Annotated in this window: 58 protein-coding genes and 1 pseudogene (2 of these 59 running past the window's edge); 28 read left to right on the top strand and 31 right to left on the bottom strand. The window is 75.3% G+C overall.

The window, feature by feature from the left end:
* Positions 1 to 1,735, top strand: the 3' portion of a protein-coding gene (gene treZ / locus ACFFKU_RS10545) for a malto-oligosyltrehalose trehalohydrolase (RefSeq protein WP_380137744.1). 23 nt of this gene lie to the left of the window's left edge; the window shows 1,735 of its 1,758 coding nt (coding positions 24–1,758); its start codon lies beyond the left edge, outside the window; the stop codon is at positions 1,733 to 1,735.
* 43 nt (positions 1,736 to 1,778) lie between these two features.
* Here treZ and zapE read toward each other — a convergent pair whose 3' ends face one another.
* Complete coding sequence (gene zapE / locus ACFFKU_RS10540) at positions 1,779 to 2,840, bottom strand: cell division protein ZapE (protein WP_380137742.1); 1,062 nt, start codon at positions 2,838 to 2,840, stop codon at positions 1,779 to 1,781.
* Between the two features lie 292 nt (positions 2,841 to 3,132).
* Between zapE and ACFFKU_RS10535 the strand changes: the two genes are divergently transcribed.
* From ACFFKU_RS10535 to ACFFKU_RS10520, 4 genes and pseudogenes are all read left to right on the top strand, one after another.
* On the top strand, positions 3,133 to 4,041 hold the full coding sequence (locus ACFFKU_RS10535; protein WP_380137741.1) for a sulfurtransferase: 909 nt from the start codon (positions 3,133 to 3,135) through the stop codon (positions 4,039 to 4,041).
* Positions 4,038 to 4,502, top strand: coding sequence for a SufE family protein (locus ACFFKU_RS10530; protein WP_380137740.1), 465 nt, complete (start codon positions 4,038 to 4,040; stop codon positions 4,500 to 4,502). The genes ACFFKU_RS10535 and ACFFKU_RS10530 overlap by 4 nt, the downstream gene beginning before the upstream one ends.
* 91 nt (positions 4,503 to 4,593) lie before the next feature.
* Positions 4,594 to 5,184, top strand: a pseudogene (ribA, locus tag ACFFKU_RS10525) (GTP cyclohydrolase II); the annotation flags it as partial.
* A gap of 1 nt (position 5,185) precedes the next feature.
* On the top strand, positions 5,186 to 5,959 hold the full coding sequence (locus ACFFKU_RS10520) for a RibD family protein (RefSeq protein WP_380137739.1): 774 nt from the start codon (positions 5,186 to 5,188) through the stop codon (positions 5,957 to 5,959).
* A 25-nt stretch (positions 5,960 to 5,984) separates the two neighbouring features.
* On the opposite strand, the gene ACFFKU_RS10515 is transcribed toward ACFFKU_RS10520, so the two are convergent.
* On the bottom strand, positions 5,985 to 6,779 hold the full coding sequence (locus tag ACFFKU_RS10515; protein ID WP_380137738.1) for a class I SAM-dependent methyltransferase: 795 nt from the start codon (positions 6,777 to 6,779) through the stop codon (positions 5,985 to 5,987).
* Entirely contained in the window at positions 6,776 to 7,702 is a 927-nt protein-coding gene (locus ACFFKU_RS10510) for a glycosyltransferase (RefSeq protein WP_380137736.1), read from the bottom strand. The genes ACFFKU_RS10515 and ACFFKU_RS10510 overlap by 4 nt, the downstream gene beginning before the upstream one ends.
* 324 nt (positions 7,703 to 8,026) lie before the next feature.
* Between ACFFKU_RS10510 and ACFFKU_RS10505 the strand changes: the two genes are divergently transcribed.
* On the top strand, positions 8,027 to 8,977 hold the full coding sequence (locus ACFFKU_RS10505) for a DUF808 domain-containing protein (protein WP_380137734.1): 951 nt from the start codon (positions 8,027 to 8,029) through the stop codon (positions 8,975 to 8,977).
* A gap of 48 nt (positions 8,978 to 9,025) precedes the next feature.
* Here the strand turns inward: ACFFKU_RS10505 and ACFFKU_RS10500 are convergent, their stop codons facing one another.
* From ACFFKU_RS10500 to ACFFKU_RS10485, 4 genes are read right to left on the bottom strand one after another with little or no spacing between them, the layout of a single operon-like run.
* Positions 9,026 to 9,424, bottom strand: coding sequence for a 6-pyruvoyl trahydropterin synthase family protein (locus ACFFKU_RS10500; RefSeq protein WP_380137732.1), 399 nt, complete (start codon positions 9,422 to 9,424; stop codon positions 9,026 to 9,028).
* Positions 9,425 to 9,476: 52 nt separating this feature from the next.
* Positions 9,477 to 10,487, bottom strand: a complete 1,011-nt coding sequence (locus tag ACFFKU_RS10495) for a zinc-dependent alcohol dehydrogenase (protein ID WP_380137730.1) — start codon at positions 10,485 to 10,487, stop codon at positions 9,477 to 9,479.
* A complete protein-coding gene (locus tag ACFFKU_RS10490) occupies positions 10,484 to 11,755 on the bottom strand; it encodes an alpha/beta hydrolase family protein (RefSeq protein WP_380137729.1) in 1,272 nt (423 codons plus the stop codon). Before ACFFKU_RS10490 ends, ACFFKU_RS10495 begins: the two co-directional genes overlap by 4 nt.
* Entirely contained in the window at positions 11,752 to 12,204 is a 453-nt protein-coding gene (locus ACFFKU_RS10485; protein ID WP_380137728.1) for a DoxX family protein, read from the bottom strand. Before ACFFKU_RS10485 ends, ACFFKU_RS10490 begins: the two co-directional genes overlap by 4 nt.
* A gap of 67 nt (positions 12,205 to 12,271) precedes the next feature.
* Here ACFFKU_RS10485 and ACFFKU_RS10480 point away from each other — a divergent pair, with 67 nt between their 5' ends.
* The 3 genes from ACFFKU_RS10480 to ACFFKU_RS10470 all read left to right on the top strand — a co-directional run bounded on the left by ACFFKU_RS10480 (position 12,272) and on the right by ACFFKU_RS10470 (position 13,706).
* A complete protein-coding gene (locus tag ACFFKU_RS10480) occupies positions 12,272 to 12,856 on the top strand; it encodes a hypothetical protein (protein WP_380137727.1) in 585 nt (194 codons plus the stop codon).
* Between the two features lie 14 nt (positions 12,857 to 12,870).
* The gene (gene msrB / locus ACFFKU_RS10475; protein ID WP_380137725.1) at positions 12,871 to 13,326 is read left to right on the top strand and encodes a peptide-methionine (R)-S-oxide reductase MsrB; all 456 of its coding nucleotides are present in this window, start codon (positions 12,871 to 12,873) and stop codon (positions 13,324 to 13,326) included.
* Between the two features lie 65 nt (positions 13,327 to 13,391).
* A complete protein-coding gene (locus tag ACFFKU_RS10470; RefSeq protein WP_380137723.1) occupies positions 13,392 to 13,706 on the top strand; it encodes a hypothetical protein in 315 nt (104 codons plus the stop codon).
* 115 nt (positions 13,707 to 13,821) lie between these two features.
* Here ACFFKU_RS10470 and hemQ read toward each other — a convergent pair whose 3' ends face one another.
* From hemQ to hemE, 3 genes are read right to left on the bottom strand one after another with little or no spacing between them, the layout of a single operon-like run.
* Positions 13,822 to 14,520, bottom strand: a complete 699-nt coding sequence (hemQ, locus tag ACFFKU_RS10465; protein ID WP_380137721.1) for a hydrogen peroxide-dependent heme synthase — start codon at positions 14,518 to 14,520, stop codon at positions 13,822 to 13,824.
* Between the two features lie 44 nt (positions 14,521 to 14,564).
* Positions 14,565 to 16,010, bottom strand: coding sequence for a protoporphyrinogen oxidase (hemG, locus tag ACFFKU_RS10460; protein WP_380137719.1), 1,446 nt, complete (start codon positions 16,008 to 16,010; stop codon positions 14,565 to 14,567).
* Complete coding sequence (gene hemE, locus ACFFKU_RS10455) at positions 16,007 to 17,179, bottom strand: uroporphyrinogen decarboxylase (protein WP_380137717.1); 1,173 nt, start codon at positions 17,177 to 17,179, stop codon at positions 16,007 to 16,009. The genes hemG and hemE overlap by 4 nt, the downstream gene beginning before the upstream one ends.
* A 63-nt stretch (positions 17,180 to 17,242) precedes the next feature.
* Here hemE and ACFFKU_RS10450 point away from each other — a divergent pair, with 63 nt between their 5' ends.
* Entirely contained in the window at positions 17,243 to 17,833 is a 591-nt protein-coding gene (locus ACFFKU_RS10450; protein WP_380137716.1) for a DUF3000 domain-containing protein, read from the top strand.
* Here the strand turns inward: ACFFKU_RS10450 and ACFFKU_RS10445 are convergent.
* A complete protein-coding gene (locus ACFFKU_RS10445; protein ID WP_380137714.1) occupies positions 17,805 to 18,557 on the bottom strand; it encodes a pyridoxamine 5'-phosphate oxidase family protein in 753 nt (250 codons plus the stop codon). The genes ACFFKU_RS10450 and ACFFKU_RS10445 overlap by 29 nt on opposite strands.
* Positions 18,558 to 18,646: 89 nt before the next feature.
* On the opposite strand from ACFFKU_RS10445, the gene pdxR reads away from it, so the two are divergent.
* The 4 genes from pdxR (at position 18,647) to ACFFKU_RS10425 (ending at position 22,960) form a co-directional block, all read left to right on the top strand.
* Positions 18,647 to 20,128 (top strand): MocR-like pyridoxine biosynthesis transcription factor PdxR, encoded by a 1,482-nt coding sequence (pdxR, locus tag ACFFKU_RS10440; protein ID WP_380137712.1) that lies wholly within the window; start codon positions 18,647 to 18,649, stop codon positions 20,126 to 20,128.
* 98 nt (positions 20,129 to 20,226) lie between these two features.
* Entirely contained in the window at positions 20,227 to 20,829 is a 603-nt protein-coding gene (locus ACFFKU_RS10435; protein ID WP_380137710.1) for a response regulator transcription factor, read from the top strand.
* Between the two features lie 154 nt (positions 20,830 to 20,983).
* A complete protein-coding gene (locus ACFFKU_RS10430) occupies positions 20,984 to 22,345 on the top strand; it encodes an HRDC domain-containing protein (RefSeq protein ID WP_380137709.1) in 1,362 nt (453 codons plus the stop codon).
* A gap of 129 nt (positions 22,346 to 22,474) precedes the next feature.
* Positions 22,475 to 22,960 carry an ATP-binding protein gene (locus ACFFKU_RS10425; RefSeq protein ID WP_380137708.1) on the top strand — a complete coding sequence of 162 codons (486 nt, stop codon included), beginning with the start codon at positions 22,475 to 22,477 and terminating at the stop codon, positions 22,958 to 22,960.
* Between the two features lie 71 nt (positions 22,961 to 23,031).
* Here ACFFKU_RS10425 and dxs read toward each other — a convergent pair whose 3' ends face one another.
* On the bottom strand, positions 23,032 to 24,933 hold the full coding sequence (gene dxs, locus ACFFKU_RS10420; protein WP_380137707.1) for a 1-deoxy-D-xylulose-5-phosphate synthase: 1,902 nt from the start codon (positions 24,931 to 24,933) through the stop codon (positions 23,032 to 23,034).
* A 265-nt stretch (positions 24,934 to 25,198) separates the two neighbouring features.
* Between dxs and ACFFKU_RS10415 the strand changes: the two genes are divergently transcribed.
* The gene (locus ACFFKU_RS10415) at positions 25,199 to 26,122 is read left to right on the top strand and encodes a hypothetical protein (protein ID WP_380137705.1); all 924 of its coding nucleotides are present in this window, start codon (positions 25,199 to 25,201) and stop codon (positions 26,120 to 26,122) included.
* The gene (locus tag ACFFKU_RS10410; protein ID WP_380137704.1) at positions 26,115 to 26,579 is read left to right on the top strand and encodes a GNAT family N-acetyltransferase; all 465 of its coding nucleotides are present in this window, start codon (positions 26,115 to 26,117) and stop codon (positions 26,577 to 26,579) included. Before ACFFKU_RS10415 ends, ACFFKU_RS10410 begins: the two co-directional genes overlap by 8 nt.
* A 12-nt stretch (positions 26,580 to 26,591) precedes the next feature.
* Here ACFFKU_RS10410 and ACFFKU_RS10405 read toward each other — a convergent pair whose 3' ends face one another.
* Positions 26,592 to 26,972: a hypothetical protein gene (locus ACFFKU_RS10405; RefSeq protein WP_380137703.1), complete on the bottom strand. Its 381-nt coding sequence runs from the start codon at positions 26,970 to 26,972 to the stop codon at positions 26,592 to 26,594.
* A 152-nt stretch (positions 26,973 to 27,124) separates the two neighbouring features.
* On the opposite strand from ACFFKU_RS10405, the gene ACFFKU_RS10400 reads away from it, so the two are divergent.
* Positions 27,125 to 27,598 carry a hypothetical protein gene (locus ACFFKU_RS10400; RefSeq protein WP_380137702.1) on the top strand — a complete coding sequence of 158 codons (474 nt, stop codon included), beginning with the start codon at positions 27,125 to 27,127 and terminating at the stop codon, positions 27,596 to 27,598.
* 193 nt (positions 27,599 to 27,791) lie between these two features.
* Here ACFFKU_RS10400 and ACFFKU_RS10395 read toward each other — a convergent pair whose 3' ends face one another.
* A complete protein-coding gene (locus ACFFKU_RS10395) occupies positions 27,792 to 28,124 on the bottom strand; it encodes a hypothetical protein (RefSeq protein ID WP_380137701.1) in 333 nt (110 codons plus the stop codon).
* Positions 28,125 to 28,457: 333 nt separating this feature from the next.
* Between ACFFKU_RS10395 and ACFFKU_RS10390 the strand changes: the two genes are divergently transcribed.
* Both ACFFKU_RS10390 and ACFFKU_RS10385 read left to right on the top strand, forming a co-directional pair.
* Complete coding sequence (locus ACFFKU_RS10390; RefSeq protein ID WP_380137699.1) at positions 28,458 to 29,918, top strand: methyl-accepting chemotaxis protein; 1,461 nt, start codon at positions 28,458 to 28,460, stop codon at positions 29,916 to 29,918.
* Between the two features lie 46 nt (positions 29,919 to 29,964).
* Positions 29,965 to 30,828, top strand: a complete 864-nt coding sequence (locus ACFFKU_RS10385) for a transporter substrate-binding domain-containing protein (protein ID WP_380137697.1) — start codon at positions 29,965 to 29,967, stop codon at positions 30,826 to 30,828.
* Between the two features lie 75 nt (positions 30,829 to 30,903).
* On the opposite strand, the gene ACFFKU_RS10380 is transcribed toward ACFFKU_RS10385, so the two are convergent.
* From ACFFKU_RS10380 to ACFFKU_RS10370, 3 genes are all read right to left on the bottom strand, one after another.
* Positions 30,904 to 31,359, bottom strand: coding sequence for a hypothetical protein (locus ACFFKU_RS10380; RefSeq protein ID WP_380137696.1), 456 nt, complete (start codon positions 31,357 to 31,359; stop codon positions 30,904 to 30,906).
* 180 nt (positions 31,360 to 31,539) lie between these two features.
* Positions 31,540 to 32,976: an FAD-binding oxidoreductase gene (locus ACFFKU_RS10375; protein WP_380137694.1), complete on the bottom strand. Its 1,437-nt coding sequence runs from the start codon at positions 32,974 to 32,976 to the stop codon at positions 31,540 to 31,542.
* Positions 32,976 to 33,416 (bottom strand): RidA family protein, encoded by a 441-nt coding sequence (locus tag ACFFKU_RS10370; protein ID WP_380137692.1) that lies wholly within the window; start codon positions 33,414 to 33,416, stop codon positions 32,976 to 32,978. Before ACFFKU_RS10370 ends, ACFFKU_RS10375 begins: the two co-directional genes overlap by 1 nt.
* Positions 33,417 to 33,528: 112 nt before the next feature.
* Here ACFFKU_RS10370 and ACFFKU_RS10365 point away from each other — a divergent pair, with 112 nt between their 5' ends.
* A complete protein-coding gene (locus tag ACFFKU_RS10365; protein WP_380137691.1) occupies positions 33,529 to 34,719 on the top strand; it encodes a helix-turn-helix transcriptional regulator in 1,191 nt (396 codons plus the stop codon).
* A 487-nt stretch (positions 34,720 to 35,206) separates the two neighbouring features.
* Complete coding sequence (locus ACFFKU_RS10360; RefSeq protein ID WP_380137689.1) at positions 35,207 to 35,668, top strand: OsmC family protein; 462 nt, start codon at positions 35,207 to 35,209, stop codon at positions 35,666 to 35,668.
* 37 nt (positions 35,669 to 35,705) lie between these two features.
* Here ACFFKU_RS10360 and ACFFKU_RS10355 read toward each other — a convergent pair whose 3' ends face one another.
* The 5 genes from ACFFKU_RS10355 to acnA all read right to left on the bottom strand — a co-directional run bounded on the left by ACFFKU_RS10355 (position 35,706) and on the right by acnA (position 42,881).
* Entirely contained in the window at positions 35,706 to 36,257 is a 552-nt protein-coding gene (locus tag ACFFKU_RS10355; RefSeq protein WP_380137688.1) for a GNAT family N-acetyltransferase, read from the bottom strand.
* Positions 36,254 to 36,661 (bottom strand): ATP-binding protein, encoded by a 408-nt coding sequence (locus ACFFKU_RS10350; RefSeq protein ID WP_380137687.1) that lies wholly within the window; start codon positions 36,659 to 36,661, stop codon positions 36,254 to 36,256. The genes ACFFKU_RS10355 and ACFFKU_RS10350 overlap by 4 nt, the downstream gene beginning before the upstream one ends.
* A gap of 73 nt (positions 36,662 to 36,734) precedes the next feature.
* Entirely contained in the window at positions 36,735 to 37,598 is an 864-nt protein-coding gene (locus ACFFKU_RS10345; RefSeq protein ID WP_380137685.1) for an HDOD domain-containing protein, read from the bottom strand.
* Positions 37,595 to 39,820, bottom strand: coding sequence for a putative bifunctional diguanylate cyclase/phosphodiesterase (locus tag ACFFKU_RS10340; protein WP_380137684.1), 2,226 nt, complete (start codon positions 39,818 to 39,820; stop codon positions 37,595 to 37,597). The genes ACFFKU_RS10345 and ACFFKU_RS10340 overlap by 4 nt, the downstream gene beginning before the upstream one ends.
* Positions 39,821 to 40,094: 274 nt before the next feature.
* Entirely contained in the window at positions 40,095 to 42,881 is a 2,787-nt protein-coding gene (gene acnA, locus ACFFKU_RS10335) for an aconitate hydratase AcnA (protein ID WP_380137682.1), read from the bottom strand.
* Between the two features lie 250 nt (positions 42,882 to 43,131).
* Here acnA and ACFFKU_RS10330 point away from each other — a divergent pair, with 250 nt between their 5' ends.
* On the top strand, positions 43,132 to 43,614 hold the full coding sequence (locus ACFFKU_RS10330; protein WP_380137681.1) for an STAS domain-containing protein: 483 nt from the start codon (positions 43,132 to 43,134) through the stop codon (positions 43,612 to 43,614).
* Here ACFFKU_RS10330 and ACFFKU_RS10325 read toward each other — a convergent pair.
* The gene (locus tag ACFFKU_RS10325) at positions 43,535 to 44,248 is read right to left on the bottom strand and encodes a GAF and ANTAR domain-containing protein (protein WP_380137680.1); all 714 of its coding nucleotides are present in this window, start codon (positions 44,246 to 44,248) and stop codon (positions 43,535 to 43,537) included. The genes ACFFKU_RS10330 and ACFFKU_RS10325 overlap by 80 nt on opposite strands.
* Positions 44,249 to 44,409: 161 nt before the next feature.
* On the opposite strand from ACFFKU_RS10325, the gene ACFFKU_RS10320 reads away from it, so the two are divergent.
* Both ACFFKU_RS10320 and ACFFKU_RS10315 read left to right on the top strand, forming a co-directional pair.
* A complete protein-coding gene (locus tag ACFFKU_RS10320) occupies positions 44,410 to 44,841 on the top strand; it encodes a hypothetical protein (protein ID WP_380137678.1) in 432 nt (143 codons plus the stop codon).
* A gap of 171 nt (positions 44,842 to 45,012) precedes the next feature.
* Complete coding sequence (locus ACFFKU_RS10315; RefSeq protein WP_380137676.1) at positions 45,013 to 45,330, top strand: hypothetical protein; 318 nt, start codon at positions 45,013 to 45,015, stop codon at positions 45,328 to 45,330.
* A 23-nt stretch (positions 45,331 to 45,353) separates the two neighbouring features.
* Here ACFFKU_RS10315 and ACFFKU_RS10310 read toward each other — a convergent pair whose 3' ends face one another.
* Positions 45,354 to 46,703, bottom strand: a complete 1,350-nt coding sequence (locus ACFFKU_RS10310; RefSeq protein WP_380137674.1) for a class I SAM-dependent RNA methyltransferase — start codon at positions 46,701 to 46,703, stop codon at positions 45,354 to 45,356.
* Positions 46,700 to 48,796 (bottom strand): APC family permease, encoded by a 2,097-nt coding sequence (locus ACFFKU_RS10305; RefSeq protein WP_380137672.1) that lies wholly within the window; start codon positions 48,794 to 48,796, stop codon positions 46,700 to 46,702. Before ACFFKU_RS10305 ends, ACFFKU_RS10310 begins: the two co-directional genes overlap by 4 nt.
* Positions 48,797 to 49,023: 227 nt before the next feature.
* Between ACFFKU_RS10305 and ACFFKU_RS10300 the strand changes: the two genes are divergently transcribed.
* A complete protein-coding gene (locus ACFFKU_RS10300; RefSeq protein WP_380137671.1) occupies positions 49,024 to 49,686 on the top strand; it encodes a potassium channel family protein in 663 nt (220 codons plus the stop codon).
* 13 nt (positions 49,687 to 49,699) lie between these two features.
* Positions 49,700 to 50,386: a potassium channel family protein gene (locus ACFFKU_RS10295; RefSeq protein ID WP_380137669.1), complete on the top strand. Its 687-nt coding sequence runs from the start codon at positions 49,700 to 49,702 to the stop codon at positions 50,384 to 50,386.
* 4 nt (positions 50,387 to 50,390) lie between these two features.
* On the opposite strand, the gene ACFFKU_RS10290 is transcribed toward ACFFKU_RS10295, so the two are convergent.
* The 4 genes from ACFFKU_RS10290 to dut are packed head-to-tail and all read right to left on the bottom strand — an operon-like array spanning position 50,391 to position 52,814.
* Positions 50,391 to 51,104 (bottom strand): DUF3159 domain-containing protein, encoded by a 714-nt coding sequence (locus tag ACFFKU_RS10290; RefSeq protein ID WP_380137668.1) that lies wholly within the window; start codon positions 51,102 to 51,104, stop codon positions 50,391 to 50,393.
* Positions 51,101 to 51,493 carry an OB-fold nucleic acid binding domain-containing protein gene (locus ACFFKU_RS10285; RefSeq protein WP_380137667.1) on the bottom strand — a complete coding sequence of 131 codons (393 nt, stop codon included), beginning with the start codon at positions 51,491 to 51,493 and terminating at the stop codon, positions 51,101 to 51,103. The genes ACFFKU_RS10290 and ACFFKU_RS10285 overlap by 4 nt, the downstream gene beginning before the upstream one ends.
* A 50-nt stretch (positions 51,494 to 51,543) precedes the next feature.
* Complete coding sequence (locus ACFFKU_RS10280; RefSeq protein WP_380137666.1) at positions 51,544 to 52,314, bottom strand: DUF3710 domain-containing protein; 771 nt, start codon at positions 52,312 to 52,314, stop codon at positions 51,544 to 51,546.
* On the bottom strand, positions 52,311 to 52,814 hold the full coding sequence (gene dut, locus ACFFKU_RS10275; protein WP_380138079.1) for a dUTP diphosphatase: 504 nt from the start codon (positions 52,812 to 52,814) through the stop codon (positions 52,311 to 52,313). Before dut ends, ACFFKU_RS10280 begins: the two co-directional genes overlap by 4 nt.
* 62 nt (positions 52,815 to 52,876) lie before the next feature.
* On the opposite strand from dut, the gene ACFFKU_RS10270 reads away from it, so the two are divergent.
* Complete coding sequence (locus ACFFKU_RS10270) at positions 52,877 to 53,407, top strand: DUF3093 domain-containing protein (RefSeq protein ID WP_380137664.1); 531 nt, start codon at positions 52,877 to 52,879, stop codon at positions 53,405 to 53,407.
* Positions 53,408 to 53,548: 141 nt separating this feature from the next.
* Here ACFFKU_RS10270 and ACFFKU_RS10265 read toward each other — a convergent pair whose 3' ends face one another.
* Positions 53,549 to 53,848, bottom strand: coding sequence for a DUF4193 domain-containing protein (locus ACFFKU_RS10265; RefSeq protein ID WP_380137662.1), 300 nt, complete (start codon positions 53,846 to 53,848; stop codon positions 53,549 to 53,551).
* Positions 53,849 to 54,380: 532 nt separating this feature from the next.
* Here ACFFKU_RS10265 and ACFFKU_RS10260 point away from each other — a divergent pair.
* Positions 54,381 to 54,659: a hypothetical protein gene (locus tag ACFFKU_RS10260; RefSeq protein ID WP_380137661.1), complete on the top strand. Its 279-nt coding sequence runs from the start codon at positions 54,381 to 54,383 to the stop codon at positions 54,657 to 54,659.
* Positions 54,660 to 54,665: 6 nt separating this feature from the next.
* Here ACFFKU_RS10260 and ACFFKU_RS10255 read toward each other — a convergent pair whose 3' ends face one another.
* A protein-coding gene (locus ACFFKU_RS10255) for an inositol monophosphatase family protein (RefSeq protein ID WP_380137659.1) crosses the window boundary here: on the bottom strand, positions 54,666 to 55,371 show its 3' portion. The gene runs 161 nt beyond the window's last position; 706 of the gene's 867 nt are visible here — the last part of the coding sequence; the start codon falls outside the window, past its right edge; it ends in the stop codon at positions 54,666 to 54,668.

Here is a 55,371-nt window from a genome sequence, read left to right as displayed (position 1 = left end):
AGGGGCGCGGACGGTCGACGTGGTCATCGGCTCGGGTTCGGAGGTGCAGACGCACCCGTTGTCGCGCAGCGACTCCCCCCGTCCCGGATGGTGGGGGGCCGAGATCGACGGGGTGGGCGCCGGGACCCGGTACGCGTTCTCCGTCGACGGCGGGGACCCGCGACCCGACCCGCGCTCGGCCGCGCAGCCCGACGGCGTGCACGCCGCCAGCGAGGTCGTCGACCCGGCCGCCTTCGGCTGGACCGACGAGGGGTGGAGCGGACGCGACGCCCGGGGTGCGGTGTTCTACGAGCTGCACGTCGGGACCTTCACGCCCCAGGGGACCTTCGCCGCGGCGACCGGGCGGCTGGACCATCTCGTCGAACTGGGGGTGGACGTCGTCGAGGTGCTGCCGGTCTCGGCCTGGGACGGTCCGCACGGCTGGGGGTACGACGGCGTGGCCCCCTACGCGGTGCAGAACTCCTACGGTGGTCCGGCCGCGTTCGCGGCGTTCGTGGACGCCTGCCACGCGCGCGGCCTGGCGGTCGCGCTGGACTGCGTCTACAACCACCTGGGCCCCAGCGGGAACTACCTCGCGGAGTTCGGTCCCTACTTCACCGACAAGCACGACACCCCGTGGGGCGCAGCGGTGAACCTGGACGACGAGGGTTCCCTCGAGGTGCGTCGCTGGATCTGCGACAACGCCCTGCGCTGGTTCCGCGACTTCCACGTCGACGCGCTGCGCCTCGACGCGGTGCACGCGCTGGTCGACGACTCCGAGCAGCACGTGCTGGCCCAGCTCGCCGAGGAGACCGCGGCCCTGTCGACCGAACTGGGCCGACCGCTGTCCCTGGTCGCCGAGAGCGACCTGAACGACGCGGTCATGGTCACCCCGGTCGCGGACGGCGGGCAGGGCATGACGGCGCAGTGGGCCGACGACGTCCACCACGCCCTGCACGCCCTCCTCACCGGGGAACGTCAGGGCTACTACGCCGACTTCGGCGAGCCCGGGGTCCTCGCGACGACGTTCACCGAGGCCTTCTTCCACGCCGGGCGCTGGTCGTCTTTCCGCGGGGAGACCTGGGGGAAGAAGGTCGACACGTCCGTCCACGGCGGCCACGAGTTCCTGGGGTACCTGCAGACCCACGACCAGGTCGGCAACCGCGCCGTGGGGGAACGGATCGGGCACCTGCTCTCCCCCACCCGGGCGGCGGCCGGGGCGGCGCTCTACCTGCTCGGGCCGTTCACGCCCATGCTGTTCATGGGCGAGGAGTGGAACGCCTCGTCCCCGTGGCAGTTCTTCACGTCCTTCGCCGACCCGGAACTCGGCGAGGCGGTCAGCAAGGGGCGCCGTTCGGAGTTCGGCGAGCACGGCTGGTCGGCCGAGGAGGTCCCCGACCCGCAGGACCCGGCCACCCGCGAGAACTCGGTGCTGCGCTGGAGCGAGCTCGGCGAACCCGACCACGCCCGGATGCTGGCCTGGTACCGGGACCTGATCGCGTTGCGCCGCAACGAGTCCGTCTTCACCGACGACGACCTCCGCGCGGTCCGGGTCGAGCAGACCGAGAAGCGGGTCGTGCTGCACCGCGGGCCCTTCCGGGTCGTCGTCACCCTCGGCGAGGGCGGTGACGTGGACCTCGGCGGGGAGGGAGCGGAACTCCTGCTCGCGTTCGCCGACGCGACGGTCGAGCCGCAGGTGGTCGGCGGCGCGGTGCGGATGCCGGCCGAGGGCGTGGCCGTGGTCCGGACCGCCTGACGCGGGACGCCGCGGGTCCCCGGCGGGGACCCGCGGCGCACGGTCAGGACTGCGCCAGCGCGGCGCCGTCGCGGGCCAGGGCCGAGAGTCGGGACACGGCCCGCAGGTACTTCTTCTTGTACCCCCCGTGCAGCAGTTCGTCGGTGAACAGGGCGTCGAAGGGGACCCCGGAGGCCACGATCGGGATGTCCCGGTCGTAGAGGCGGTCGGCCAGCACCACCATGCGCAACCCGACCATCTGGTCGGAGATCGTCGCGACGTCGGTGAGGCAGACCGTGCGGGTCGAACCGATCATCGCGCCGTAGCGACTGGGATGGACGTCGGCGAGGTGGGCCAGCAGCGTCGGGAACTCGTCCAGCGTCGCCCCCTCGGCCCGTCCGGCGGCGGCCCGCACGGCGTCGGACGTGACGGGCGCCGGAGCGGCCGGCAGACCGCGGTGGCGGTAGTCCTCGCCGTCGACCCGTACGGTCTCGAACTGCGAGGCCAGGGCCTGGATCTCGCGCTGGAAGTCCTGGGCCGCGAAACGTCCCTCCCCCAGCGCGTCGGGCAGGGTGTTCGAGGTGGCGGCCAGCCGGGTGCCGCGGTCCACCAGCTCACGCATGAGCCGCGACATCAGCACGGTGTCGCCCGGGTCGTCCAGCTCGAACTCGTCGATGCAGACCAGGGCGTTGTGGGCGAGGGCCTCGACCGCGGGCAGGAACCCCAGCGCGCCGACCAGGTTCGTGTACTCCACGAACGTCCCGTAGGCGACGGGGCGGCCGCCCTCGGTGGCGACGTGGTGGTAGAGCGAGGACAGCAGGTGGGTCTTGCCCACCCCGAACCCGCCGTCGAGGTAGAGGCCCCCGGGGCCCGTCGGCCGCGCCTTCTTCCTGAACAGCCCGCCCAGCCCGCCGCTGCGGGTGCCCGACCCCTCCCGCACCTGGTCGCCGAAGGCCGTCATGCGCTGCACGGCCGCGGCCTGGCTCGGCTGGTCCGGGGCGGGGATGTAGGTGGAGAACCGGACGTCGGCGAAACGCGGCGGGGGTACCAGCTCGGCCACCAGCTGCTCCGGGGGGACCCGGGGGCTGCGCGTGGCGAGGGCGTCGACGGCGTGCGGGGAGCTCACCGGCCCAGGGTAGTGAGCCGCGACCGGCCCACCGGTCGCCGAGCTCGGGGCGTGAGGTCTCTCACACGAGGTGGGAGCGACCGCCCGGACGGCCCCGTGGGCACCCCCGGTCGACCCCCGCCCGTGTCCGGGCCGCATGGCAGGATCTCCGTCGCGGGAACGCCGGGAGCCGCCCGGCTGTTGACGCAGCAGACGGTCACCGCCGACGCCGACCCCGGTCGACGACGCGGTCGGTCGTCACCCGCCCGACCTGCTCGAAGCCCGATCAGTGCCCAGCCATCCGGAGGTCACCGTGACCACGCTCCCCCTCGACGACGACGCCAAGCTCGCCGAGTACGCCCACCCCGAGAAGCTCGTCACCACGGAGTGGCTGGCCCGGCACCTGGGCTCGGAGGGACTGGTCGTCGTCGAGAGCGACGAGGACGTGCTGCTCTGGGACACCGGCCACATCCCCGGTTCGGTCAAGGTCGACTGGCACACCGAGCTCAACGACCCGGTGACCCGCGACTACGTCGACGGTGCGGGTTTCGCCGCTCTCATGGCCCGCAAGGGCATCGCGCGCGACACCACCGTCGTGGTCTACGGCGACAAGAACAACTGGTGGGCCGCCTACGCGCTGTGGGTGTTCACGCTGTTCGGTCACCCCGACGTGCGGTTGCTGGACGGGGGCCGGGCCAAGTGGGTCGCCGAGGGCCGCGAGATGACCACCGACGCCCCCGACCCGGCCGCCACCGACTACCCGGTCGTCGAGCGCGACGACTCCGGGATCCGCGCCTTCAAGGACGACGTGCTGGGTCACCTGGGCTCCGGTGAGAACCGTCTCGTGGACGTGCGGTCCCCGCAGGAGTACACCGGTGAGCGCACCCACATGCCCGACTACCCCCAGGAGGGCACGTTGCGCGGGGGGCACATCCCCGGCGCCGACTCCGTGCCGTGGGCACGCGCCGCGGCCGAGGACGGGACGTTCCGCAGCCGGGACGAGCTCGCCGCCATCTACGGCGAGGAGAAGGGGATCGCGCCCGACGCCGACGTCATCGCCTACTGCCGGATCGGGGAGCGCTCCAGCCACACGTGGTTCGTGCTGAGCCACCTGCTGGGGTACTCGAAGGTCCGCAACTACGACGGCTCGTGGACGGAGTGGGGCAACGCGGTGCGGGTGCCGATCGTGACCGGTCCCGAGCGGGGCGAGTTCCCGGCATGAGCGCCGACACCGATCCCTTCGGTCTGACGGCCGGTCTGCCGCCCGCGCTGGCCGAGATCGTCGAGGACTTCAACGCGCTGCCGGAGAAGGAGCGTCTGCAGCTGCTGCTGGAGTTCTCCACCAACCTGCCCGCGCTGCCCACCCGGTTGGAGGGGCACCCGGAACTCATGGAGCGGGTGGACGAGTGCCAGTCCCCCGTCTTCATCTCGGTCGAGGTGGACGGGGAGGGACGCACCCACCTGCACGTGTCGGCCCCGCCGGAGGCGCCGACCACCCGCGGTTTCGCCGGGGTGCTGCAGGAGGGGCTGGAGGGCCTGCCCGCCGAGCAGGTCCTGGACCTGCCCGCCGACGTGTGCTCGCGCCTGGGGTTGGAGCGGGCCGTCTCCCCGCTCCGGATGCGGGGCATGAGCGGCATGCTGGCGCGCGTCAAGCGTCAGGTCCGCGTCGCCCTGGCCGCCTGAGCCCCCGTCGAGTCGAGGAGGACCGCAACCCGTGACCCACGTGACCGAGAGCATCGACGCCGCGGCCACCCCGGAGCATCCGGCCCTGCCCGTGCACCGGGTGGCCGAGGCGCGGCTGCCCACCGTGCACGGGGTGTTCCGGGCGTTCGCCTACCGGCAGGCCGACGGGGTCGAGCACCTGGCCGTGGTGGCGGGCGACCTCGGTGACGGGCGCGACGTGCTGCTGCGGGTGCACTCCGAGTGCAACACCGGGGACGTCTTCGGGTCGTTGCGCTGCGACTGCGGGCCGCAGCTGCACGCGGCGCTCGACCTGGTGCAGGCCGAGGGCCGCGGGGTCGTGCTGTACCTGCGCGGGCAGGAGGGTCGGGGCATCGGCCTGGCCGAGAAGATCGCGGCCTACGCGTTGCAGGAGCAGGGCCGCGACACGGTCGACGCCAACCTCGACCTGGGCCTGCCGGTCGACGCCCGCGACTACACCGGGGCGGTCGCCGCGCTGCGCGACCTGGGGGTGGTCGACGTCGAGCTGATCACGCACAACCCGGTCAAGGTGGCCGCGCTCGAGGCCGGCGGCATCCCCGTGCTGCGCCGCCGCGACCTGCCCGTGGCCACCACCCGCGACAACCTGCGCTACCTGCGGACCAAGCGCGACCGGATGGGGCACGTCCTGCACGGGATCGCCTGACGTGCCGGGCACGGCGCCTCCCGGGACCACCGTCGACGCCTGGCCGGCGCTGCTGGACCTGGCCCGCGAAACGGACCCGGGCCGGCTCGCGAGCGGGCTGGACGCGCTCGGGTCGGCGGAGCTCGTCGACCGCTACGCCCGGCTGCTGCTGGCCGGGCCCGACGCGGTCGTCGCCCAGCTCGGGCAGAGCCTCGACGGGTGCGTGGCGACCCGCTCGGGCGACGCCTGCTTCGTCACCGGCGAGGCCGACCGCGAGCACCTGCACCGGCTGCGCGCCCTCGTCGACGCCGTGGTCGTGGGCCCGGGGACGGTGGCCGCCGACGACCCGCAGCTCACCGTGCGCGCGGTCGTCGGCCCCCACCCCGTCCGCGTCGTGCTCGACCCGCGCGGCACGCTCGCGGGGGCGCGGCTGCTGCGCGAACCCGACGTCCTCTGGCTGCGGGGCGGGACCGGCGCGCCGGCCTCACCGGGGGCCGAGGTCGTCCGCCTGCCCCCGGAGGGTTTCGCGCCGCGCGCGATCCGCCGACTGCTCGCCGCCCGGGGACTCGGACGGGTCCTGGTGGAAGGTGGGGGTCGCACGGTGTCCGCCTGGATCGACGCGGGCCAGGTGGACCTGCTGTTCCTCACCGTCGCCCCGTTCGTCATCGGCGCGGGGGGTCGGCGCGGGCTCGCCCTGGCCGACGTCGAGCCCCTGGCCGCGGTCCCGCGACCGCCGGTGCGTCGGCACCTGCTCGGTGCCGACGTCTGCTTCGAGCTGGACCTGCGTCGGCGCTGATCCGGTCCCCCGGGGGGCGTCCCGCTCAGCGCGCCAGCAGGTCGACGTGCGGGACCCGTGCCCGCAGCCCGTCGCCGCCCCGGGACAGGCGCGCGGCGGCGTCGTGACCGCCCGGGGCGCACCACCCCGTCAGCCACGCCTCGAGCAGCGGTCGGGTGGCCGGGCCGAGCCGCCACGGCGTGGCCGCGGAGCTCACCTCCCACCCGGAGGCACCCAGCAGCTCCCGGACACGGTCGGCCGCGTCGGGGCCGAGCCCGTGGCCGCGCTGGTCGGCGTCGAAGTCCGCGGCGATGGTCGGGTCGCCGGGCTCGGCCGGATCCAACCGGGCGGCCCCCGTCACCGTGAGGGTCAGCAGCAGCACGGGGCGGGGCCGCAGCCCGCTCAGCACCGAGACCAGCCCGCTCGCCCCGGCCTCGGTGAGCACGTCGAGCAGGGCGGAGGCGGTGACCAGATCGGCCCCCGCGAGCGCCGCGGTCAGCGCGTCCCGGTCGCGCAGGTCGACGCGTCCGGTCCCGATCTCCGCCGCCTCGGCCGGGGGGTCGGTGAGCGCGCGGCGCAGCAGCGCCTCGTCGTGATCGAGCAGCGTCCAGCGCTGGGGCCCGACCCCGAGCCGGTGCAGCCGTGGGGCGAGGTGGCGCAGGGTCGAGCCGCTGCCCGCGCCGAGGTCGACGATCCGGACGGGTCGCGACCCGAGCCGCTCGGCCACGGCCGCCTCCAGCCCGGCGTCCCGGGTGGCGTGGTCCACCGGCTCGCGCAGTCTCAGCCAGTCGGCGTCGAAGAACTCCAGCTCCGGGCGGGTCTCGGGACCGGGACGGGTCACAGCAGGCCTCCGACGGTCCGGGCGGTCTCGTCCCAGGTGGGCAGCTCGCGGGACCGGGCCGCGGCGCGCAACCGCGCGCGCAGCCCGTCGTCGTCGGCCCAGCGGCGCAGCGCGGACACCACCGCGGCGACGTCGCGCTCGACCACGATCCCGGCCCCGCCGACGAGCCGGGGCAGCTCCCCGGCCTCCGACACCAGGCTGGGCAGCCCCCGGGCGAGGGCCTCGGCGACGGCCATCCCGTACGGCTCGGCGGTCGACAGCAGGACGTGGAGGTCGGCCGCGGCCCACTCCCGCTCCAGCGCGACGTCGTCCAGCGGACCGAGCAGCGTCGTGCCCGGGAGGGTGAACGGCGTGAGGACCGTTCCCGCGCAGCGCAACGACCACGGTGCTCCGAGTTCGGCCACGGCCCGGGCCACGATCTCCTGCCCCTTGCGCGGGCCGACGCTGCCGACCGAGAGCAGGCGGTGGATCCCCGAGGCGGTGCTCGGCGGGCCCGGGTCCGTCCCCGGCGGGGCGAGGCGGGCCGCGACCCCCGCGAACGCGCGGACCCGGTCGGCGGCCTGCCGCCCGGTCACGACGACGACGTCCACGCCGCGCAGACTCGCCCGCTCGGCCTCGGGACGGGTCCCCGCCGGGTCGTCGTCGCAGCGCAGCAGGTGCAGCAGGAGGACGGTGCGCAGCCTGTGGGCGTGCCGGGCGAGGACGTCGGGGTGCTCGGTGCTGACGAGCCCGTCGAGGAGGACGGTCGAGCCGTCGGGCCGGGCGGCCAGCGCGACGTCCAGGGCGGTGGCGTCGCCGGTCGGCGCGCCCGGGCCCCCCGGGCCGAGCGGGACGGGTAGCAGCGTCAGGACGGGCAGCCGGGCGAGCAGCTCGCGGTCGTACCGGTTGCCCCCGGTGGGCGCCTCCAGGCCGGTCGGCACCACGAAACCGACCGTCACCCCCGCGCCCCCGCCCGCCGCACGGTCCGCACCCTAGCCACCACGCCCCCGGCCCACCCCCTCCCCACCCCACCCACCCCCCGTGATCAAGGAATTTCTCCCTCCCGCCCCAGGCGCCACGGGCGGGTCCGCCGGGGTGGGACGGACGGGACGGGTGAGAAAATTCCTTGATCACGGGGGGTGGGTCGGGGTGGCTGGGGTGGGGCGGTGGGTCGGGGTGGGTGGGGCGGGTCGGGGGGCGGTCCGGTGGGTCGGCCCTAGGGTGGGCGCGGGCGCGGTGACGGGTCGCGCGGACGCAGGAGGTCGGGGATGAGCGGGCTGTTCGCGCTGCTGGACGACGTGGCGGCGCTGGTCCGGCTGTCGGCGGCCTCGGTGGACGACGTCGCCGCGGCGGCGGGGCGGGCCGGGGTGAAGGCGGCCGGGGTGGTCGTGGACGACGCCGCCGTGACTCCCCGCTACGTGCAGGGACTCGACCCGAAGCGCGAGCTCTCGATCATCGCGCGCATCGCCAAGGGCTCGATCCGCAACAAGCTGCTGATCATCCTGCCGGTCGCCCTGCTGCTCAGCCAGTTCGCGCCCTGGCTGCTCACCCCCATCCTCATGCTCGGCGGTGCCTACCTCTGCTACGAGGGCGCCGAGAAGATCTACGAGCACGTCGCCGGGCACCAGCCGGACCCGGCCGAGGCGCGGGAGGCCGCGGCCGAGAACCCGGCCGAGCACGAGAAGAAGGTGGTGGCCGGGGCCGTCCGCACCGACCTGATCCTCTCGGCGGAGATCATGGTCATCGCCCTCAACGAGGTCGCGGCCGAGTCGTTCTGGTCGCGCGCGGTCATCCTCGCGGTCGTGGCGGTCGCCATCACCGCCGTCGTCTACGGCGCCGTGGCGCTCATCGTCAAGATGGACGACATCGGACTCGCACTGTCGCAGAAGGAGTCCGCGGGCGTCGCCGCGTTCGGCCGGGGCCTGGTGAAGGCCATGCCGGTCGTGCTGTCGACGCTGTCCACGGTCGGCGTGGTCGCGATGCTCTGGGTCGGGGGGCACATCCTGCTCGTCGGGGTCGACGAGCTCGGCTGGCACGGGCCCTACGGGGTGGTGCACCACCTCGAGGAGGTCGTCCACGACGCCACCGGGGCGCTGGGCGGGGTGCTCGGCTGGCTGACCGCGACCCTGGCCTCGGCCGTCGTCGGCGCGCTGGTCGGGGCCGTCGTCGTCCTCGTCGCGCACCTGCTGCCGCGCCGGAAGAAGACCGCCGCGCACTGAGCCCCGACCGGCGCGGCGACACCGGCACGACGGCCCCGCGGCGTCCGGTCAGAGCGGGCGTTCGAAGCTGCCCCAGGCGACGTCGGACTCCCGCAGCAGCACGTGCAGGGAGTCCAGACCGCCGGCGTGCACCCCGAGGGCCCCCGTCGGTACGGCCTCGGCGAGCCGGTCGGCGATCCAACCGCACAGGAACTCGGTGGTGGTCACCCGGCCGTGCAGCTCCTCGACCTCGTCGAGGTTGCGGTAGGTCAACCGGGCGAGGACCCCGGCCAGCGCCGTCGCCGCGGCCCCGATGTCGACGACCAGACCGTCGGGGTCGAGCTCGCGCCGCCGGAACGTGGCCTCGACCACGAAGGTCGCCCCGTGCAGCTGCTGGGCCGGGCCGAACACCTCCCCGGGCAGGCTGTGGGCGATCATCATCCGGTCGCGGACGGTCAGGCTGTACACGGGGTGGCTCCTCGGGGCTCGGGATGGGGGCGGACGCGAGATCGGGCCGGGCTCAGTACCGGACGGTGTGGCCGAGGGTCGCCGGGTCGGCCAGGACGCCCGGCAACCGGGCGGGCAGGTCCTCGAACCGCGTCGCACCGGTGAGCAGGGCCTCGAAGGCGTCCGCGCGCAGCAGGTCCAGCGCCAGCGCCAGCCGACGACGGGTGTCCCAGCGCGGGGCCCGCAGCGGGGGGACGCGGCCGACCTGCGAGGCCCGGACGGTGAGACGCCGGGAGTGGAACGCCTCCCCCAGCGCGACCGCGACCTCGCGGTCGCCGTACCAGCTGAGCTCGGTGAGGGTCCCCTCGTCGCCGAGGGCGGCGAGGCCGGTGGCCAGCCCCGCGGCACTGGCACTGGTGTGCACGACGGCGTCCCGGGACCCGCTCGCCCCGTCCGGACCGCGGAAGCGGGCCCCGAGCGCGGTGACCGCGCCCGAGCGGTCCTGCACGTCCACGACCTCGACGTCGGTGCCCGGGATGCGCGCGGCGATCGCGGCGACGGCGAGGCCGAGCACCCCGGCCCCGACGACGGTGACCCGGTCACCGGGCCCGAGGCCCGCGTCCCAGACGCCGTTGACGGCGGTCTCGACCATGCCGGCGAGCGCGGCGCGACGGGGTGGGACCCCGTCCGGGACGGGGAGGACGGCCGACGCCGGTACCACGTAGCGGTCCTGGTGGGGGTGCAGGCAAAAGACGGTGCGGCCCAGCAGGTCCGCGCCGCCTCCTCCCTCGCCCTGCCCCTCGCCCTGTCCCTCGCCGGGGCCGCCCACCGCCTCGACCACGCCGACGGAGAGGTAGCCGTACTTCACCGGGAACGGGAAGGAACCCGCCTGGAAGGGGGCCCGCATGAGCGCGTGCTGGCTGGCGGGGACGCCGCCGCGCAGCACGAGCGCCTCGGTCCCCCGGCTGATGCCGCCGACCAGGGCGCGGACCGCGACCTCGCCCGGTCCGGGGGGCGGGACCGCTTCGGCACGGAGTTCGAGGCGGCCGGGCCCGACGGTCCAGAGGGCCCGCGCCGGGTTCATCCGCGACCCAGCCGGGCGGTGAGGAACCCCTCGACCTCGTCCTCCCAGCGTCGCGGGTCGACGTTCCACTCCTTGGTGTGCCGGGCACGGTCCTCGGCCACGTAGGTGATCAGGTCCGGACGGGCCTCGGCCAGCCGTCGGGACGGCCCGGCCGGGACGTAGTCGTCGGCGGCGGAGTGGACGAGCAGCACGGGCAGCGACAGCTCCTCGGCCCGGCGCACCCAGTCCATCTGGCTCAGGTCGACCGGGGAGTCGACCCCGACGAGGCGACGCCCCCAAGGGTGCCCGAGCAGGGCCATCCCGTAGCGGCCGAGCCCCACCGGGAAGCCGTTCTTGCGGGCCTGGTGGTCGAGGACGTCGCGCCAGTCCACCACCGGGCCGTCGAGGACGAGGGCGGCGACGTGCGCGGCGAGCGGTGACCGGGCCACGAACTGCAGCGCGATCGCCCCACCCATCGACCAGCCCACGAGGACGACGCGGCGGGCCCCGCGGTCGAGGGCGTGCTGGACGACGGAGTGCACGTCGTGCCACTCGGTGCCGCCGAGGCCGTACCGGCGGGCGGGGCTCGGCGGGCCGTCGGCGTCGTTGCGGTAGGCGGGTACCGCGCAGTGCAGCCCGAGGCGGTGCAGCAGGGGCAGGGCCCGCAGCGTCTCCTCGCGGGTGGCGCCCCGGCCGTGGACCAGGACGGCCCAGTCCGCGCCACCCGCCCCGTCCGCCTCGTCCGCGTCGTCGGGCCGCCCGGCGGGAGGGACGTCCCACACCGGCAGCGGTCCCACCTCACCGGGGACGAGCAGCTCGACGTGGGGCAGCCCGAGCGCCCGGCCGGGGTCCCCGGCCCAGTAGTACTGGTTCCAGCGGGCGGGGCCGGGGCGGGGCACCCCGGCGTCCACCCCGAGCAGCTCGCGGGTCACCCGGCCCTCGGCCCGCGGCCGGACACCCTTGCCGTCGTCAGGGGCGACGTCCTCGAGGACCTCCCCGACCCGGAAGTGCCCGCGACCGCCGTCGGTCCAGACGCCGTAGCGGCCCGGGACGACGGAGTCGGGGGTGCGGGAGAACACGACGCGGTGGGGTCCGACCTGCAGGATCTCGAGGTCGTCGGGCTTGTGCCGGGCCGGGGTGACGACGTGGCGGGCGAAGGTCACCGCGGCCGCGGTGCTGGCGGCGACGCCGAGGGTGGCGACCCCGGTCCCGGCCAGCGCCCCGACCGTCGCCACCCGGCGGCTCCAGCGGCGACCGACGATGCGGCGCCACCGCTGCGCGCCGCTCACCGGGCCGCCCCCGCGACGCGCAGCGCGGCGCGGACCAGCGGCACCTGCAGGGGCAGCCGCAGCAGGGTGAGGGCGGCCTCGACCCGGGCCGCCCGACCCCGGCCCCGTCGGGTCCAGGCGTCGCGGGCGTGGACGACGTTGGCCGGCCAGACCGCCAGCAGCAGGGCGGCGGCGGCCAGCCCCCCGCGACGGCGCGACGCGGGGCGGAGCAGGGCCGCGGCGACAGCGAGCTCGACCAGGCCGGAGCCCAGCGTCCAGGCCCGCGCGGGGCCGGGCAGCGAGCGCGGCACGATCGGGTCGAAGACCGTGGGCCGCAGCAGGTGCCCCACGCCGGCGACCCCGAGCAGGACGGCGAGCCCGCGACCGCGCGGCCCCGCGTCGGCGGGGGCGGCGGGGGTGGGGTGGACGGCTCGGGCGCCGGTGAGCGGGTCGGGGGCGCGGAGCTGCATCCCGCGATCCTGCCCGAGCGGACCCGGGGCCGCGCGGGCGCCCCGCCACGGGGCTACGGTGATCGACGTGTCGCAGCCCACGCCCGAGCAGCCCGCACCCGCCCCTGACGGGGGCCCCTCCACCGCGGTCCCGTCCGCCGCCGGGGAGCCCGCCGCGCGCGCCCGGACCGTGGTGCTGACCGAGGAGGCCCTGGGCGCGGTCGACGTCGGCAACATCGCCGCCCTGCGCGACGACGCGGCCCTGGACCGCACCGACTTCCTCGTCCTCGTCCCGGCCGACACCGAGCGCAGCGTCCTCGTCGACCTGCTCGACCACCTCAGCCTGGGCGAGCTGCGCGAGGCCCTGCACAGCCTGCGCGGGTCGCGCCCGGACCCCGACCGGGCCCGCGCCGACGCGAGCACCGCCCTGGAGGCCTCGCTGGCGGCGCTGCGCGCGGCCGACCTGCACGCGGAGGGCCGGACGACCGACGACGACCCGCTCCCGGCGCTGCGCGAGGTGCTCACCGCGCACCCGGACGTGCAGGACGTCGTCGTGGTGACCCGTCCGCACGCGGTGGAGGACACGTTCCACCGGGACTGGGCCTCGCGGGCCCGGGACGCGTTCGGCGTCCCCGTCCTGCACCTGTACGCGGGAAGCACCCGCCTCGGCTGAGCGTTGCAGCAGCCATGAGCACTCCCGAGGACACCACCGCGGAGCAGGACGCCGCGCAGACCGCCGCCCGCTACGCCGTCGTCAAGACCGACGCCGAGTGGCGCGCGCAGCTCTCGCCCGAGGAGTACCACGTGCTGCGGCTGGCCGGGACCGAACGCCCGTTCACCGGCGAGTACGAGGACGAGACCACCGAGGGCGTCTACCACTGCCGGGCCTGCGACGCCGAACTGTTCCGCAGCAGCGAGAAGTTCGCCTCGCACTGCGGGTGGCCGTCCTTCTTCGACCCCATGGACTCCTCCGCCGTCGAACTGCTCAGCGACCGGTCGCTGGGCATGGTCCGGACCGAGGTGCGCTGCGCCACGTGCGGTTCGCACCTGGGCCACGTCTTCGAGGGCGAGGGGTACCCGACCCCGACCGACCAGCGCTACTGCATCAACTCGGTCTCGCTCAAACTCGAACCGACCCGCTGAGCGGGGGGTCCGCGGGGGCTCGCCTGCACGTGCGGGCCCCCGGCGGGCGCGGCAGAGTGGGGTTCATGAGCGAAGAGTTCCCCGAGTCGGTGGCCGAGGCCGAGATCGACGCCCTGGACGACCCGGACCTGCGGGCCGCCGACTCCTCCCTGGAGGAGCCGGACGACCCGGACAGCCTGAGCACCGACACCCTCGAGCGCGACGAGCAGGACGACGTCTGGGAACCCGACCAGCACCTGTCGAACGCGACGGCCGAACTCATCGTCAACGACGACCCGGACTCCGAGACGCTCGACCAGCGGCTGGCCCAGGAGGTTCCCGACGTCGGCGCGGAGCAGGGTGCCGCGGTCGACTCCGAACGCGACTACCGCGAGGTCTGAGCCGAGGGACGAGCTCCCGGCGCACGAACGAGGACGCGCAGGACCCCCGTCGGGAGCACCCGGCGGGGGTCCTGCGCATTCCGGTGCGGGACAGCCGGTCTGATCGACGACGCGGTCAGGGCAGGGCGGAGACGAGTTCGGCGAGCTCGACCTTCGGCCCGGTGTAGAAGGGCAGCTCCTCGCGCACGTGGCGACGGGCCTCGGTGTTCCGGAGTTCACGCATCAGGTCGACGATGCGGTGCAGCTCGTCGGCCTCGAAGGCGAGGATCCACTCGTAGTCGCCCAGGGCGAAGGCCGAGACGGTGTTGGCCCGCACGTCGGGGTAGGGGCGGGCGGCGAGCCCGTGGTCGCGCAGCATGGTGCGCCGTTCGCCCTCCTCGAGCAGGTACCAGTCGTAGGACCGCACGAACGGGTAGACGCAGACGTAGTCGCGCGGAGCCTCCCCGGCCATGAACGCGGGCACGTGCCCCCGGTTGAACTCGGCCGGTCGGTGCAACCCGACCACCGACCACACCGGGGTGAGGTGCCGCCCGAACCCGGTGGCCCGCAGCCGGCGGTAGGCCTCCTGGACCAGTTCCACCGAGTCGGCGTGCCACCAGAACATCAGGTCGGCGTCGGCGCGCAGCCCGCCCACGTCGTAGAGGCCGCGCACGACCAGGCCCTTGCCGGTCAGCTCCTCCAGCAACGACTGCACCTCGGCGGTGAGCGTCGCCCGGTCCTCGGCGAGCGGCGTCGAGGCCGCGAAGACCGACCACATCGTGTAGCGGATGGTCTGGTTGATGGCGTCGGCGTCGGGGGCGTTCTGCTCGCTCATGCCGGCATTCTCCCCCGCCGCCGGGCCACCTCCTCCGGGTGGGGTCAGCGCAGGTGCTCGCGCCCGTCGAGGGGGGCGTCCGGGCGCAGCAGCTGCGGCAGCAGCTCCTCCACGGCGCGGGCCGCGGTCGCGACGCACGCGGGGACCCCGACGCCGTCGGCGAAGGACCCGGCCAAGGCGATCCGACCCGCCGCGCCCGCCGCGGCCCGCACCCGCTGGACCCGGTCGAGATGGCCGACGGCGTACTGGGGCAGCGCGTCGGGCCACCGCTGCACGAGCGCGTCGTCCGGGTCCAGACGTGCACCGAGCAGCGCCCGGGCGTCCTGCAGGGCGCGCTCGCGCAGCCGGTCGTCGTCCCAGCCCGGGACGTCGGTCTCCCCGGCCCGGCCGAGGGAGACCCGCAGCACCCGGCGGTCGGGGGCCTGCTCCCCCACCCACCCCCACTTGTGCGAGGACAGGGTGACCGCCTTGACCCGCCGACCCGCGGCGCGGCCCAGCGCCGGGGGCACCAGCAGACCCGAGGCGTCCTCCCATCCGCGCAGGTCGGCGGCCGGGACGGTGAACGCGACGACGACCACGCTCGCGGTCTCGACCTCGGCCAGCGCCTGCGCCGCCGACGGGACGGCCCCGGTGAGCAACCGGGCCGCGACCGGGGCGGGGACCGCGAGCAGGACACCGTCGACCCGGTCCCCGTCGACGACCCAGCCGCCCTCGACCCGGCGCAGCGAGCGGACGGGGGTCGCCGTCCGCACCTCGACGTCGCGCGCGGCGAGCGCGCCGGCCAGGGCCTCGGCCAGCCGGGCCACCCCGCCGCGGATCCCCCCGAACACGGGCGCGGGCGTCGCACCGGGGGCGGTCCGTCCGGCGGCCGCGCGGACCGCGGCGAGCAGCGACCCTCCCGCCCGCGCGTGGGTCCACAGGGCGGGCACCGTGGCCTGCAGGGACAACCGGGCCGCGTGCCCGGCGTAGACACCCCCCAGCAGCGGCTCCACCAGCCGGTCCACGACCGCCGGGCCCACCCGGGCGGCGACGTACTCGGCGACCGACAGGTCCTCCGACACCGCCGGCGCGGGCAGCTCCTCCTCCTGCTCGACCCGGCGCACCTCTGCGGGCCCGAGCACCCCGCGCACGGCCTCACCGGTTCCGGGGACGCCCATCAGGGTCCCGCCGGGCAACGGTCGCGGACCGTCCGGGGTGAGGACCCGGGCGCGGGTGGTCCGGGGGTGGACCACGTCGTCGCCGAGCCCGACCTCCCGGGCCAGGGCGACCCCCTCGGGGCGGCGGGCCAGGAACGACTCCGCACCCGTGTCGAGGACGAGCCCGCCGACCTCGGCCCGACGCAGGATCCCCCCGGGCTGCGCGGCCGCCTCCCGGACCTCCACCCGCACCCCGCGCTCGGCGAGACGCAGGGCGGCGGTCAGGCCGCTGACGCCCCCGCCGACCACGACGACCCGGGGCCGCCCGGCGCCCCCGGGCCCGTCGGGGCTCACGCGGTCGGGGTCCAGGCGTGGACCTCGTCGACGACGAGCTGCAGGGCGTCCGGCGACGCGCTCGGGGGCACCCCGTGACCGAGGTTCACCACGTGCCCGACCCCGGCCCGCTCGCCCGCGGCGCAGACCTCGCGCACCGCGGCCCGCAGCACGTCGGCGGGGGCGAACAGGTGGGCGGGGTCGAGGTTGCCCTGCACCGCGACCGGCCGACCGGCCCCGGCCGCCGCCCGACGTGCCCCCTCGTCCAGCGGCAGCCGGAAGTCGACGCCGACCATGTCGACGCCGCCGTCGACCGCGGCCATCTCGCCGAGCAGTTCCGAGCTCACGGTCCCGAAGTGGACCCGGGCGACGTCGAGGTCGGCCACGGCCGCGAGCGCCGCCGCGGAGTGCGGGGCGACGTGGCGCCGGTAGTCCACGAGCGGCAGCGCCCCGACCCAGGAGTCGAACAGCTGCACCGCGCTCGCCCCGGCCTCGGCCTGGACGCGCAGGAACTGCCCGGTGATCTGCGCCAGCCGGGCCAGCAGGTCGGCGAACAGCTCCGGATCACCGAGCATCATCGCCTTGGTGCGCAGCAGGTCCCGGCTCGGACCCCCCTCGACGAGGTAGCTGGCCAGGGTGAACGGCGCCCCGGCGAACCCGATCAGCGGGGTTCCCGCGGGCAGCTCGGCGGTGATCAGCCGGCAGGCCGCGGCGATGTGCTCGAGCCGGTCGGGGGTGAGCTCGGGCAACCGGTCGAGGTCGGCGCGGGTGCGGATCGGTTCGGCCACCACGGGCCCGGTCCCCGCGACGATGTCGACCCCGACCCCGGCGGCCTGCAGCGGGACGACGATGTCGGAGTAGAAGATCGCCGCGTCCACCCCGTAGCGGCGGACCGGCTGCAGCGTGATCTCGCAGACCAGCTCGGGGCGTCGGCAGCTGTCCAGCATGGAGATGCCCTCGCGCACCCGCCGGTACTCCGGCAGGGACCGTCCCGCCTGGCGCATGAACCACACGGGCAACCGTCCACCCGCGGCGAAGTCGGGGCGGGCTCCCCGCACGGCCCGCAGGTAGGCGCCCTCGGACCCACCGGCGTCCCCGGCGGGCGCCGGGGTGGACGCGTTGGTGGAAGCGGGGGTGGAAGGGGTGGTGGAGAGGGGGTTGGGGGACGGGGCGGCGAGCGAGGACGGCACCGCCCGATGGTCGCACGGCGCGCCGCCGTGGCCGCGGTCGCCGGGTTGCCTACAGTCCGAGCCGTGAGCAGCACCCGCACCGTCGGCGGGTCGCCCCCCGCGTTCGCGGCGGCGGTGACCGCGATCGGCGACGTCCGGCTCCGCTCGGAGATCGTCCTGGCGGAGATGCCCGCCCCCGCCCGCATCGCCCCCTGGGCGGTGGCCCTGACCGGCGACGTGGTGCAGCACGGCGACGAGCTGGCCACGGGACGGTTCATCCTGCTGCACGACCCGTCCGTCCCCGAGGAGTGGGGCGGGGACTTCCGCGTGGTCAGCTACGCCCGCGCCGACCTCGAGGCCGAGATGGGCGCGGACCCGATGCTCGGGCAGGTCGGGTGGAGCTGGCTGGAGGAGGCCCTGGCCGAGGCGGGCGCGGCGGCCGCCGGGGTCGGGGGCACCGTGACCCGCGTCCTGTCCGAGGGCTACGGGGCGCTGGCCCACCGGGAGGCGTCGGTGGACGTGGAGCTGCGGGCCTCCTGGACCCCGCGTCCCGGCGCGGACGGCACGCTGGACGTCGGGGCCCACCTGAAGGCCTGGGGCGACCTGCTCTGCACCGTCGCGGGGTTGCCCCCGCTGCCCGAGGGCGTCAGCGCGCTGGGACGCCGCCCGCGCTGAGTTCCTCCGCCCCGGCCCCGCGCGCGCCCAGCGCCGCGACGTCGGGCCCGGCGCCCGCCAGCTGCTCGACCGCGGCGGTCACGCTGCGCGGGACGGGGACCCCGGCCGGGGTGTCGCGCGTGGCGACGGGCTCCCCGGCGCCGGTGCGCAGCGGCAGGACCCCGGCCCACACCGCGCGGTCCTCCCCGTCGTCGGGGGCGGTCCCCGCCTGCTCGGCCCGCAGCTTGACGCTCGCCCGCTGCAGGGGCAGGCGCAGCAGCAGCGTGGCGGCGAGCTCCCGGCGGGTGCTCGCCCGCACCTCGGCGCTGCGACCCGGCATCAGGTGGTCGGTCAACCGGCGCAGGCCGGCGTCCTTCTCCTCCGGGTCGGTGACGACCTCGCAGGTCCCGGTGACGCTGGCGCAGCGGTAGTTCATGGAGCTGTCGAAGGCCGAGCGGGCGTAGACCAGGCCGTCGAGCAGGGTCACGGTCACCGTGACCGGGGCTCCCGCGGCGGCGGCGCGCAGCAGGCCTCCCCCGGAGGAGCCGTGCAGCAGCAGCGCGTCGCCGTCGCGGGCGTAGGCCAGCGGCAGGACGACGGCGACGTCGTCGCGGACGACGCCGACGTGGGCGACGAGCCCTGCGTCGAGGACGTCGTGCAGCACCTGCCGGTCGAAGACCTGGCGATGGGCGAGCCGGGTGACCCGGGTCGTGGGGTCGTCGGGCAGCGGGGCGAGCGTGGTCATGCCAGCAGCTTGCCCCGGGAGCGGTCCGCCGGGACGGTCCACTCCTCTACCGTCGGAGCAGACCACTTCCCCGATCCCCGGAGCCTGCCGTGCGCCCTGTCGTCCAGTGGGACCTGCCCGTGCGCCTGGACCGTGACGGCGGGCCGCCCCTGCAGCAGCAGCTGGTCGCGGCCGTGCGGGCCGCGGTCCTCGACGGCCGGCTGGCCGCGGGCGTTCGCCTGCCGGCCACCCGGGCCACCGCCCGCCAGCTGGGGGTGGCCCGCGCGACGGTGCTCGCCGCCTACGAGCAGCTCGGCGGCGAGGGGTACCTGCGCTCGCGCGCCGGGTCGGGCACGTTCGTGGAGCCGGCCCTGCGCCTGCCCGTGCCGGGTCCGACGCGGGACCCGGCACCGGCCCCGCCCCGCGGGGGCGACGGACCGGCGCGACCCCCCGTCGCGGTCGCGGCCGGTGCGCCCGCCCCGCGGGACCTGACCCCGGGGCGCCCGGACACCTCGCGGCTGCTCGACCCGACCTGGCGCCGGGTGTGGCGCGAGGCGGTCGCCGACGTGACCCGCTCCGGGGCGACCGAACCCCCGCCGCTCGGCCGGGCCGACCTGCGCGCCGAGGTCGCCGACCACCTGGGCGCGGCGCGCGGCCTGGCCGTCGACGCCGCCGACGTGGTCGTCACCGCGGGCACGGTCGACGGTCTGGCCCTCGCGCTGCACGTCCTCGGGATCCCCGGTGGCCGTGGGACCGGCGGCCGGGTCGTCGTCGAGGACCCGGGCTACCCGCGGGCCCGCCGCTGCCTGCACCGGTTGGGCTGCACGCCCGTCCCGGTCGACGTCGACGAGCACGGGCTGCGGGTCGAGGACCTCCCGGCCGAGGGCGTCGCCGCCGTCCTCGTCACCCCGAGCCACCAGTACCCCCTCGGCGCGGTGCTGCCGCTGGAGCGACGGACGGCCCTGCTGCGCTGGGCCCGCCGGACCGGGGCCGTGGTCCTGGAGGACGACTACGACGGCGAGTTCCGCTACGGGGCCGCGCCGCTGCCCGCCCTGGCCGGCCTCGACCGCGAGCGCACGATCCACCTGGGCACGTTCTCGAAGACCCTCAGCCCGCAGCTGCGGGCCGGCTACCTCGTCCTGCCGCCGGGACTGCGGGCCGAGGCCGCGCAGGTGCGTCACGACCTGGGCGAGCCCGTGTCCGCCGAGCAGCAGCGGGCGCTCGCCGCCTACCTGGCCTCGGGGGCGCTGCGTCGCCACGTCGCCCGGGCCCGCCGCGACCACGGCCACCGCCGTACCCACCTGCGCCGGCGGCTGGCGGGGCACCCGCGGATCGGCCTGCTCCCCTCCGACGCCGGACTGCACGCGGTCCTGGCGCTGCCCGCGGGCTCGGACGTGCCCGCGGTGCTGGCCGAGGTCCGCCGGCGCGGCTACCTGCTCGCCGACCTCGACGACTACACCGTCGCCGGGGTCGGACGCCACGGCCCCGCCGTGGTCCTCGGGTACGGCGACGCCGGCCTCGGTGAGCTCGACGGCGTCGTCCGCGCCCTCGAGGCGGCCCTGCTCGCGACCGGGTGCGTCGTCGACAACTAGAGGGACCGGAAGGGTCAAGGTGGCGACCCGTTCGGCCGATCCCTGCAGAAGTCGGTGAACCGCAGGAGGCGGTCGCCCAGCGCTGCATGGAGGACGACGTGACTGCCCTCGTCGAACGACCCGGGATGGCCGCCCCCTCGCGGCTCGGCCGCTTCGCGGCCCTGGTCGCCGTCGCCGACCCCACGGTCCGCGAATCGGTGACCCGCACCCTCCGCATGCTGGGCGCGGTGCACGTCGAGCACGCCTCCAGCGTCGCCCAGGCCCGCTCGCTGGCCCGCAGCGGTCCGCGTTCGCTCTTCATCGCCGACGCCGGCCTGCCCGACGGCTCCGGCGCCGCACTCGTCTCCGAGCTGCGCTCCGCGGGCTGGAACCGCTGCGTGGTGCTGTCGTCCAACGCCGACCCGTTCGCGGTCCGCGGGGCGGTCGCCGCCGGCGTCCGCTGCTACCTGGTGACCACCCGCCCCGAGGGCTCCGGCCTGGAGGCCCGTAGCGGTGAGTCGGGCGTCGACGGTCTGTCCGAGCGCGAGATCGAGGTGCTCCAGCACGTCGCCGACGGCCGCTCGAACAAGGACACCGGGGCCCTGCTCGGCCTGTCCGCGCTGACCGTGAAGAGCCACCTGGCCCGCATCGCCCGCAAGCTGGGCACCGGCGACCGCGCCGAGATGGTCGCGATCTGCCTGCGCGCCAACGTCATCCAGTAAGGAGCCGCCGCCGTCCCGGGGAGGGGCGCGGGCCCGCGCCGGACCCGCCCGCGGATCCGCGCCCGGGGACCCGCCCCAGCGCCACGCCCCCCGCCCCCGCGGCCTCCCCGCGCGGGAGGGGGCGGCCCCGTACGGTGGACGCCGTGAGTGGCCAGTGACCCGACCCGACCCCCGCCCCGCGCCCGGCAGCGACGCCGGTCCGGAGCGGCCGGACGACGACGCGACCACGGAGGCGTCGGCGCCGGAACCCCCCGCGCTCCCGCTGCTGGAGGCCCCCGCCGAGGGGCTGCCGCCGCTGGTGGAGACGACCGAGGCCCTGCTCGAGGCCGCGGCCCGCCTGGCCGCCGGCACGGGACCCGTCGCGGTCGACGCCGAACGCGCCTCCGGGTACCGCTACGGCCAGCGCGCCTTCCTCGTCCAGCTCCGCCGGGCCGGGTCCGGCACGATCCTCGTCGACCCCGAGGCCGTCGGGGACCTCACCCCGCTGGGCGAGGCGCTGCGCGGCGTGGAGTGGATCCTGCACGCCGCCACCCAGGACCTGCCCTGCCTCGCCGAGGTGGGCATGCGCCCCGACCGGCTCTTCGACACCGAGCTCGGCGCCCGTCTGGCGGGGTTGCCCAAGGTCGGGCTCGGCGCGGTCGTGGAGGAGCTGCTCGGGCTGCGCCTGGCCAAGGAGCACTCGGCCGTCGACTGGTCCACCCGCCCGCTGCCCGAGAGCTGGCTGACCTACGCGGCCCTCGACGTCGAGGTCCTGATCCCGTTGCGCGACGAGGTCGCCGCCCGGCTGCGGGCCGGGGGGAAGCTCGGCTGGGCCGAGGAGGAGTTCGCCGCGATCGTGGCCGCCCCGCCACCGGTGCCGCCCGCCGAACCGTGGCGGCGCACCTCCGGGTTGCACGCCGTGCGCTCCGCCCGCCAGCTCGCCGTCGTCCGCGAACTCTGGTTCGCCCGTGACGCCGAGGCCCGCCGCCGCGACACCTCCCCCGGTCGGTTGCTCCCCGACTCCGCCCTCGTGGCCGCGGCCCGGGCGACCCCGCGCAGCGCGCAGGCCCTGCTCTCGACCCCCGGCTTCACCGGTCGCGGGGCCCGCAGCGGACTCGCCTCGTGGTTCGCCGCCCTGCAGCGCGGGGTGGAGACCCCCGAGGCCGACCTGCCGGTCAAGACCGTGCGGACCGACTCCCCCCCGCCCCCGCGCACGTGGGCCGCCCGCGACCCGCTCGCCGCGGCCCGGCTGGCCGCCGCCCGCGAGCTCACCCAGGCCGTCGCCGAGGAACTCTCGATGCCGGTCGAGAACCTGCTGCAGCCCGAGGCGTTGCGCCGGCTCGCCTGGAACCCGCCGCGACCGATCACGCCCGAGTCCGTCGCGGTCACGCTCGCCCCGCGGGCCCGGAACTGGCAGCTCGGCCTGCTGAGCGTCGAACTGGCCGAGGTCCTCGTCCGCGCCGAGACCGAGGCCGCGACCGGGGCCGACACTTCGGGCGCGGGGTCCGAGCCGGGGACCGTGCCGGCCGAGGGCTGAGGCGACGTCCTCGGACACGAATCGGTAACGAGGTGTTGACACCCGTGTGGTTGCCGAGACCGTCCCGTTACGTCAGGCTCGTCGAGGATCGGCGCGACGAGGAGCCGACCGCTCGGACGGAGGCGCGCGGTGCACCACCTCACACTGGACGAACATCTCAGCGCGGCCAGCCTGGCCCGGCACTGGGTCTGCGAGGTCTGTCCGGAGGAGCACCTGCCCGGCGCCCGGCGGTGGATCGCCGAGCTGCTGACCTCCGAACTCGTCGCCAACGCGCTGGAGCACGGACGCGGGCCGGTGACGCTGACGCTCACCCACGACCGTGAGGGCATCCTCGTCGGCATCAGCGACGGCGAGGTGACCATCCCCGCCATGCGGAGCCTCGACCCCCAGGCCGAGTCCGGCCGGGGCATCGCCCTGGTGGACGCGCTCGCGACCGCGTGGGGCTACTACCCCAGCCGCATCACGTCCTGGCACGACCCGACCCTGGGCCAGCTCTCGCTCGTGGAGACCGACGCCACCGACGGCTGGCCCGCGCCCACCGAGGTCGCGGACGGTTCGCCCGCCGCGGGGATGCTCGACGGGAAGACGGTCTGGTTCCACCTCGCCCCGGGCTGAGCCGGTCTGAGCCGGGCTGAGCCCGTCTGAGCCGGGCTGAGCCGGGCTGACCCGGGACGGCTCGGGCCGGGTCAGGCCGAGGCGGGCGTCCCCGCCCCGTGGTGGTGGGCGACCGCCTCCACGATCCGCAGCGCCACGGCCTGCGGGGAGAGCCCGGCGGCGTCGAGGATGTCCTCGCGCGCGCCCATGTCGAGGTAGGCCTGCGGCAGCGCGAAACCCAGGACGGCCGGGGCGTCCGTCGTCCGGTCCAGCTCCCGGGTCAGCGCCCACCCGAGACCGCCGACCTCACCGCCGTCCTCCACGACGGCGACGACCCGGTGCCGCCGGGCCAGCTCCACCAGGGCCTCCTCGACCGGGACGACCCAGCGCGGGTCGACGACGGTGACGCCGATCCCGTGCGCGGCCAGTCGTTCGGCCGTGGCCAGGCAGCGCGGCAGCATCGACCCCACCCCGACCAGCAGGACGTCGTCGCCCTCCTCGTACCGGGTTCCCTGGAGCACGTCGACCGACCCGACCCGGGCGATCGCCGGCAGCGCGGCCGGGACCTTGCCCTTGCTGAACCGGACCACCGTCGGGGCGTCGTCGACGGCGACCGCCTCGCGCAGCTCCTCGCGCAGGGTCTCGGCGTCGCGCGGGGCGGCCAGGCGCAGCCCCGGCACGAGCCGGCACAACCCCATGTCCCACATGCCGTGGTGGCTGGGCCCGTCCGGTCCGGTGACCCCGGCCCGGTCGAGGACGAAGGTGACCCCGGCGCGGTGCAGACCGACGTCGAGGAGCAGCTGGTCGAAGGCCCGGTTGAGGAAGGTGGCGTAGACCGCGACCACCGGGTGCAGCCCGCCGAAGGCCATGCCCGCGGCCGAGGCCACGGCGTGCTGCTCGGCGATCCCGACGTCCACGACCCGGTCGGGGTGCTTGCGCGCGAACGGTTCCAGCCCGACGGGGATCATCATGGCCGCGGTGACCCCGACGACGTCGCGACGGGCGTCGCCGATGGCGACCATCTCCTCGGCGAACACGCTGGTCCAGCTCGACCCGGAGGAGGCCTGCGCCTCCCCCGTCTCGGGATCGATGACGCCGACGGCGTGGAAGTGGTCGGCCAGGTTGTCCAGGGCGGGCTTGTAGCCGCGGCCCTTCTGGGTGATCACGTGGACGATGACCGGCCCGCCGTAGGAGCGGGCGCGGGTCAGGGCGTGCTCGACGGCCTCGACGTCGTGCCCGTCCACCGGACCGACGTACTTCAGGCCCAGGTCCTCGAACAACCCCTGCGGGGCGACGATGTCCTTGATGCCCTTCTTCATCCCGTGCAGGGTCTCGTAGGCCAGCCGCCCCGGGGCCCCGCCACGACGCAGGGAGCGCTTGCCGAGGTCGAGGAGCTTCTCGTACTCCCGGGTCGTGCGCAGGGTCGCGAGATGGGTCGCCAGGCCGCCGATGGTCGGGGCGTAGGAACGTTCGTTGTCGTTGACCACCATGATCACCGGACGGTCGGCCCCGGCGATGTTGTTCAGGGCCTCCCAGGCCATGCCCCCGGTGAGGGCCCCGTCGCCGATGACCGCGACGACGTGCCGGTCGCGCTCCCCGCGCAGCTCGTGCGCCCGGGAGATCCCGTCGGCCCAGGACAGCGACCCGGACGCGTGGGAGTTCTCCACCACGTCGTGCGGGCTCTCCGCTCGGGAGGGGTAGCCGGTCAGGCCCCCCGCCTCGCGCAGGCGGGAGAAGTCCTGCCGCCCGGTCAGCAGCTTGTGGACGTAGCTCTGGTGGCCGGTGTCGAAGACGATCGCGTCGCGCGGGGACTCGAAGACGCGGTGCAGCGCGATGGTCAGCTCGACCACGCCGAGGTTGGGCCCCAGGTGGCCGCCGGTCTTGCTGACCTCGGCGATCAGGAAGGCCCGGATCTCCTCGGCCAGCTGCGGCAGCTGCTCGGGCAGGAGGGAGGCGACGTCCTCGGGTCCGGAGATGGTCTCGAGCAGCCCCATGCGGGGTGTCCTCCTGCATCTGGATGGTCTGGGCCACGCCGGGAAGGCGCTGGTCGAGTGTAGGAGCCGGGACGGCGGCGGGCTTGCCGGACCACCCGGGTGACCCGGTGGGTCCACCGGATCTGCACAGCCCTCCCCTGGTCGCGGGCCGCCGACGCCCCCCGACGCGATCACCCGAGTGGCGGACGAGGGGCGCTCACCTGCAGTAGCGTGCCGGTGCGGCGGAGCAACGACGCTCCGTCCGCAACCTGGGGAGGAACCGATCGTGGGCCTGTTCCGACGCACCCGTCCGCTGCTGGTGCTGCTGAGCCTCACCGCGCTGGGGGTCACCGGGCTCGCCCCGGCCCAGGCCGACCACGTCGGCGACCGGGACTGCTCGGACTTCGCCTACCAGGAGGACGCCCAGGCCTGGCTGGTGGCCCATCCCGGCGACCCCGACGGTCTCGACCGTGATCGTGACGGTCGGGCCTGCGAGACGTTGCCGAGCAGAGCCGCGGGACCGGTCGTCGTCCCGGAGGCCGCACCGTGCGTGGTCGGCGCGATCCGCGACCGCTGGCTGGCCCTCGGCGGGGCCCGCGGGGTGCTGGGTGAGGCCCGCACCTGCGAGCTCGTGCTCGCCACCCGGGGCGGGCGGGTCACCCACTTCGCCGGGGGCTCCGTCTACTGGTCGCCCGCGACCGGGGCCTGGGACGTGCGGGGCGCGATCCGCGACCGCTGGGCCCGCGCCGGCTGGGAGACCTCGTCCCTCGGCTACCCGCGCACGGGGGAGATCCCGCTGCGCAGCACCGCGACCGTCGGCGCCTTCTCGGCGTTCGAGGGCGGTTCGGTCTACTGGTCGCCGCGCACGGGCGCGCAGATCGTCCGCGGGGCCATCCGCGACCGGTGGGGCAGCCTCGGGTGGGAGAACGGCTTCCTCGGCTACCCCACGACGAGCGAGGCGGCGGTGCCCGGCGGGGCCGCGAGCCACTTCCAGGGCGGTTCGGTCTACTGGTCGCCGGGCACCGGCGCCCACGCCGTCCGCGGCGCGATCCGTGACGCCTGGGCCCGGCAGGGCTGGGAGTCCTCGCGGCTGGGCTTCCCGACGTCGGAGGAGTACGCCGTCCCCGGCGGGCGGCGCAGCGACTTCACCGGCGGGGCGATCACCTGGAGTCCCACCGGCGGGATCGTCATCAGCTACACGGGTGGCTGACCCGGTCGTCTCCCCGGCCCGACGCGGCGACGCGGACGCGATCACGGACGTCTTCCTGGCCGCCCGGGCGGGCCTCGGCTTCCTGCCCGTGCTGCACACCGACGACGAGACCCGGTGGTGGGCCGAGCACGTCGTGCTGGCCGAGCACGACGTCGTCCTCGTCCGCGACGGGAACGGGGTCGTACGCGGGTTCGCCGCCGTGCGGGGCGCCTGGTTGGAGCACCTGTACGTGCACCCGGAGGCGCAGGGGCGCGGTCTCGGGACCCGCCTGCTCACCGACGTCCTCGACCGGGCCGGGGACGAAGTGCGGCTGCACGTCTTCCTGCCGAACACCGGCGCCCGCCGGTTCTACGAACGGCACGGTTTCGAGCTCGTCGGGACCAGGGACGGCAGCGACAACGAGGAGGGCGTCCCCGACGCCACCTACCGGTGGCCCCGGCCGGCGGGTGCCCGGTGACGTCCCGGCAGCTCAGAGCCGGGGCACGAACGTCCGGCCGGACAGCGCCTCCCCCAGCAGGCCCACGGCCCGGTCCACCCGGCGCAACCGCAGCTCCTCGGCCTCCAGCATCTCCATGACCTGCGGACCGACCTGCGGTTCGAGCTGGTGGGCGAGGTCGCGCCGGGCGGTCGAGACGGCCGAACGCACCGCCTCCCGCTGGGCCCGGACGTGGTGGGCCACCAACCAGGCCAGCAGCACCGGGTGCCGCCGCACCACCGGGTAGCTGCGGTACTCCGGCGGCGCCTGGTCGAGCAACCACGCCACCGCCACCCCGTCCCACCCCTCGGCCCCCACCGGGGGGACCGGCTCGGGCCAGCCCGGCGGACCGTGGCGGCGGCGTGTTTCGTACATGCGTTCGACCATACGACAGGGAGGCGCATCGCGACGGGCCGTCGGTGTCGGGAGACCGCCCGCACCACCGGACGGTCACGATCGGCCCCGCCGGGGCGCCTCGTGTGCCAGGCTGCCCGACAGCCGATCATCGCCGAGCGAGGGAGCTCCTTGTGCAGTCCCGGGTGCCCCTCCTCGCGACCGTCGCCGTCGCCGCCCTCCTGGTGACCGCGGTCGGCGTGACCCGTTCCGCCGGAGCCGATCCCGCGGTGGAACTCCCCGCGATGCCCCCGGGCACGACCACGACCGCGACCACGTTCCAGGTTCCCGCCGACGGCCCCCCGCAGCCGGTACGGACCTCGCTGAGCGCCGTCCTCCCCGCGAGCGGTCACGCCTTCGTGGTCCTCGACTGCATCGGGCCGGCGAGCAGCACCGTCTCGGTCCGCCACCGCGACGACCGCCCCTGGTCACCCGCCGCCGTCGTCGACGGGGCCGACCACGCCGACGGTGCGTGCGACCCGACGGGCCACCGCCAGGGTTACGGCCTCGTCGGCGCCCCCGCGGAGCTGGTGACCCTCGACGTCACCGGCGGGCCGGTGACCGCCGTCCGCGTCGTCGTCAGTGACGCCTGCCCCTGCCAGGGCTGACCCTCTCGCCCACCGGCCCGGCCGAGGGCGACGGACGGTGACGGATGGAGCCCCGGTTCTTCACCAGCGCTGCGTTCATCCCCGCAGAAGTGGCGTTCGGGGCCCGATCCGGGCGATGAACGCAGCGCTGGCGACGTCCTCCCGACCCGTCCCCGCTGTCCCGTCACGGCCCGTGACGGCCGACGTCCGGAGCTCAGGCGCCGGAGGCGGTGAGGCGACCCGTGCGCTCGTGGCCGCCCCCCGGTCGGTACGGGAGCACGCTCCCCCGCTGCTTGCGAGGTCTCACGCGCGGACCGGACGTGGACCGGGGGGTGGGGGTCGCCACCGCGATGGGGCTCCGGGAGACGACGGTGGTCGACGCCGCCGCCGAGACCGTCCGGGCCGACGTCGTGGCCGGACCCACGCCCACCGCGAGCGCGGCCAGCAGCGCCAGCGCGGTCGCCGACGATCCCGCCCGGCGGGGCAGGAACCGCCCTCGCGCCGCGGCCGCCGCCCGGCGCCGGTGTTCTGACGTTCGCCCGGTCATGGCGGGGACGTCGGTCGGTCGCGCCGCCGGGTTGACCGGGCGGGGCCCGGTTCACCTGAACGTCGGCAGCCCGGGAGCCGGACGCCCGACGACGGGGCGGGACGACGACGGCGCGACGCCCGGGATGGTCCGGGACGCAGCCGACGGTGGGACCGGGAGCCGACCCGCACCGGGAGGTCCGATGCATCCGGGGGTCCGTGATTCCTGCACCGGACGGGTCAAGTCGGGGCGGCGGTGATCCGAGTTCTAGAACGACGAGAGCTCCCTCACCGCGCCCCCCCGGAGACGACAGCGATGACGCGCACGCACGACCGCACGACCGACGCTCCGACCGTGACCCGCACGTCGACGATCGCGGCGCGGCTCCTCCTGCTCTCGGCCGTGGGCGCGGTCGGGGTGGTGAGCGTGGGCGGGATCGGCGTCCTCAGCTCCCACCGCCAGAACTCCGCGCAGGCCGAGCTCGTCGCGGCCGACCGGGCCTCGGCCCTGGCCGAGAGGGTGGACGCCGCCCAGGCCCGCCTCCGCGGCGACGTCATGACGTCCCTCGTCACCACCGACGCCGCGCAGCGGCAGTCGGCGATCACCGACCTCGGCCAGGACGCGATCGCCCTGCGCACCGCGTTGCGCGACCTCGCCGCGGTCTCCACCGGCGACGTCCGCACCCAGGCCGAGCAGCTGCTGACGCAGACCGAGACCGTCGTGACCCTGGGCCAGCGCGTGGTGTCGCTGTCGAACTACGAGATCACCGACCCGGGGCAGACGGCGGCCAAGGCCGCGATGCCCGCGTTCGCCAAGGAAGCCGACATCCTCTCGGCCGCCGTGCCCGAGATCGTCGAGGCGGCCGCCGCCGAGCAGCAGGCCGCCGTCGACGCCGCCGGATCGGCCAAGGCGCAGGGGCTGTGGTCGACCGTGTCGGCCAGCGTCGTCGTCACCGCGGTCCTCGCGCTGCTGGCGCTCGCCATCACCCGCGCCCTGCGCCGCCGGCTGCGCAGCACCGTGCAGATCCTGCAGGACGTGGCCGGGGGACGCCTGGACCGGCGCGGGGACGTCGGCCAGGCCGACGAGATCGGGCAGATGATCGCCGCACTGAACACCGCGCTGGACAAACTGGCCCAGATGTTCGCCGAGGTGGGCCGGGTCAGCAACGAGATGTCGGACTCGGCCGACGACCTCACGTCGGTGTCGGGTTCGCTCCACGAGTCCAGCGGCATGATGTCCAGCGCGATCGGCGAGATCGCCTCGGCCACGAACGAGGCCAGCCAGGTGGCGGCCGACGCCGTCGCCGCCGTGGAGGAGGCGGTCGGCACCGTCCAGGGGCTGGCGCAGTCGTCCTCCGAGATCGGCGACATCGTCAAGGTCATCACCTCGATCGCCGAGCAGACGAACCTCCTCGCCCTGAACGCGACCATCGAGGCCGCCCGCGCCGGGGAGTTCGGCAAGGGTTTCGCCGTCGTGGCCAGCGAGGTCAAGGAACTCGCCTCCGAGTCGGCCCGCACGTCCGAGGGCATCATCGCCAAGGTGGCTGCGGCGCAGCAGGACGCGGCCGCCGCCGACACCGCCATCCGCACGATCCGCGGGGTGGTCGAACGCATCAGCGACCTGCAGGCGACCGTCGCCAGCGCCGTCGAGGAACAGACCGCGACCACCCGGGAGATGATGCGCAGCGTCGAGGCCATCGCCGCCGGCCCGGTCGGCGGGACCGCCCGGCGCGGGTCGCAGAACTCGGGCACGGCCGGGCGCGTCGCCGCCGCCGCGAACGCCCTGGAGCAGGAACTCCGCAAGTTCACCGTCTGACCCCCGGCCCCACCCCCCGGCCCCATCCCCCGAACAGGAGATCCCCGTGCGCCGTCGTCGCGCCCTGACCACCGTCGCCCTGACCGCCGCGCTCCCGCTGCTGCTCGCCACCGCCGGGTACGGCGGGGACGCCGCCGCCGGCACGAGCAGCGCCCCGGCGCAGGCGACCCTGCCCCTGGTCACCGCCGGTGTCCTGACCATCGGCACCGACCCCACCTACCCGCCGATGGAGTACCAGGAGAACGGCACCTACGCGGGGGTCAACGTCGAGATCCTCACCGACGTGGCCCGCCGCCTCGGCCTGAAGGCGCAGTTCCAGGACGTCTCGTTCGGCGACCTGCGCCCGGCCGCGGTCTCCCACTCGATCGACGTCATCGGCGCCTCGATGACCGACAAGGCCGACCGGCAGAAGGACGTGGACTTCGTCGACGTCTTCTACGCGGGCGAACTGGTCCTCGCCGGCCCCGGTGACCACTCCGCCTGGCAGCAGCCCGAGAACTGGTGCGGCCTGCGCATGGCCGCGGCCCCGGACACCACCGAGGCCGACATCGTCACCGGCCAGTCGGCCCTCTGCAGCGCCGCCGGGAAACCCGCGATCAGCCTGGTCGAGGTCGACTACCTGAAGAGCGCCGACGAGATCGCGGCCGGCCGGGCCGACATGGGGGTCGAGGGTCTGCCCGCGGGCGCCAAGATGGTGGCCGACTCCGGCGGGAAGTTCCAGGCCGTCGGCAAACCCTGGCAGAGCCAGCCCTGGGGGTACGGGTTCGCCAAGGACCGCGTCGCCCTGCGCGACGCCGTCCAGCACGCGCTCCAGGACGCCATCGCCGACGGGACCTACGACGCCATCCTCGAGAAGTACGGCGTGACCGACGGCGCCCTGCGCACGACCGCGATCAACGGCGGCGCCTGACCCGTCGGGAGCTCGACGGGCTCCACGCCCCCCGCCGCGCCGACGTCGGGAGCACGGCCGGCGCGACCGACGGGTTCAGCCGAGGGTGCGGATCGTCTCGGTGATCCACGGGAGGATGTCGCGGAGGCGGTCGACGGCCGCGTCGGCGGTCGCGACGATCGGCCAGACCGAGGCGAGCAACGAGACCAGCCAGGCAAGGACGACGGCCGTCCAGCGCAGCGCCGGGCGGTAGGTGAGGTAGGCCAGGCCGGCGAGGAGCAGCGCGATCACGAACCCGAGGACGGTGAGCACGGTCATGCTCAGGTAGGGGATGTCGACGACCGGTCCGCTCCCGGCGACGGCACCGACCAGCCCGAGGACGGGTCCGAGGACCAGGAGCACGTTCGCGATGATCAGCGCCACGGCGACGAGCCCCGCCACCACGCGGGGTGAGACGCGGCCCGAGCCGGGTCGACGGCGGGACCGGGAGCGAGACCGGCTGAGCGAGAGCGAGTTCCGGCGGGACAGGCTGCGGGACAGGGTGCGGGCCACGGGACGCCTCCGGGTCGGTACGGGTGCGCTCGCCCGGCGACGACGTCGGGCGATCGGACGGCCCCCTGCGGACCCGGTGAACCGGCCCGCCCGCCCCGCGCTTACACCGTAAAGTAACGCAGGGGATCATCACCGCCACTCGAAACGGGTGGCACAGCACCCCCCCACCCGGGGGCGACGTCAGGCGAGGGTGCCGCAGGGGTCGTGCCGGCGCCGGATCGCGGCCAACCGGGCGCGGTCGCCGGGGGTCCAGAGCCCGGTGTGGTCACCCGCCCCGGCCAGGTTCAGCGGACCCGGGACCGACCACGGCCCGACCGCCGCGCGCAGGGCGGCCAGCTGAGGCCCGACGAGCTCGGCGCCCGGTCCGGCGGGGACCCCGAGCCCCATCACCGAGAAGGCCGCCCCGCGGCCGGTGGCCGCGTCGGGCACCCGTGCCGGGCGGGCCATGGCCCCGCCCAACCGCCGCAGCTCGACCATGGCCAGCACGCAGCCGCTGGTGGCGTCGACCCGGGCCAGCAGCGCCTCGGCGGCCGCGCGGTCGAGGTCGCGCACCCCGGTCCCGGACTCGACCGCGGGCATGGCCTGCGTCGGGTCGCCGTGCACGGCGTCCACCGCGGTCCACGGCAGGTCACCCACCGAGTCCAGCAGCGCCGGGGCGGCCGCCCGCACCGGGCGCAGCAGCGCCTCGGCCTCGGCCGCCGTCCCCGTCGAGACGAACCGCACGTGGACGACGAACCGACCGCGCAGCGGCTCGGGCAGGGCCGGGTCCGGGGGCAGCCGGAGGAAGGCGAGGGACGTGCCGACGTGGTCAGGCAGGCTCGCGGCCCACGTCCGCCACGCGTGCAGCACGGGCGCGGCCGCCGACCCGTCGAAGAAGATCCCGCCGCCCTGCACGCTGCTCACCGGGACGAGGTCGATCGTCATGGCCGTCACCACCGCCAACCCGTCGCGGGCCCCCCGCAACGCCCAGAACAGGTCGGGGTGGTGCAGGACGTCGACCGGTCGGCGGTGCCCGTCGGCCGTGACCACCTCCAGCGAGCGGACCCGGTCGGCCGCGAAGCCGTAGCGGCGCGACAGCAGGCCGACCCCGCCGCCCAGGGTGTAGCCGACGGCCCCCACCGCCGAGGACGACCCCGAGAGCGGCGCCAACCCGTGCGGGGCGGCGGCCTCGACGACCTGCCGCCACCGCACCCCCGCACCGATCCGGGCGGTCCGGGCCCGCGGGTCGACCACGACCCGGTCCAGACGACGGGTGCTCACCAGCACGGTGCCGGCCAGGTCGCCGCGGAGCCCGTGCCCGGTGGCCTGGGTGCTGACCCGGTGCCCGGTGGCCCGGGCCCATCGGACGGCCAGGGCCACGTCGTCGGCCGAGGCCGCCCCCACGACCAGGTCCGGGACGGGGGTGTGCGCGAGGTTGAACCCGCCGACCTCCTCGGACCAGCCGTCGTCCCCGGGGCGCAGGACGGGACCGCGCACGCCCGCGAGGATCGCCCCCGCGTCCGGGCCGCGTCCGGGCCGTCGGGCGGCGTCGGCCCGGGCCGGGGTGGCGCCGAGGACGGTCAGGAACGGGACGGCGGAGAGCAGCCGCAGGACGCTGCCGCGCGAGAGGGCGCCCATCACCGACCCGCCTGGACGGTGATCTCGACGGCCATGCCCGCGAGCGCCAGCCGCTGGACCCCGACCAGGGTCGCGGGCGGGGTGGCCGGGGCGAGACGCCGAATCAGGACGTCGTAGCCGGCGAGGACGGCGTCGACGTCGGTGGTCCACACCGTCATCGTCAGCACGTCGGCGAAGGTGAACCCGGCCCGGCCCAGCAGGTCCTCGACGTTGTCGAGGCAGCGGGCGAGCTGCGCGGGGACGTCGCCCGCGTGCTGCAGGCGCCCCTCGGCGTCGGTCGGACCCTGCCCGGCGAGCGTCAGCCAGGTGCTCGGCGCGGGGCGCAGCTGGGCCTGGTCGAAACCGAGGAACTGGTTCCAGGTGGTCGGGTTGATGCGGACCGGATCGGTCCGGAGGGGGGTCGGCGGGACGGGCGCAGGGGTCGTCGGACTCGTCGTCATGCCGACGACGGTGGCCCGGCGGGGCGGGGCGCCGACATCCCAGCGGTCGGGGTCGTCGCGACCCCAGGAATCTGGGGGTCACACCGGGGCCGTTCGTGCCTAGGCTCGCGGCGTGAGGTCGACCCCCACCGAACGCACCCGCGAGCAGCTCGAGGCCGTCGCCGTCGCGGGGCTCGGCACCGTCTCGTTCGTGCGCAGCGCCCTGGAGGTCGTCGGTCGGGCCGTCCCCTTCGCCGCGGCCTGCGTCGCCACGATCGACCCGCGCACCCAGCTCGCGACCGGGGCCCACAAGGTCGGCACCATGGCCGACGTCGCCCCGGCCGAGGACGAGTTGTGGGCGTTCCACGAGTACGTCGTCGACGACCTCTACGACTACCGCGACCTGCTGGAGCGCGACGGCGGGGTGACCACCGTGCACCGCGAGACGGCCGGGGACCCGTTGCGGTGCCTGCGGTACGAGAACTTCTTCCACCCGACGTGGGCGGTGACCGACGAGCTGCGGGCGGCCGCCACCGTGGACGGGCAGCTCTGGGCGCTGCTCGCCCTGTTCCGGGACGACGGCACGCGGGTCAGGACGTTCAACGAGGCCGAGATGGACTTCCTCTCCTCGGTGTCGCCGGTGCTCGCGCGGGGGTTGCGGGCCTGTCTCGTGACGTCGACCGTGGCCGCACTGGCCCCCTCCGGGGTCGTCGACGCCACCGACGGCGGGGCGGACGGCGACGGCGGGGCGGGGCTCGGCACCGGCGTGCTCCTGGTCGACCTGCGCGGGGGGGTGCTCTCCGCCAACGCCGCGGCGGGGGCGCGCATCGCCGCCCTCGGGGGCGGTCCCGTCGGCCGGTCGGAACTGCCGATGCCCGTGCAGTCGGTGGTCAAGGCGGCCCGGCGGTTCGGGCAGGGGCGACGGACGTGGGCGCCGCGGGTGCGGGTCCGGACCGCGTCGGGACGGTGGATGGTGCTGAGCGCGTCCCCCATGGCCGCCCACGCCGACGGGGCCGCCCCCGCGATCGCCGTCACGATCGAGGACGCGGGCGCGGCCGAGGTGCTGCCGCTGCTGGTGGCCGCCCACGGGCTCACCCCGCGGGAGCAGGACGTCGTCGCCCTGGTCCTGGGCGGCTCGTCGACCGCGGAGATCTCGGCGCGCCTGCACCTGTCCGGCTGGACGGTGCAGGACCACCTCAAGTCGGTGTTCGCCAAGGTCGGGGTCCGTAGCCGGCGGGAACTGACGGCCAAGGTGTTCACCGAGGAGTACGTGCCGCGGATGGGTCCGGGGTCGACGCCCGGCCCCTCGGGATTCTTCGGCTGAGTTCCGCGGTGGGCCGGCGTCCTCGTCCCGCCCTGCACGGGCACGGCCGACCCGCGTCGTCATGGTCCGGGTCCGGTTCGCGCGGACGACCGAGCGAGGCTCATCGTGCGCTGCGGCAACGACTTCCGGGTCGCGGCGGTGGCCCGGACCCGGTACGAATGCCCTTCGAGCGTATGGCGGGAACACCCGCCGCGACCACCTCGACAGCACCGGGAGAACGACCATGGGCATTCTGAAGGGTCTCCTCAAGGGAGCCGTCCTCGGCAAGATCATCCAGAAGCTGACCGGTTCGGGGCAGCAGCCGCGCCGCTGAGCAGGCCGGTGGGCCGGGTTCCGACCACCAGGTCTTCACCGCCTCACCGCCTCACCCCGGCCCACCTGTCCGCACCGTCGGGGGCAGGCCGCCGGGGTGCCCCGTGAGTCGACCCGACCTACCGTGATCGTCGTCCGTCCGACCGCGTCCCCTGACCTCCCCGGGAGCACCTCCGTGAGCAGCCGTACCGTACCCTTCGTCGTGTCCGCCACCGGGACGGGGGTGGCCCAGTCGCTGACCGCGGCGGGGGACGTCCCGCACGAGTTCCGCGCCGACACCCTGCCCGCCTTCGGCGGCGCCGACGCCGACCCGAGCCCCCTCAGCTACGCCCTGGGCGCGCTGACGTCGTGCAACCAGGTCACCGGGAGCCTGGTCGCCCGGGGGCTCGGGCTGACGCTCGGCACGTGGGAGTTCCACGTGCAGGGGGATCTCGACCCGGCCGTCATCGCGACCGGCGCCGAGGGCAACGCCAACTTCGACAGCGTGCACGTCCAGGTGCAGGTGCAGACCGACGCGGACGAGGCGACGTTCGCGCGGCTGCGCGAGGAGACCGAGCGGCGCTGCCCGGTCACCCAGCTGTTCAAGCGCAGCGGCCTCGCGTTCAGCAGCGAGTGGAGCCGGGTCGACCTGGCCTGACCGTCGACCCCGCCGGCGCGCCCGCCCGACCGACCGGTCAGCGGGCGGGCGCGCCCGCCGGATTCTCGTCGCGGATGAGCTGGTAGAGGACGTGGTCCTGCCAGCGCCCGGCGATGCGCAGGTAGCGACGGGCCAGCCCGATGCGCTCGAACCCGTTGCGTTTGAGCACGGCCTGAGAGGCCGTGTTGGAGAGCAGTGTGGCCGCCTGGAGGCGGTGCAGGCCGAGCGGCCCGAACGCCTCCGAGGCGGCCCGCGCGACCGCCTCCGTCGCGACCCCCCGGCCGTTGACGGCCTCGGCCACGAAGTAGCCGACGGTGGCCGACTGGAACGGCCCGCGGACGATGTCGGAGAGGGTGATCCGTCCGACCAGGCGGTCGGCGTAGCGGATCGCCAGCGGGACGGCCCGGCCATGGGCGTGCTCGGCGAGCAGGTGCCGGACGAGACCGAGCTGGTACTCCTCGGTGAAGTAGGCGGGGTCGCGCTGCGGCTCGAAGGGGGCCAGGAACGGCCAGTTGTCGCGCAGCACGGCGACGAGGTCGGGCACGTCGGCCTCGGTGACGAGGTCGACCCGGGTGCGTTCGACGCTCACGAGAGGACGAACCAGACGATCTTGCCGCCCGGCCCCGTGAACGGGTCGCGCCGGGGCAGCACCCCCCAGCGGTCGGAAAGGATGTCGACGAGGGCGACGCCGCGGCCCCCTTCGGCCTCCAGCGGCACCTCGCGTCGCACGGGAAGATCCTCGGCCCCGTCGCCCACCCACACCCGCAGACCGGTGCCGCCGTCGCACTCGACGCGCACGGTCAAGGGCGGGCAGCCGTAGCGGACGGCGTTGGTGACGAGTTCGGTGACGAGCAGCTGCGCCTCGTCGAGCGCCCGCGCCCGGTGGACGGGGCAGGAGGCCTCAGAGAGGAACCGACGGGCGGCCCGGGCCGAACCCTGCTCCTGCGGCAGGCTCAGCTCGGCCGCGGGTGTCGCATCGCACACGCGGCCCATCCTGCCGTCTCGATCGGGGCCGGGCGACGCGGCCCCGACGCGTCGACCGGGGACGGGCGCGGGCGAGCAGGGATCAGCCGGCCAGCAACCGGGACAGGTCGGCGGCGGTCGCGACGATCCCGGGTCGCAGGATCTCCAGGTCGGGCTCGCCCAGCCGCCCGCTGCTCAACGCCTCCAGGGGGACCGGGACCCGCTCGGGATCGCCGATCCGCTCGGCGATCTCGAGCCCGAGCCGCACCGCGACGGTGAGCGTCGAGGCCCACCCGTGCCGTTCGACGGCGTGCAGGGCCTCGGGGAACTCTGCGGGGAAGGCCCAGGCGGCCAGCGCCTCGGCCCCGACCCGCAGGTGGTCGGCGCCGTAGTGCAGCGTCTCGGCGGTGAGCACCTCGCCGCGGTCGCGCGCCTCCAGCAGCAGGGCGGAGTAGTGCTCGGGGTCGCACCGCAGCAGCAGCACCTGCCCGAGCCGCGCGAGCAGCCCGAGGCTGAACGCGTCGTTGGCCCGCGCCCCCACCTGCTCGGCGACGTGGCCGGCGGCGACCGCGGTGAGCACGCTGCGTTCCCAGAACCCGCCCAGGACGTCGAGGACGGGGTCGTCGAGCTCGACCATGGCCCCCACCGCGAGCGAGCGGACCGTGGAGAAGCCCACGACGGAGACGGCGAACGCCGGGCGCGACACCCGACCGGACAGTCCGTACCAGGCCGAGTTGGCCAGGGTCAGCAACCGGGCGGTCAGGGCCGGGTCCAGGGACACCGTGGCACCCAGGGAGGCCGCGTCGGTCTCCTCGTCGCCGGCGGCCGCGATCACCCTGGCCGACACGGGCCGCTGGGCGGGCAGGTCGTCGATGCAGGCGGACACGCGGCCGAGCACCTCGCCCCCGGGGGCGGAGTACCCCCACGACGTCTCCGGGGGACGCGGCCGGGACCCCGCGGCGGTCACGGGCGTGCCGTCCGCGGGCGCACGACCCCGCGGCCCGCGGTCGCGGTCAGGACCTCGGGTCCGCGCAGCAGGCTGCGCAGCTGCGCGGCGCTCTGCGGTCGGGCGTAGAGGAAGCCCTGGAGCAGGTCGCAGCCGAGGTCGGCCAGGACGCGCTCCTGCTCGAACGTCTCCACCCCCTCGGCCACGACCACCAGGTCCAGGGCCCGGGCCAGGGCGACCACGGCCGCGACGACCGCGCGGGCGGTGGTGGAGTCGGGGCCGGGGCCGCGCAGGTCGGCCACGAAGGCGCGGTCGATCTTGAGGTGGTCGGCGGGCAGCCCGCGCAGGTAGGCCAGCGAGGAGTACCCGGTGCCGAAGTCGTCGATGGCGACCCGGACCCCGAGGGCGCGCAGCTCCTCCAGGACCGCCCGGCAGGCGCTGAGGTCGCCCGCCAGGGTCGTCTCGGTGACCTCCAGGCAGAGGTCGGTCGGTCGCAGCCCGGCGCCCGCCACCGCGGCCCGCACCGCGTCGGCGAAGCCGGGGGCGACCAAGGACAGGGCCGAGACGTTGACCGCCACGTGGTCGGGGCAGCGCGGCAGCTCACCGCGCAGGTGCGCGGCCCGCCAGGCGGCGAGGTCCTGCAGGGCGCGACGCAGGACCGCGCCGTCGACCGCCGGGACCAGGTTGCTGCGCTCGGCGACCTGGATGAAGACCTGCGGGTCGATGGACCCGAACTCCGGGTGCTGCCACCGGCAGAGCGCCTCGACCGAGACGACGTCGCCTCGGTCGCCGCGGTCGCGGGCGCGCACGATCGGTTGGTAGTGCACGTCGAGGGTCGCCGAGGCCAGGGCCCGGCGCAGGTCGGCGATCAGGCGCAGCGTGTGGTGCGCACGGGCCCGCACCTCGTCGTCCACGACGACCCAGCGGCCGGGCCGGGCACCTCGTCCCGGTGCGGGGCTCTTCGCCTCGTGGGCGGCGATGTCGGCGTCGCGCACGACCTCCTCGGCGCAGCCGCGCGCGGTGGCGAGCCGGACGACCCCGACCCCGGCGTCCAGGCGCAGGGAGACGCCGTCGACGTCGACCGGCGCCTGCACCGCGGCCAGCACGCGGCGCACGGTCGCCTCGACGGCCGGCAGGTCAGGCACGCCGTGGCAGAGCAGGACGAACTCGTCGCCGCCCGGCCGGGCGACCAGGTCCCCGGCCCGCACGCAGGACTGCAGCCGGCGGGCGAGCTCGACCAGCACCTCGTCACCCGCGTCCGGGCCCAGCCCGTCGTTGACGATCTTGAAGTCGTCCAGGTCGACCAGCAGGACCGCGGCCCCCGCCACCTCGGAACGCCCGCCGGGGGCGCGCCCGGAGACCTCCAGCAGCTCGGTGAGCCGTTCCAGCAGCGCCAGACGGTTCGGCAGCCCGGTCAGCAGGTCGTGCCGGGCCTGGTAGGTGAGCCGGTGCTCCCGGGCCCGTCGGTCGGTGATGTCCTCCAGCGTGGCGATGAAGCCCGCACCGTGACCGGGGCTGCGCGAAGGGACCAGGCGCAGGTGGGTCCAGCGCAGCGCGCCCGACCGGGTCTGCATGCGGACCTCGATCTCGGCGGGCTCACCGGCCAACGCGTCGGTCACCGCCGAGATGACGCCCGCGCGGTCCTCGTCGGCGACGTGGGTCAGCCACCGGGTGCCGAGCACCTCCTCCGCGGTGACCCCCAGCAGGGTCAGGAAGGCATCGTTGACGTGGGAGAGCCGGGCCCCGACGTCGGAGACGACGGTGGCGACGGGAGACCCCTGGGCGAGGGTCGCGAAACGTTCCTCGGAGACCCGCAGCCCGGTGACGCGCTGCGCCTCGTCGGTGGGCAGGACCCGCAGCACCCAGGACCGCTCGGCGGGCCGCAGCGAGGGCAGCGGCGGCGGGACCGGGCCCGGGGACGCGACGATCTCGGTGTCCACCCGCTCCCCGCGGGCACCCGCGGCCGAGGCGGTGAGCCGGGAAGCGCGCTCGGGGTGCAGGAGGGAGGCCAGGTCGAGACCGGGCAGCAACCGGGCGAGGGGCGCACCCTCCCCCGCGGCGGGTCCGAGGAGGTCCAGCGCCGCCTGGTTGCTCCAGGTGATGCGGGCCTCGGCGGCCGGACGGTGGGCCGCGACGGTGGTCACCAGCAGCGGATCGTCGGCGACGCGCGCGGCGCGCAGCAGGGCGTCGACGACCGAGGAGGGCACCCCGTCGCCGTGCCGGTCCCGTCCGTCCTCGTTCATGCCCGCCGCCGTCCGTGTCGTCGATCCGGCACCCGTCCGTGGGTGCCGCTGACCGGTTGATCGGCACGCTCGGCGACGACCTGAACCACGGTGGCGCGGTGGTGCGCCGTACGGGTGACCCCCGCGGGGGGAACCCGCAGCAGCGCGTGACGACCCGGGACCGCGCACGGGCCGGGAACCGGGCGGGATTCCTCCGGGAACGCCGCAGGGCGGCCCCGTCACCGGGACCGCCCTGCGGGTGGTCGACGCTCGCGCGTCGGAGGAGGACCGGGGCTCAGACCCGGGTCAGCGACCGCAGCACGTACTGCAGGATGCCGCCGTTGCGGTAGTAGTCGGCCTCACCGGGGGTGTCGATGCGGACGACCGCGTCGAACTCCACCGTCTCGCCGGACTCCTTGGTGGCGGTCACCTTCACGGTCGAGGGGGTGCGCCCCTCGTTCAGCTCGGTGATGCCGGAGACGTCGAAGGTCTCCGTGCCGTCGAGGCCGAGCGAGGCCGCCGACTCCCCCGCGGGGAACTGCAGCGGGACGACGCCCATCCCGATGAGGTTCGAGCGGTGGATCCGCTCGAAGCTCTCGGTGATGACGGCCTTGACCCCCAGCAGCGCGGTGCCCTTGGCCGCCCAGTCGCGGGAGGAACCGGAGCCGTACTCCTTGCCGCCGAGGATCACCAGCGGGGTGCCCTGGGCCGCGTAGTTCTGGGCCGCGTCGTAGATCGCGGCCTGCTCGCCACCGTTGGTGAAGTCGCGGGTGAAACCCCCGGAGACGTTGTCCAGCAGCTGGTTCTTCAACCGGATGTTGGCGAACGTCCCGCGGATCATCACCTCGTGGTTCCCGCGGCGGGACCCGTAGGAGTTGAAGTCCTGCCGCTCCACGCCGTGCCCGGAGAGGTACAGGCCCGCGGGGCTGTCGGGCTTGATGGAACCGGCCGGGGAGATGTGGTCGGTGGTGACCGAGTCGCCGAGCAGGGCCAGGACGCGCGCCCCGGAGATGTCGGTGACCGGCGCCGGCTCCGCCTGCATGCCCTCGAAGTACGGGGGCTTGCGCACGTAGGTCGAGTCGGAACCCCAGTCGAAGGTGTTGCCCTCGGGGGTGGGCAGGGACTGCCAGCGCTCGTCACCGGCGAACACGTCGGCGTAGTCCTTGACGAACATGTCCTTGCTGATGGCCTCGCCGATGACCCGCTCGACCTCGGCCGCGTCGGGCCAGATGTCCTTGAGGTACACGTCGTTGCCGTCGGTGTCGGTGCCGATCGGGTCGGTCTCGACGTCCCAGTCCATCGTCCCGGCCAGCGCGTAGGCGATGACCAGCGGCGGGGAGGCGAGGTAGTTCATCTTGATGTCCGGGTTGATCCGGCCCTCGAAGTTCCGGTTCCCGGAGAGGACCGCGGTGACGGCGAGGTCGTTCTCCTGGATCGCGGCCGAGATCTCCTCGGGCAGCGGACCGGAGTTCCCGATGCAGGTGACGCAGCCGTACCCGACCAGGTGGAAACCGAGCTTCTCCAGGTACGGGGTCAGCCCGGCCTTGTCGTAGTAGTCGGTGACGACCTTGGAACCCGGGGCCAGCGAGGTCTTCACCCACGGCTTGCGGGTCAGGCCCTTCTCCACCGCGTTCTTGGCCAGCAGCGCCGCGGCGACCATGACCGAGGGGTTCGAGGTGTTGGTGCACGAGGTGATCGAGGCGATCGCGACGGCGCCGTGGTCGATCTCGGTCGTCGTGCCGTCGGCCATGGTGACCGACACGCGCTTGCTGGGACGCCCTGGGGCCGAGGGGGTCTCGGCCGGCTCGCCACCGGCGTCACCCGTGGCCGAGGGGGCGTCGGAGGCCGGGAACGTCTCGGCCAGCGCCTCGTCGGTGGCGCTCTCCTCGGGGGAGACGTAGTCCTTGAGCGCCCCGCGGAACGCGGACTTCGACTCGGACAGGACGATGCGGTCCTGCGGACGCTTCGGGCCGGCGATGCTCGGGACAACCGTGGACAGGTCGAGCTCGAGGTACTCCGAGAACCGCGGCTCGGTCGAGGGGTCGTGCCAGAGGCCCTGCTCCTTGGTGTACGCCTCGACCAGGGCGACCTGCTCGTCGCTGCGACCGGTCAGGCGCAGGTAATCCAGAGTCACGTCGTCGATCGGGAAGATCGCCGCGGTGGACCCGAACTCCGGGCTCATGTTGCCGATGGTGGCGCGGTTGGCCAGCGGGACCTGCCCGACGCCCTCGCCGTAGAACTCCACGAACTTCCCGACGACGCCGTGCTTGCGCAGCATCTCGGTGATGGTGAGCACGACGTCGGTCGCCGTGGCTCCGGCCGGGATGGACCCGTTGAGCTTGAAGCCCACGACGCGCGGGATGAGCATCGACACGGGCTGGCCGAGCATCGCGGCCTCGGCCTCGATGCCGCCGACGCCCCACCCGAGCACCCCGAGGCCGTTGACCATCGTGGTGTGGGAGTCGGTGCCCACCAGGGTGTCGGGGTAGGCCTGCAGCTCGCCGCCCACCTGGCGCGGGAAGACCACGCGGGCCAGGTGCTCGATGTTGACCTGGTGGACGATCCCGGTGCCCGGGGGCACGACCTTGAAGTCGTCGAACGCGGTCTGGCCCCAGCGCAGGAACTGGTAGCGCTCGCGGTTGCGGCCGTACTCGATCTCGACGTTCTGCTCGAACGCGTCGGGTCGCCCGAAGACGTCGGCGATGACGGAGTGGTCGATGACCAGCTCGGCCGGGGCCAGCGGGTTGACCTTGGTCGGGTCCCCACCGAGCTCGGCGACGGCCTCGCGCATGGTGGCGAGGTCGACGATGCAGGGGACGCCGGTGAAGTCCTGCATGATCACGCGGGCGGGCGTGAACTGGATCTCGGTGTCCGGCTGGGCGTCGGGGTCCCAGGACCCCAGCTTGGTGATGTGGTCGGCGGTGATGTTGGCGCCGTCCTCGGTCCGGAGCAGGTTCTCCAGCAGGACCTTGAGGCTGAACGGGAGGGTGTCGGAGCCCTCGACCGCAGCGGTCCGGAAGATCGTGTACTCGGTCCCACCGACTGTTAGGGTAGCCTTGGCTTTGAAGCTGTTCTGGCTCACCGGAGCTCCTCTACTCGTGCCCGACGTCGGGTTGGTGTCCCGCCGATCGTCCCACTCCCCCGTGGCGACCCTGCAGCGACCCCTACGTCGGACGTCTCCATTTATCTCGACGTCAAGATAACACCCGGACCGCGTCCGCGTCACGGGTTCCCCGACCGGGACAAGGTCAGCGTTGTCACGCAACGTGTCTCCGGACTACGGTCTGCCCAGGTCCACCAGTGGGCTCCGCGCTCGCACCTCGGAGCGTCGCATGACCGACCGCACGAACGCCCCCGGCACGGCCCCCACGGAGGCCGGCCCCGGCCCCGACATGGGGCTGCACGTCGACCGACGGTGGTCGGGGTCGGCCCTCGTCCTGCACCCCGTCGGCTCGGTGGACGCGCTCAGCGCTCCCGTGCTCCTCGACGCGATCCTGGCCGGGGCGGGGTGCGCCCCGCTCGTCGTGGTCGACCTGGCCGACGTGGACTTCCTCGACTGCGCGGGCCTCGGCGCGCTGGTCGCCGGGCACGGGCGGGCCCGGACCGGGGGCTGCCGGGTCCGGGTCGCCGCCCCCCGGGCACCGGTCCGCCTGCTGCTCACCGTCTTCGGGCTGGACGCGACGCTGGGCGGGGGGTCGAGCGTGGACGCGGAGTGCGACCACCCGACCGGGGACCTCACCCCCGCCGTTCCAACGACCCCTCCCGGACCAGCTGGGCCGCCACCTCGTGCAGCTTCTGGTTGCGGTCCTGGCTGATGCGGGACAGCAGGGAGAAGGCCTGGTCCGGGGTGATCTTGAAGCGCTCCACGAGGATGCCCTTGGCCTGCCCGATCCGGTCCCGGTTCACCAGGGCGTTGGACAGGTTCTCGATCTGCCGGGAGGCGGCCAGGGCGAGGGCGGCGTGCGCGACGAGCGCCTCCCCCGCCTGCCGCGCCTCCTGGTCGAAGGTGTCGGGGGCGTCGGCCAGCAGGTTCAGGTTGCCCATGACCTCCCCGGCCACGAAGAGCTGAAAGCAGAGCATGCTGCGCACCCCGAGGCGGCGCGGGCCCTCCCCGGCCAGCCGGGGCCATCGCGTCTCGGCGGCCAGGTCGGCCACCGAGACGACCGGCTCCACGTGCAGGGCGTCCAGGCAGGGTCCCTCCCCGAGCTCCTCCTGCAGCTCGTCGAACCGCTCGGCGACGGTGTCGGTCGCCGCGGCCGAGGTGACGTGCCGACGGCCGCGGACGAGGCCGATGGAGGCGTGCTGGGCCCCGTCGACCATCCGGACGGCCTGGGCCACGACCGTGTCGACGACCTCCTGCGGGCCGGACTCCCGCTGCAGGTCGCGGGCCAGTCGCGCCAGGTCCCCCGCCAACGAGGGGAAGGTGAGATCGGTGCGCTCGTGGGTCATGGGACTCCCCGCCGACGGGGCGCGACGCCGCTGCTCGACCTCGGTGCGACCCCAGGAGATCCCAGGGTAACGATCGCGGGCCTCGTCGCGAGACCGGGACCAAGGTCCCGGGCCGGCCACACGAGACGCGGGATCACGGCCCGGGGCCGCAGTCTGGAGGCATGGTCGGCCGGCTCCAACCCGGGGGGCACCTCTCCCACGCGTGCGACGTCTGCGCGCGGCCGGTTGGCGACGGCGAGGGCGAGCTGCGGGTCGACGAGCGCGACGTCCTCGACTACCCGGCCGCCGTCCGTCGCTTCGACGACCAGGTCGACCGGGTGGCCGCCGGTGCCGACCCGGAGGACTGGGAGGACTGGGAGGAGCTCTGGGCCCTGCCCCGCCCGGCGCGCTGGGTCGTGCGCCACCACGGGTGCGCGGGCTCCGGCACCGCCGCGTTCAGCATCCCCGTCGAGGAGGTCCGCAGCGTGGTCGCCCTGCTCCGCTGGACCCTCGTCCTGCACACGCGGGTGTGGCTGCCGGTCACGGACTGGGACGACTGGGTGCGCCGGACCTGCGCCGCGCACGGCGTCCCGCTCACCGACGACGACGTCTAGACAGTTGAACGCTCCCCTTCTAGATTTCACCCGACCCCCGGCCGAGCCCCCTCCGGGTCGGCGGGTGGTGAGCATCCATCAAGGACGCCATCCAGACGCGGGGGCGCCGAGCAGACGATGGAGACCGCGCCGGGCACGGCCCGCGGGTGTGCTCCGTGTGAGGAGACGTCGATGACGTCATCGGCCGAGCCCGCCCCCGGGAGCGGCGAGCAGCACGTCCGGGCGCGGACCTGGTGGGAGGGCCAGGACGAGCACGTCCGGTCCCGGCTCGCCGGGCTCCCCGACGTCCTGCCCGACGCGATCGCCGACTCGCTCACCCGGGCCGGGGTGCAGGTCCACCCCGTGAGCCTCACCGGGGCCGGGGCGGGCTGGTACTGGCCCACCGGACTCATGGCCGTGGTCCACGGGGAGGACGAGCACCCCACCCCGCCGGCGCTGCGTCGGATCTCCGACCCCGCACCCGACCCGGGCCCCGCCCCGCCGGGCTGAGACCCGCGGGACCGGGGTCGGCCTCAGCCGAGGGGCACCAGCCGCGCGACGCATTCCACGTGGTGGGTGTTGGGGAACAGGTCGAAGGCCCGCAGACCGTCGAGCCGGTACCCGAGCTCGGCGAACCAGGCCACGTCGCGGGCCAGCGCGGCCGGGTCGCAGGCCACGTAGGCGACGACCCGCGGCGCGCGCGCGGCGATGGCCCCGACGACCTCGCGGCCGGCTCCCGAGCGGGGCGGGTCGAGGACGACGAGCTCCCCGGTCTCCTGCCCGGCGGGCCCGTCCGGGGTGCCCAGGACCCGGGCGACGTCGCCGACCACGAGCCGGACCTGGTCGCGGCCGTGCAGCGAGCGCCGGGCGTCCTTGACCGCGCGGGCCTCGCCCTCGACGGCGACGACGGTGCCGGTGAGCCCCACGGCCTCGGCCAGGACCGCGGTGAACAGCCCCGACCCGGCGTAGAGGTCGAGGCAGCGGTCGCCGGGACGGGGGTCGAGCGCGTCGAGGACCGCCCCGGCCAGGGTCGGCGCGGCCTGCGGGTGGACCTGCCAGAACCCGGCACCGGACACCCGGAAGGCGTGGTCGGTCTCGCGCACCCGCACGGTCTCGGCGACCCAGGTGCGCCCGGCGACCCGGTGCAGCCCCCCGGGCGTGCGCACGGCGAGGGAGACGTCCTCCGCGCGCGGCAGGCGCGGGTGGGCCCCGGCGGCGGGATGGACGACCAGCAGCGGCGGCCCGTCGGTACCGGCGGCCACCTCGACGGTCTCGACCCCGCCCCAGGTCTGCTCCAGGACGCCGGTGCCGAGCACGGCCTCGCTGCTGATCGGGCAGTCGCGCAGCGGGACGACCGCGTGCGACCGGTGACGGCGCAGGCCCGGGCGTCCCTCGGCGTCCACCGCGAACTGGGTGCGGCGTCGCCAGCGCAGCCCCTCCTGCGCGGTCCCGACGACGGTTCCCGGGTCGACCGGTTCCACGACGACGTCGAGGGTGAGCCCGGCCAGGCGCTGCAGCTGCTCGGCGACGACGGCCGCCTTGAGGTCGCGCTGGGTGGCGGGGGTGGCGTGCTGGAAGTCGCAGCCGCCGCACCCGCCGGGACGGGCCACCGGGCACGGCGCCGGTCGCCGGCCGGGGGCGGCGCGCAGCACCTCGACGGCGTCGGCCCGCCAGAACCCCTTGGTGGCGCCACCCTCGGTCACCCGCGCCCGGACGAGCTCGCCGGGCAGGGCGTGGCGGACGAAGACGACCCGGCCCTCGTGCCGGGCGACGCAGTGCCCGCCGTGGGCCACGGGCCCGACCTCGAGCTCGAGGACCTGCCCGACGGCGTCGCCGGAGCCGGCCCCGGCCGGACGCGGGCGCGTGGCCCGACGCGGCCTCACGAGTCCTCCCGCGCGGCGGGCTCGGCCCGGCCGTCGGCCGGGTTGGAGGCGGGGTCGGCGTGCGCGCGCGGCGGGTCACCGGGGTAGGGCCCGAACGTGCCGCGGCGGATCATGCCGGGGGCCACCCGCTCGGGGCGGTTCTCCAGTCGTTCGGAGCTGCGCAGCTGCCAGGGCACGCTCGCCACCATCACGCCGGGGACGAACCGCAGCCGGGTCCGCAGGCGCAGCGCCGACTGGTTGTGCAGGAACGTCTCGTACCAGTGCCCGACGACGTACTCGGGCACGTAGACCACGACCAGGTCGCGCGGGTGCCGCTGCCGCAGCGCCTTGACGTGGTCGACGACGGGTCGGGTGACCTCGCGGTAGGGCGAGTCGAGGACGGTCAGCGGCAGCGGCAGTCCGGCCGCCTCCCAGCGTCGTTCCAGCGCCCGGGTCTCCTCCGGGTCCACGGCGACGGTCACGGCCTCCAGCTCGGCCGGGCGGGCGGCGCGGGCGTAGGCGAGCGCCCGCAGGGTCGGCTTGTGCAGCTTGGAGACGAGGACGACCCCGCGGACCCCGGTGGGCAGGACCTTCGCCCGGCTGTCGGCGATGTCGAGCTCGCGGGCCACCGAGGCGTAGTGGCGCCGGATCAGCTTCATGTTGACGAAGGCGAAGACCATGGCCAGGACCGCGATGTAGGCGCCCTGGGTGAACTTCGTCGCGAGCACGATGACCAGGACGCTGCCGGTCATGGCCAGCCCGATCGAGTTGATGACCCGCGAGCGCTTCATGCGGGCGCGCACCTTGGGGTCGGTCTCGCCCCGCAGGTGCCGGGTCCAGTGCCGGACCATGCCGGTCTGGCTCATCGTGAAGGACACGAACACCCCGACGACGTAGAGCTGGATGAGCTTGGTGACCTCGGCGTCGAAGGCGATGATCAGCACGACCGCGGCCGCGGCGAGCGCGATGATCCCGTTGGAGAAGGCCAGCCGGTCGCCGCGGGTGGAGAGCTGCTTGGGGGCGAAGCCGTCCTTGGCCAGGATCGAGGCCAGCACCGGGAAGCCGTTGAAGGCGGTGTTGGCGGCGAGCACCAAGATGACCCCGGTCGCCGCGGTCACGACGTAGAAGGCGATCGGGAAGTGGTCGAAGACGGTCGCCGCGAGCTGGCCGATGACCGGGTCCTGCACGTAGGAGTCGCCCACCGGCACCCCGTCGTCCAGCAGCTGCCGGGCCGGGTCCTCGGCGAAGCGGACCCCGGTCAGGTTGGCCAGCGTGATCGAGGAGACGAGCATCGTGACCGCGATGACGCCCAGCAGCAGCAGGGTCGTCGCCGCGTTGGCCGACTTGGGCTTGCGGAAGGCGGGCACCCCGTTGGAGATGGCCTCGACCCCGGTGAGCGCCGCGCAACCGGAGGAGAACGCCCGGGCCAGCAGGTAGGCCCCGGCCAGCGTGGCCAGGCCACCGGAGATGTCGTGCTCGGGGGCGAGGTCGAAGCGGGCGCTCTCGGCCAGGGGCAGGTCGCCCAGGGCGTAGCGCAGGAAGCCGTAGGCGGTCATGCCCAGGATGGAGGCCATGAAGATGTAGACGGGGATGGCGAAGGCGGCCCCGCTCTCGCGGATCCCGCGCAGGTTCACCGTCATCAGCAGCAGCACCAGCACCGAGGCCAGCAGCGCCTCGTGCCCGCGCAGGAAGGGCAGCGCCGCGGCCGCGTACTGGGCCCCCGACGAGACCGACACCGCGACCGTGAGGACGTAGTCGACCAGCAGGGCGCTGCCCACGGTGAGCCCCGCGTTGGCCCCCAGGTTGACGGTCGCGACCTCGTAGTCACCGCCCCCGGAAGGGTAGGCGTGCACGTTCTGCCGGTAGGAGGCCACGACGACCGCCATGACCAGCACGACCGCCAGGGCGATCCACGGCGAGAGCGTGTAGGCGGCCAGACCCGCGATGGAGAGGGTCAGGAAGATCTCGTCGGGCGCGTAGGCCACGGACGACAGCGCGTCGGAGGCGAAGACCGGCAGCGCGATGCGCTTCGGGAGCAACGTCTCGGACAGCTTCTCGCTGCGGAAGGGACGGCCTACCAGCAGGCGCTTGGCCGCATCGGTCAGGGATGGCACGTGGGAGGACGATACGGCGGTCGGGGCCGGTTGTGCGTCGTTCCGATGTCTGCGGCCCGGTGGTGGCGCGGTGCCGGCCCGGCGACGGCCCGGTCGCGGCCCGACGATGCCCGGTCCTGGCCCGGTGATGGCCCGGTGCCGGCGGTCCGGTCGTGCCGCAGCCGCCGGCCGATCTCCGGCGCGGTACGGTCACCGGAGGTCGGCCGAACACTCGAGGAGTCCTCGTCGTGCACTTCGTGATCATGGGTTGTGGCCGGGTCGGTTCGACGCTGGCCCTGACCGCGGAGCAGAAGGGCCACAGCGTCGCGGTCATCGACCAGGACGACGACGCCTTCCGTCGGCTCGGGCCGACGTTCGAGGGGCGGCGGGTCACCGGGGTCGGCTTCGACCACGACACCCTCGTCGAGGCGGGCATCCACGCGGCCGACGCCTTCGCCGCGGTGTCCTCCGGCGACAACTCCAACATCCTGGCCGCGCGGGTCGCGCGGGAGAAGTTCGGCGTCGACAACGTCGTGGCCCGCATCTACGACCCGGGCCGGGCCGAGGTCTACCAACGGCTCGGCATCCCCACGATCGCGACGGTCCGCTGGACCGCCGACCAGGTCCTGCGCCGCCTGGTGCCCGAGGGGGCGATGTCGCAGTTCCGCGACGCCAGCGGCAAGGTCGTGCTGCTCGAGGTGGCCGTGCACCCGGACTGGGTGGGCGAGCCGCTCACGGCCCTGGAAGAGGCCAGCGGGGCGCGGGTCGCCTACGTGACCCGGCTGGGCTCGGGGATCGTGCCCACCCGCGGCACCGTCCACCAGGACGGCGACGTGGTCCACGTGCTCGTGGCCGACGCCGGCGCCCAGCGCGCCGTGCGCACCCTGTCCGCCCCGCCCGCCGAGCACTGAGAGGACAGCCTCGATGCGAGTCGTCATCGCCGGCGCCGGGATCGTCGGTCGGTCCATCGCCCGGGAACTGCTGACCAACGACCACCGCGTGCTGCTCATCGACCGGGACCCGCGGGCCATGAAGATCTCCAGCGTGCCCGACGCCCAGTGGCTGCTGGCCGACGCCTGCGAGCTGACCAGCCTCGAGGAGGCCGAGGTCGCCGGTTGCGACGTCGTGGTCGCCGCGACCGGGGACGACAAGGCCAACCTGGTGGTCTCGCTGCTGGCCAAGACCGAGTTCGGGGTCCCCCGGACCGTCGCGCGGGTCAACAACCCCAAGAACGAGTGGCTCTTCGACGAGGCCTGGGGGGTGGACGTCGCGGTGTCGACCCCGCGCCTCATGACCGCCCTGGTCGAGGAGGCCGTGAGCGTCGGGGAGCTCGTCCGACTGTTCACCTTGCAGCAGGGCGCGACGACGATGACCGAGTTCACCCTGCAGGCGAGCAGCCCGGTGCTCGGCTCGACGGTCGGCGAGATCGACCTGCCCGAGGACACCGTCCTGGTGGCCATCGTGCGCGGCGACCGCCCGATCGCCCCCACCAGCGACGACGTCCTCGAGGACGGCGACCACCTGCTGTTCCTGAGCGTGCCCGAGGCCGAACCGCGGCTGCGCGTGCTGCTCGGTCAGGCCGAGCAGGACGGCGTGCGCACGGCGGAGTGAGGGGTCAGGCCCGGTCCTCGGCCGGTCGGCCGAGGACCGGGTCGGCGTGCTCGAAGGGCGTGCGGCCCTTGAGCAGCACGAGCCCGGCGATCCCGATGCCGGCCAGCAGCAGGGGCCAGCCGAGGACGAGCTTGCTGACCGCCAGCCAGGTCGTCTCCTCGGCCAGGTAGAGCGGGAGCTGCACCACGAAGCGGATGACGTAGCCGGCCAGCAGCAGCGCGGTCAGCTTCTGGCAGAGCCGCACCACGCCGCGGTCGCGCCGCCAACCCGTCGGGTCCTCCACGGCCGCGCCGACCATGAACCCGACGATCGGCCAGCGGACGACCATCGAGACGGTGAACGCCACCGCGAAGGCGCCGTTGAGCAGGATGCCGGGGAGGAACACGTCCTGGGCCCGACCGGTCCGCGAGGCGATGAACGCGGCGATGCCGATGGCCACGAGCCCGGTCAACGCGTGCTGGAGGGTCTCCCGCCGGGCGATGCGCACGACGAGGGCCACGAGCAGGACCGCGGCCGAGCACCCCAGCGCCACCCACAGGTCGCTGGTCAGGACCCAGGGGACGAGGAAGGCGAGCGCGGGCAGGGCCGAGTCCAGCAACCCCCGCCAGCCGCCCAGCGCGGCGGCGAGCCGCTGACGGACGACCTCCTCGACGGTCGTCGGGACGGCCTCGGGGTCGCGTCCGGCGGCGGGCGGAGGGCCGACGGGCTGCGGGCTCACGCGCCGTCCGGGGGCAGCAGCTCGTAGACCGGGTTGAAGATGACCTGCTGGCCGTCGTCGACCGCGACGCGACCGCTGGCCTTGACCCGGCGACCCGCGACGAGCCCGGGGATGCGTCGGCGGCCCAGGAAGACCAGCGACACCGACCCCGACCCGTCGAAGAGCTCCGCCTGCAGCGCGGGGACCCCGCCCCGCGGGTTGATCGTCACCGACCGCAGGGTCCCGCACACGCAGGCCCGCTGCCGTGCGGCCAGGGCCCCGCAGGGGCTGCCGCCGTGCTGCTCGGCGACGCGCTGCGCGTCGGCGGCGGCCAGGTCGGACTCGGAGGCGGTGAAGCGCCGCAGCGCCCGACGCCAGAGCGGGGTGGCCAGGACCGAGGGAGTACCCACGCAGACCAGCGTAATCCTCGGACCGACCGCGGTGGGACCCTCCGTCCGGGTCAGCGGACCTCGCTGATCTCCGGGCCGCGCTCGAAGGGCTTCAGGTCGTCGGCCGAGGGCGGGGCCGCCTCTCCCGGCTGCTCCACGACGTCGGGCAGGGCCAGGGCGATGACCTCGCGCGGGGCCATGGCCTCGCCACCCCGGACGACGACGAGGTCGCGGACGACCTCCTCCAGCTCGCGCGCGGTCTGCGCGGCCGCCGGGTCGTGCACGGCCGGGCCCAGGAAGATCGCCCGCAGCAGCCACCGGGGACCGTCGACGCCGACGAAGCGCATGGCCTGGTGCCCCGTGCGGCCGTCCTCGGTGCGGACCGGCAACCGGCCGAGCAGCTCGGCCCCGAAGGTCCCCGTCACGTGCTCGACGCTGCCCCCGCGGGCCTCGAGGCCGGCGGCGATGTCGGCGCGGATCTCGTCCCAGATGCCCTCGCTGCGGGGGGCCGCGTACGCCTGCAGCTGGACCGCGGACCCGTCGAGCTCGACGGTCAGGCCGAGGATGCGCTTGTTCTCCTCCTCGCCCTCGAACCGCAGCTGGATGCCCGGGCGCGGCAGCAGCCGCAGCCCGCCCAGCGCGACCCGCCCGTCGTCGGCGGCGTCCACCTCGGAGGCGTCGAAGGGACCTTGCACGCGGTCGTAGGCCGGTGCGGCCGCGGTCGGCTCGGTCGCAGCGGTCTCCGTCGGTCCGGCCGCGCCCTCCTCGGTGCCCCCGGCGGTGGTCCCGGCGCTGGTCTCCGGGCTGGTGTCCTCGGCCTTGCGACGACGGAACAGGCTCACGGCTGGGTCTCCTCTGCGGGGGAAGCATGGGGGGTGCCGGACGGACCGGCGGCGGCCGCGGCGAGGGCGGCCGAGCCGCCGGTCGACCCGTGCCCGCCCGTACCCCGTACCGAACCGGGCAGGTCGGCGACCTCGACGAAGGTCACCCGCTCGACGCGCTGCACGATCAGCTGGGCCACCCGGTCGCCGACCGCCAGCTCGACGGGTTCGCTGCGGTCGGTGTTGAGCAGGGTGACCTTGATCTCGCCGCGGTAGCCCGCGTCGACCGTGCCGGGGGTGTTCAGGACGGTCAGTCCGCGCTTGGCGGCCAACCCGGAGCGGGGGACGACGAAGGCGGCGAACCCGTCGGGCAGGGCGATCGCGACCCCGGTCGGTACCGTCGCCCGCGCCCCGGGAGCGAGGACGACGGCCTCGCGCGTGCACAGGTCGGCACCGGCGTCGCCGGGGTGCGCGTAACCGGGGACGTGTCCGCTCTCGTGCAGGACGACGGGTACCTCCATCACCCGGATGACCCTACCGTCGCGCTCCGCAGCGGCCCGGCCCGGCGTGAGAACCTTCGGCCATGTCCTCGAGGTCCTCCGGCGACGACACCGCCGACGCCACCCGCACCTCCACCGCGTCCTCCCCCAATCCGGCTCACGCCGGCGCGTCCGGGGGCACCGGCTACCGCGAACGGCTCTGGCCCTCTCCCGCGGCCTGCCTGGCCTGCCTGCCGATCGTGCTGGGGGCGGTGCTGGTGCCGCTGCCGATCTTCGGGCCCGGGGCCGGCGTGGTGGGCGGGTTGCTCGGCGTGCTCGCGGTCGTCGCCCTGCTGGCGTCGATGGCGTGGCGCATCGAGGTCGCGGGCGGGGTGCTGCGGGTGGGGCGGGCCCGGCTGCCCGTCGCCGTCGTGGGCGAGGTCGACGTCCTGGACCGGGCGGCGCTGCGCCGGGCCGTCGGGCCGGGGCTGGACGCCCGGGCCCACCTGGCGCTGCGGCCGTGGGCCCCCGAGGGCGTCCGCATCCACCTGGAGGACGCCTCCGACCCCACGCCCTACTGGGTGGTGTCCACCCGTCGGCCCGAGGAGCTGGCCGCCGCGCTGCGGGCCCGCTGAGCACCGGTCGACCGAGCGCCGGGCGACCGGGCGACGGGGCCGGACCGCCGAGCCGCGGCGGGCCGGACGAGCGGGCCACGGCGGTGCCGGACCCGGTCCGGGACCGACCCCGCCGACGCCCCGCTGGTGACGGCTCGGTGCTCAGGCCGCGCAGTCGTTGCAGATGTAGCGCCCCTCGGCGACCTCGTGCAGCTGCGAGCGGTGCACGACGAGGAAGCAGCTGGTGCAGGTGAACTCGTCCTGCTGACGGGGCAGGACCCGCACCGAGAGTTCCTCGTTGGAGAGGTCGGCCCCGGGCAGCTCGAAGCCCTCCGCCGCCTCGGTCTCGTCCTCGTCCACGGCACCGGAGCTCTTGTCCGTCCGACGAGCCTTCAGCTCCTCGAGGGAGTCCTCGTTCAGCTCGTCGTCGGTCTTGCGCGGTGCGTCGTAGTCGGTGGCCATGGTGCCTGCCTCACACTTCTTCCTCAGGTGCTGCCGGGTGTTCCGCAGCAATTGCGTTGCGCTGCGCCGGAGCAACGTCCCGACGGCCCGATCCATGCCCGCCGCACGGCGGGCGCGAGACCCCGGTCGGCCTGCTCCTGCTCCCGCGGCTGGTAGCTCACCGATCGCGGAAACGACGCATTGTGACCCACGAACGGGGCGCCGACGAATCGATGGCCCTCCGGCGCGTCGTGGACCGCCCCCGACCCGCCTCCCCCGACCGTCCCGGGACCGCTCCGCGGGGTCGGCCCGGACCCCTCGGCGGGGTCCCCGGGCAGTGCCGAGGGAACGCGACGAGACCGGACCGCGACCGTCGGGCGACGTCGTGGTGACCGGCTCGTGGCCGGTGCGTGACCCATCTCACCCGGACACCGGAGGAGTTGGTGGACCGGCCCGCGGGCCGTAGTGTTCCGCCGTCCGACCGCTCCGGACGCACGTTCGACCGAGACCCGGCCGACGCGACGACCGGGGCGACCCCCGCTCAGGAGGTGCCATGAACGCGCTGGACCACGACCGCCCCACCCCGCTCGCCCCCTCCTTCGCCGCCGAGCTCGAGAACCGGGTCACCGAGCTGCGGCTCGCCGTCGAGGCGGCCGCCGCCGCCGGCGACGACCACCTGGCCGAGGCCCTGCTGGACGAGCTGGAAGGCCTCGTCGAGCTCGCCGCCGCCAACGACGTCCTGCTGCTGGACGCCGCCGACCTCGTCGCCCGCCACCGTGGCGCCGGCGACACCCCGGCCGTCCTCGCCGACCCCCAGGTCCGCAGCGCCTGACCGGGACTAGTCCTCCCGGGTGACCCCCGCGGACAGCAGGGCGTCCAGCAGAACCCGGTGCAGACCCGCGCCGGCCGCCAGCAGACCCCCCGGATGCGGTTCACCGCCTGCGAAGTCGGTGACCACCGCCCCGGTCTCCCGGGCCACCACGAGCGCCCCGGCGAAGTCCCAGGCGTTCAGGCCGCGCTCGTAGTACCCGTCGACCCGGCCCGCGGCCACCGCGCACAGGTCCAGCGACGCCACGCCCGTCCGCCGCAGGTCGCGGATGCGGGGCAGCAGGTCCAGGACGACCTCGGCCTGCCGACGCCGCCGGGGCGCCGAGTAGCCGAACCCGGTCGCGACCAGGGCCTCGGCGAGACCGGGCGAGGCGGGTCCGGCGAGGTCGCGCGTCCCGGTGCTCTCGGCCAGCCGGGCCCCCTGGCCCCGCGCGGCGCTCCAGGTCTCCCCCAGCGCGGGCGCGTGCACGCAGCCCACCAGCGCCTGCCACGTCCGCGGGTCGGGTTCGGCCGTGGGCTCCGCCCCGGCCACCAGGGCGACGCTCACCGCGTAGGAGGGCAGCCCGTACAGGTAGTTCACGGTGCCGTCGATCGGGTCCACCACCCAGGTGAGGCCCGAGCGCCCGGGCCGGAAACCGCTCTCCTCGCCCAGGAACCCGTCCTCGGGGCGCAGCTCCTGCAACCGACCGATCAGCAGCTGCTCCGCGGCGTGGTCC

This window comes from Kineococcus gynurae, from assembly GCF_042433995.1.
Lineage (GTDB): Bacteria > Actinomycetota > Actinomycetes > Actinomycetales > Kineococcaceae > Kineococcus > Kineococcus gynurae.
The sequence above is the reverse complement of the archived record's forward strand: the minus strand, read 5'-3'. Positions and strand labels throughout refer to the sequence as shown.

Excerpts from the sequence above, each read along its gene's own strand:
- ACFFKU_RS10530 (WP_380137740.1), top strand. The coding sequence starts at position 4,038 with ATGAGCGCCGACACCGATCCCTTCGGTCTGACGGCCGGTCTGCCGCCC.
- ACFFKU_RS10505 (WP_380137734.1), top strand. The coding sequence starts at position 8,027 with ATGAGCGGGCTGTTCGCGCTGCTGGACGACGTGGCGGCGCTGGTCCGG.
- ACFFKU_RS10495 (WP_380137730.1), bottom strand. The coding sequence starts at position 10,487 with ATGAACCCGGCGCGGGCCCTCTGGACCGTCGGGCCCGGCCGCCTCGAA.
- ACFFKU_RS10485 (WP_380137728.1), bottom strand. The coding sequence starts at position 12,204 with ATGCAGCTCCGCGCCCCCGACCCGCTCACCGGCGCCCGAGCCGTCCAC.
- msrB (WP_380137725.1), top strand. The coding sequence starts at position 12,871 with ATGAGCACTCCCGAGGACACCACCGCGGAGCAGGACGCCGCGCAGACC.
- ACFFKU_RS10470 (WP_380137723.1), top strand. The coding sequence starts at position 13,392 with ATGAGCGAAGAGTTCCCCGAGTCGGTGGCCGAGGCCGAGATCGACGCC.
- hemQ (WP_380137721.1), bottom strand. The coding sequence starts at position 14,520 with ATGAGCGAGCAGAACGCCCCCGACGCCGACGCCATCAACCAGACCATC.
- ACFFKU_RS10445 (WP_380137714.1), bottom strand. The coding sequence starts at position 18,557 with ATGACCACGCTCGCCCCGCTGCCCGACGACCCCACGACCCGGGTCACC.
- dxs (WP_380137707.1), bottom strand. The coding sequence starts at position 24,933 with ATGGGGCTGCTCGAGACCATCTCCGGACCCGAGGACGTCGCCTCCCTC.
- ACFFKU_RS10405 (WP_380137703.1), bottom strand. The coding sequence starts at position 26,972 with ATGTACGAAACACGCCGCCGCCACGGTCCGCCGGGCTGGCCCGAGCCG.
- ACFFKU_RS10395 (WP_380137701.1), bottom strand. The coding sequence starts at position 28,124 with ATGACCGGGCGAACGTCAGAACACCGGCGCCGGGCGGCGGCCGCGGCG.
- ACFFKU_RS10375 (WP_380137694.1), bottom strand. The coding sequence starts at position 32,976 with ATGGGCGCCCTCTCGCGCGGCAGCGTCCTGCGGCTGCTCTCCGCCGTC.
- ACFFKU_RS10370 (WP_380137692.1), bottom strand. The coding sequence starts at position 33,416 with ATGACGACGAGTCCGACGACCCCTGCGCCCGTCCCGCCGACCCCCCTC.
- ACFFKU_RS10350 (WP_380137687.1), bottom strand. The coding sequence starts at position 36,661 with ATGGGCCGCGTGTGCGATGCGACACCCGCGGCCGAGCTGAGCCTGCCG.
- ACFFKU_RS10340 (WP_380137684.1), bottom strand. The coding sequence starts at position 39,820 with ATGAACGAGGACGGACGGGACCGGCACGGCGACGGGGTGCCCTCCTCG.
- ACFFKU_RS10330 (WP_380137681.1), top strand. The coding sequence starts at position 43,132 with ATGACCGACCGCACGAACGCCCCCGGCACGGCCCCCACGGAGGCCGGC.
- ACFFKU_RS10325 (WP_380137680.1), bottom strand. The coding sequence starts at position 44,248 with ATGACCCACGAGCGCACCGATCTCACCTTCCCCTCGTTGGCGGGGGAC.
- ACFFKU_RS10320 (WP_380137678.1), top strand. The coding sequence starts at position 44,410 with ATGGTCGGCCGGCTCCAACCCGGGGGGCACCTCTCCCACGCGTGCGAC.
- ACFFKU_RS10315 (WP_380137676.1), top strand. The coding sequence starts at position 45,013 with ATGACGTCATCGGCCGAGCCCGCCCCCGGGAGCGGCGAGCAGCACGTC.
- ACFFKU_RS10295 (WP_380137669.1), top strand. The coding sequence starts at position 49,700 with ATGCGAGTCGTCATCGCCGGCGCCGGGATCGTCGGTCGGTCCATCGCC.
- dut (WP_380138079.1), bottom strand. The coding sequence starts at position 52,814 with ATGGAGGTACCCGTCGTCCTGCACGAGAGCGGACACGTCCCCGGTTAC.
- ACFFKU_RS10270 (WP_380137664.1), top strand. The coding sequence starts at position 52,877 with ATGTCCTCGAGGTCCTCCGGCGACGACACCGCCGACGCCACCCGCACC.
- ACFFKU_RS10265 (WP_380137662.1), bottom strand. The coding sequence starts at position 53,848 with ATGGCCACCGACTACGACGCACCGCGCAAGACCGACGACGAGCTGAAC.
- ACFFKU_RS10260 (WP_380137661.1), top strand. The coding sequence starts at position 54,381 with ATGAACGCGCTGGACCACGACCGCCCCACCCCGCTCGCCCCCTCCTTC.